Annotated in this window: 53 protein-coding genes and 2 rRNA genes (2 of these 55 running past the window's edge); 37 read left to right on the forward strand and 18 right to left on the reverse strand. The window is 66.0% G+C overall.

Going from position 1 to position 55,998, the window contains the following annotated elements; translation table 11 throughout:
- Together HSX14_RS11065 and rrf are read left to right on the forward strand one after the other, a co-directional pair.
- Positions 1-2,545 (forward strand): 23S ribosomal RNA (locus tag HSX14_RS11065) (it extends 347 nt beyond the left edge of the window).
- Between the two features lie 131 nt (positions 2,546-2,676).
- A 5S ribosomal RNA gene (rrf, locus tag HSX14_RS11070) occupies positions 2,677-2,792 on the forward strand.
- 346 nt (positions 2,793-3,138) lie between these two features.
- On the opposite strand, the gene queD is transcribed toward rrf, so the two are convergent.
- Positions 3,139-3,495, reverse strand: a complete 357-nt coding sequence (gene queD / locus HSX14_RS11075; RefSeq protein WP_043247051.1) for a 6-carboxytetrahydropterin synthase QueD — start codon at positions 3,493-3,495, stop codon at positions 3,139-3,141.
- A 99-nt stretch (positions 3,496-3,594) separates the two neighbouring features.
- On the reverse strand, positions 3,595-5,148 hold the full coding sequence (norR, locus tag HSX14_RS11080; RefSeq protein WP_173180178.1) for a nitric oxide reductase transcriptional regulator NorR: 1,554 nt from the start codon (positions 5,146-5,148) through the stop codon (positions 3,595-3,597).
- Between the two features lie 153 nt (positions 5,149-5,301).
- Here norR and hmpA point away from each other — a divergent pair, with 153 nt between their 5' ends.
- Genes hmpA through HSX14_RS11095 form a run of 3 tightly spaced genes read left to right on the forward strand, consistent with a single transcriptional unit; the run spans position 5,302 to position 7,958 of the window.
- On the forward strand, positions 5,302-6,483 hold the full coding sequence (gene hmpA, locus HSX14_RS11085) for an NO-inducible flavohemoprotein (RefSeq protein WP_173180176.1): 1,182 nt from the start codon (positions 5,302-5,304) through the stop codon (positions 6,481-6,483).
- A gap of 52 nt (positions 6,484-6,535) precedes the next feature.
- Positions 6,536-6,781 carry a transmembrane sensor/regulator PpyR gene (locus HSX14_RS11090; RefSeq protein ID WP_173180174.1) on the forward strand — a complete coding sequence of 82 codons (246 nt, stop codon included), beginning with the start codon at positions 6,536-6,538 and terminating at the stop codon, positions 6,779-6,781.
- On the forward strand, positions 6,768-7,958 hold the full coding sequence (locus HSX14_RS11095) for an NnrS family protein (RefSeq protein ID WP_173180172.1): 1,191 nt from the start codon (positions 6,768-6,770) through the stop codon (positions 7,956-7,958). The genes HSX14_RS11090 and HSX14_RS11095 overlap by 14 nt, the downstream gene beginning before the upstream one ends.
- Before the next feature lie 3 nt (positions 7,959-7,961).
- On the opposite strand, the gene HSX14_RS11100 is transcribed toward HSX14_RS11095, so the two are convergent.
- From HSX14_RS11100 to HSX14_RS11110, 3 genes are all read right to left on the reverse strand, one after another.
- Positions 7,962-8,219 carry a DUF5329 family protein gene (locus HSX14_RS11100; protein WP_230428045.1) on the reverse strand — a complete coding sequence of 86 codons (258 nt, stop codon included), beginning with the start codon at positions 8,217-8,219 and terminating at the stop codon, positions 7,962-7,964.
- Positions 8,179-9,105: a hypothetical protein gene (locus tag HSX14_RS11105; protein ID WP_228723572.1), complete on the reverse strand. Its 927-nt coding sequence runs from the start codon at positions 9,103-9,105 to the stop codon at positions 8,179-8,181. The genes HSX14_RS11100 and HSX14_RS11105 overlap by 41 nt, the downstream gene beginning before the upstream one ends.
- A 66-nt stretch (positions 9,106-9,171) precedes the next feature.
- Entirely contained in the window at positions 9,172-10,251 is a 1,080-nt protein-coding gene (locus HSX14_RS11110) for a patatin-like phospholipase domain-containing protein (RefSeq protein ID WP_173180168.1), read from the reverse strand.
- A gap of 224 nt (positions 10,252-10,475) precedes the next feature.
- Between HSX14_RS11110 and HSX14_RS11115 the strand changes: the two genes are divergently transcribed.
- From HSX14_RS11115 to HSX14_RS11135, 5 genes are all read left to right on the forward strand, one after another.
- Positions 10,476-10,784 carry a PepSY domain-containing protein gene (locus HSX14_RS11115; RefSeq protein ID WP_021216815.1) on the forward strand — a complete coding sequence of 103 codons (309 nt, stop codon included), beginning with the start codon at positions 10,476-10,478 and terminating at the stop codon, positions 10,782-10,784.
- Entirely contained in the window at positions 10,784-11,098 is a 315-nt protein-coding gene (locus tag HSX14_RS11120; RefSeq protein WP_173180166.1) for a PepSY domain-containing protein, read from the forward strand. The genes HSX14_RS11115 and HSX14_RS11120 overlap by 1 nt, the downstream gene beginning before the upstream one ends.
- Complete coding sequence (locus HSX14_RS11125) at positions 11,098-11,766, forward strand: response regulator transcription factor (RefSeq protein ID WP_173180164.1); 669 nt, start codon at positions 11,098-11,100, stop codon at positions 11,764-11,766. Before HSX14_RS11120 ends, HSX14_RS11125 begins: the two co-directional genes overlap by 1 nt.
- Positions 11,763-13,082 carry a sensor histidine kinase gene (locus HSX14_RS11130; RefSeq protein WP_173180162.1) on the forward strand — a complete coding sequence of 440 codons (1,320 nt, stop codon included), beginning with the start codon at positions 11,763-11,765 and terminating at the stop codon, positions 13,080-13,082. The genes HSX14_RS11125 and HSX14_RS11130 overlap by 4 nt, the downstream gene beginning before the upstream one ends.
- A 65-nt stretch (positions 13,083-13,147) precedes the next feature.
- Positions 13,148-13,624 carry a DUF3429 domain-containing protein gene (locus HSX14_RS11135; protein ID WP_173180160.1) on the forward strand — a complete coding sequence of 159 codons (477 nt, stop codon included), beginning with the start codon at positions 13,148-13,150 and terminating at the stop codon, positions 13,622-13,624.
- On the opposite strand, the gene HSX14_RS11140 is transcribed toward HSX14_RS11135, so the two are convergent.
- From HSX14_RS11140 to HSX14_RS11160, 5 genes are all read right to left on the reverse strand, one after another.
- Entirely contained in the window at positions 13,604-14,128 is a 525-nt protein-coding gene (locus HSX14_RS11140) for an AAA family ATPase (RefSeq protein WP_173180158.1), read from the reverse strand. The two genes, HSX14_RS11135 and HSX14_RS11140, sit on opposite strands and share 21 nt — an antisense overlap.
- Positions 14,125-14,688, reverse strand: coding sequence for a nicotinamide riboside transporter PnuC (pnuC, locus tag HSX14_RS11145; RefSeq protein WP_173180156.1), 564 nt, complete (start codon positions 14,686-14,688; stop codon positions 14,125-14,127). The genes HSX14_RS11140 and pnuC overlap by 4 nt, the downstream gene beginning before the upstream one ends.
- 39 nt (positions 14,689-14,727) lie before the next feature.
- Entirely contained in the window at positions 14,728-15,267 is a 540-nt protein-coding gene (locus HSX14_RS11150; protein ID WP_173180154.1) for a hypothetical protein, read from the reverse strand.
- A gap of 100 nt (positions 15,268-15,367) precedes the next feature.
- Positions 15,368-15,982, reverse strand: a complete 615-nt coding sequence (locus HSX14_RS11155) for a hypothetical protein (protein WP_173180152.1) — start codon at positions 15,980-15,982, stop codon at positions 15,368-15,370.
- Positions 15,983-15,990: 8 nt separating this feature from the next.
- Entirely contained in the window at positions 15,991-17,622 is a 1,632-nt protein-coding gene (locus HSX14_RS11160; RefSeq protein ID WP_173180151.1) for a methyl-accepting chemotaxis protein, read from the reverse strand.
- A 244-nt stretch (positions 17,623-17,866) separates the two neighbouring features.
- Between HSX14_RS11160 and HSX14_RS11165 the strand changes: the two genes are divergently transcribed.
- Positions 17,867-18,697 carry an undecaprenyl-diphosphate phosphatase gene (locus tag HSX14_RS11165; protein WP_173180149.1) on the forward strand — a complete coding sequence of 277 codons (831 nt, stop codon included), beginning with the start codon at positions 17,867-17,869 and terminating at the stop codon, positions 18,695-18,697.
- Between the two features lie 94 nt (positions 18,698-18,791).
- Positions 18,792-19,766 carry an alpha/beta fold hydrolase gene (locus HSX14_RS11170; protein ID WP_173180147.1) on the forward strand — a complete coding sequence of 325 codons (975 nt, stop codon included), beginning with the start codon at positions 18,792-18,794 and terminating at the stop codon, positions 19,764-19,766.
- Positions 19,767-19,954: 188 nt separating this feature from the next.
- Here the strand turns inward: HSX14_RS11170 and acnA are convergent, their stop codons facing one another.
- Positions 19,955-22,696, reverse strand: a complete 2,742-nt coding sequence (gene acnA / locus HSX14_RS11175) for an aconitate hydratase AcnA (protein ID WP_173180145.1) — start codon at positions 22,694-22,696, stop codon at positions 19,955-19,957.
- A 215-nt stretch (positions 22,697-22,911) separates the two neighbouring features.
- Here acnA and rlmM point away from each other — a divergent pair, with 215 nt between their 5' ends.
- Positions 22,912-23,967, forward strand: coding sequence for a 23S rRNA (cytidine(2498)-2'-O)-methyltransferase RlmM (gene rlmM, locus HSX14_RS11180; RefSeq protein ID WP_173180143.1), 1,056 nt, complete (start codon positions 22,912-22,914; stop codon positions 23,965-23,967).
- An 89-nt stretch (positions 23,968-24,056) separates the two neighbouring features.
- Positions 24,057-24,296 carry a sulfurtransferase TusA gene (gene tusA / locus HSX14_RS11185; RefSeq protein WP_021216828.1) on the forward strand — a complete coding sequence of 80 codons (240 nt, stop codon included), beginning with the start codon at positions 24,057-24,059 and terminating at the stop codon, positions 24,294-24,296.
- Positions 24,297-24,453: 157 nt separating this feature from the next.
- Here tusA and HSX14_RS11190 read toward each other — a convergent pair whose 3' ends face one another.
- A complete protein-coding gene (locus HSX14_RS11190; protein WP_228723573.1) occupies positions 24,454-25,851 on the reverse strand; it encodes an MATE family efflux transporter in 1,398 nt (465 codons plus the stop codon).
- 280 nt (positions 25,852-26,131) lie between these two features.
- Between HSX14_RS11190 and pdxB the strand changes: the two genes are divergently transcribed.
- Entirely contained in the window at positions 26,132-27,274 is a 1,143-nt protein-coding gene (gene pdxB, locus HSX14_RS11195; protein WP_173180141.1) for a 4-phosphoerythronate dehydrogenase PdxB, read from the forward strand.
- Between the two features lie 71 nt (positions 27,275-27,345).
- Here pdxB and HSX14_RS11200 read toward each other — a convergent pair whose 3' ends face one another.
- Entirely contained in the window at positions 27,346-27,522 is a 177-nt protein-coding gene (locus HSX14_RS11200) for a PA1571 family protein (RefSeq protein WP_173180139.1), read from the reverse strand.
- Positions 27,523-27,716: 194 nt separating this feature from the next.
- On the opposite strand from HSX14_RS11200, the gene HSX14_RS11205 reads away from it, so the two are divergent.
- From HSX14_RS11205 to HSX14_RS11230, 6 genes are all read left to right on the forward strand, one after another.
- Positions 27,717-28,856 (forward strand): ATP-NAD kinase family protein, encoded by a 1,140-nt coding sequence (locus HSX14_RS11205; RefSeq protein ID WP_173180137.1) that lies wholly within the window; start codon positions 27,717-27,719, stop codon positions 28,854-28,856.
- Between the two features lie 292 nt (positions 28,857-29,148).
- Positions 29,149-29,547, forward strand: coding sequence for a GFA family protein (locus HSX14_RS11210; RefSeq protein WP_173180135.1), 399 nt, complete (start codon positions 29,149-29,151; stop codon positions 29,545-29,547).
- A 2-nt stretch (positions 29,548-29,549) separates the two neighbouring features.
- Positions 29,550-30,128: a DUF1287 domain-containing protein gene (locus tag HSX14_RS11215; protein ID WP_173180133.1), complete on the forward strand. Its 579-nt coding sequence runs from the start codon at positions 29,550-29,552 to the stop codon at positions 30,126-30,128.
- Positions 30,129-30,178: 50 nt separating this feature from the next.
- Positions 30,179-30,619 (forward strand): thiol-disulfide oxidoreductase DCC family protein, encoded by a 441-nt coding sequence (locus tag HSX14_RS11220; protein WP_173180131.1) that lies wholly within the window; start codon positions 30,179-30,181, stop codon positions 30,617-30,619.
- Positions 30,620-30,691: 72 nt separating this feature from the next.
- The gene (locus HSX14_RS11225) at positions 30,692-32,464 is read left to right on the forward strand and encodes an ABC transporter transmembrane domain-containing protein (RefSeq protein ID WP_173180129.1); all 1,773 of its coding nucleotides are present in this window, start codon (positions 30,692-30,694) and stop codon (positions 32,462-32,464) included.
- 22 nt (positions 32,465-32,486) lie between these two features.
- On the forward strand, positions 32,487-33,596 hold the full coding sequence (locus tag HSX14_RS11230) for a saccharopine dehydrogenase family protein (RefSeq protein WP_228723574.1): 1,110 nt from the start codon (positions 32,487-32,489) through the stop codon (positions 33,594-33,596).
- Positions 33,597-33,636: 40 nt separating this feature from the next.
- Here the strand turns inward: HSX14_RS11230 and HSX14_RS11235 are convergent, their stop codons facing one another.
- The 3 genes from HSX14_RS11235 to HSX14_RS11245 form a co-directional block, all read right to left on the reverse strand.
- Positions 33,637-34,608, reverse strand: coding sequence for an IS110 family RNA-guided transposase (locus tag HSX14_RS11235; protein WP_116858044.1), 972 nt, complete (start codon positions 34,606-34,608; stop codon positions 33,637-33,639).
- Positions 34,609-34,956: 348 nt separating this feature from the next.
- Positions 34,957-35,238, reverse strand: a complete 282-nt coding sequence (gene ppnP, locus HSX14_RS11240) for a pyrimidine/purine nucleoside phosphorylase (protein WP_111262861.1) — start codon at positions 35,236-35,238, stop codon at positions 34,957-34,959.
- An 89-nt stretch (positions 35,239-35,327) separates the two neighbouring features.
- A complete protein-coding gene (locus HSX14_RS11245; RefSeq protein ID WP_173179534.1) occupies positions 35,328-35,876 on the reverse strand; it encodes a 3'-5' exonuclease in 549 nt (182 codons plus the stop codon).
- 120 nt (positions 35,877-35,996) lie between these two features.
- Here HSX14_RS11245 and HSX14_RS11250 point away from each other — a divergent pair, with 120 nt between their 5' ends.
- The gene (locus HSX14_RS11250) at positions 35,997-36,869 is read left to right on the forward strand and encodes an NAD(P)-dependent oxidoreductase (protein WP_173179532.1); all 873 of its coding nucleotides are present in this window, start codon (positions 35,997-35,999) and stop codon (positions 36,867-36,869) included.
- A gap of 48 nt (positions 36,870-36,917) precedes the next feature.
- Here HSX14_RS11250 and HSX14_RS11255 read toward each other — a convergent pair whose 3' ends face one another.
- Positions 36,918-37,259, reverse strand: coding sequence for a DMT family protein (locus tag HSX14_RS11255; protein ID WP_043247147.1), 342 nt, complete (start codon positions 37,257-37,259; stop codon positions 36,918-36,920).
- Positions 37,260-37,330: 71 nt separating this feature from the next.
- On the opposite strand from HSX14_RS11255, the gene HSX14_RS11260 reads away from it, so the two are divergent.
- From HSX14_RS11260 to HSX14_RS11290, 7 genes are all read left to right on the forward strand, one after another.
- Positions 37,331-38,230 (forward strand): hypothetical protein, encoded by a 900-nt coding sequence (locus HSX14_RS11260; RefSeq protein WP_173179530.1) that lies wholly within the window; start codon positions 37,331-37,333, stop codon positions 38,228-38,230.
- Positions 38,231-38,364: 134 nt separating this feature from the next.
- Entirely contained in the window at positions 38,365-38,628 is a 264-nt protein-coding gene (locus tag HSX14_RS11265; protein ID WP_173179527.1) for a TIM-barrel domain-containing protein, read from the forward strand.
- Positions 38,629-38,650: 22 nt separating this feature from the next.
- A complete protein-coding gene (locus HSX14_RS11270; RefSeq protein WP_173179525.1) occupies positions 38,651-38,863 on the forward strand; it encodes a hypothetical protein in 213 nt (70 codons plus the stop codon).
- A gap of 80 nt (positions 38,864-38,943) precedes the next feature.
- Entirely contained in the window at positions 38,944-41,178 is a 2,235-nt protein-coding gene (locus HSX14_RS11275; RefSeq protein WP_173179523.1) for a putative bifunctional diguanylate cyclase/phosphodiesterase, read from the forward strand.
- Positions 41,175-43,082 carry a sensor histidine kinase gene (locus HSX14_RS11280; RefSeq protein WP_173179521.1) on the forward strand — a complete coding sequence of 636 codons (1,908 nt, stop codon included), beginning with the start codon at positions 41,175-41,177 and terminating at the stop codon, positions 43,080-43,082. The genes HSX14_RS11275 and HSX14_RS11280 overlap by 4 nt, the downstream gene beginning before the upstream one ends.
- 81 nt (positions 43,083-43,163) lie before the next feature.
- Positions 43,164-43,439 carry a YkgJ family cysteine cluster protein gene (locus tag HSX14_RS11285; protein ID WP_173179519.1) on the forward strand — a complete coding sequence of 92 codons (276 nt, stop codon included), beginning with the start codon at positions 43,164-43,166 and terminating at the stop codon, positions 43,437-43,439.
- A 46-nt stretch (positions 43,440-43,485) separates the two neighbouring features.
- The gene (locus HSX14_RS11290; protein WP_111262868.1) at positions 43,486-44,100 is read left to right on the forward strand and encodes an START domain-containing protein; all 615 of its coding nucleotides are present in this window, start codon (positions 43,486-43,488) and stop codon (positions 44,098-44,100) included.
- Between the two features lie 215 nt (positions 44,101-44,315).
- Here the strand turns inward: HSX14_RS11290 and gltA are convergent, their stop codons facing one another.
- Positions 44,316-45,605, reverse strand: a complete 1,290-nt coding sequence (gene gltA / locus HSX14_RS11295; RefSeq protein WP_111262869.1) for a citrate synthase — start codon at positions 45,603-45,605, stop codon at positions 44,316-44,318.
- A 361-nt stretch (positions 45,606-45,966) separates the two neighbouring features.
- On the opposite strand from gltA, the gene sdhC reads away from it, so the two are divergent.
- The 8 genes from sdhC to sucC form a co-directional block, all read left to right on the forward strand.
- A complete protein-coding gene (sdhC, locus tag HSX14_RS11300) occupies positions 45,967-46,341 on the forward strand; it encodes a succinate dehydrogenase, cytochrome b556 subunit (protein WP_111262870.1) in 375 nt (124 codons plus the stop codon).
- Positions 46,335-46,703 carry a succinate dehydrogenase, hydrophobic membrane anchor protein gene (gene sdhD / locus HSX14_RS11305; protein WP_111262871.1) on the forward strand — a complete coding sequence of 123 codons (369 nt, stop codon included), beginning with the start codon at positions 46,335-46,337 and terminating at the stop codon, positions 46,701-46,703. Before sdhC ends, sdhD begins: the two co-directional genes overlap by 7 nt.
- 3 nt (positions 46,704-46,706) lie before the next feature.
- Complete coding sequence (gene sdhA / locus HSX14_RS11310; RefSeq protein ID WP_111262872.1) at positions 46,707-48,479, forward strand: succinate dehydrogenase flavoprotein subunit; 1,773 nt, start codon at positions 46,707-46,709, stop codon at positions 48,477-48,479.
- 26 nt (positions 48,480-48,505) lie between these two features.
- Positions 48,506-49,213 carry a succinate dehydrogenase iron-sulfur subunit gene (locus tag HSX14_RS11315; RefSeq protein ID WP_111262889.1) on the forward strand — a complete coding sequence of 236 codons (708 nt, stop codon included), beginning with the start codon at positions 48,506-48,508 and terminating at the stop codon, positions 49,211-49,213.
- A 248-nt stretch (positions 49,214-49,461) separates the two neighbouring features.
- Positions 49,462-52,293, forward strand: a complete 2,832-nt coding sequence (locus HSX14_RS11320; RefSeq protein ID WP_173179517.1) for a 2-oxoglutarate dehydrogenase E1 component — start codon at positions 49,462-49,464, stop codon at positions 52,291-52,293.
- 44 nt (positions 52,294-52,337) lie between these two features.
- Complete coding sequence (gene odhB, locus HSX14_RS11325; RefSeq protein WP_173179515.1) at positions 52,338-53,567, forward strand: 2-oxoglutarate dehydrogenase complex dihydrolipoyllysine-residue succinyltransferase; 1,230 nt, start codon at positions 52,338-52,340, stop codon at positions 53,565-53,567.
- Between the two features lie 89 nt (positions 53,568-53,656).
- On the forward strand, positions 53,657-55,093 hold the full coding sequence (lpdA, locus tag HSX14_RS11330) for a dihydrolipoyl dehydrogenase (protein ID WP_111262875.1): 1,437 nt from the start codon (positions 53,657-53,659) through the stop codon (positions 55,091-55,093).
- Positions 55,094-55,297: 204 nt separating this feature from the next.
- Positions 55,298-55,998 carry the 5' portion of an ADP-forming succinate--CoA ligase subunit beta gene (gene sucC, locus HSX14_RS11335; RefSeq protein ID WP_111262876.1) on the forward strand. The gene runs 466 nt beyond the window's last position, so the window shows 701 of its 1,167 coding nt (coding positions 1-701); it begins with the start codon at positions 55,298-55,300; the stop codon falls past the right edge of the window.

Raw genomic sequence — 55,998 nt, forward strand, 5'->3', positions numbered from 1 at the left:
TAGAAGTGAAATCGAGTAGGACGGAGCACGAGAAACTTTGTCTGAATATGGGGGGACCATCCTCCAAGGCTAAATACTACTGACTGACCGATAGTGAACCAGTACCGTGAGGGAAAGGCGAAAAGAACCCCGGAGAGGGGAGTGAAATAGAACCTGAAACCGTATGCGTACAAGCAGTGGGAGCCCACTTTGTTGGGTGACTGCGTACCTTTTGTATAATGGGTCAGCGACTTATTTTCAGTGGCGAGCTTAACCGAATAGGGGAGGCGTAGCGAAAGCGAGTCTTAATAGGGCGTCTAGTCGCTGGGAATAGACCCGAAACCGGGCGATCTATCCATGGGCAGGTTGAAGGTTAGGTAACACTGACTGGAGGACCGAACCGACTACCGTTGAAAAGTTAGCGGATGACCTGTGGATCGGAGTGAAAGGCTAATCAAGCTCGGAGATAGCTGGTTCTCCTCGAAAGCTATTTAGGTAGCGCCTCATGTATCACTGTAGGGGGTAGAGCACTGTTTCGGCTAGGGGGTCATCCCGACTTACCAAACCGATGCAAACTCCGAATACCTACAAGTGCCGAGCATGGGAGACACACGGCGGGTGCTAACGTCCGTCGTGAAAAGGGAAACAACCCAGACCGTCAGCTAAGGTCCCAAAGTTATGGTTAAGTGGGAAACGATGTGGGAAGGCTTAGACAGCTAGGAGGTTGGCTTAGAAGCAGCCACCCTTTAAAGAAAGCGTAATAGCTCACTAGTCGAGTCGGCCTGCGCGGAAGATGTAACGGGGCTCAAACCATACACCGAAGCTACGGGTATCACGTAAGTGATGCGGTAGAGGAGCGTTCTGTAAGCCTGTGAAGGTGAGTTGAGAAGCTTGCTGGAGGTATCAGAAGTGCGAATGCTGACATGAGTAACGACAATGCGAGTGAAAAACTCGCACGCCGAAAGACCAAGGGTTCCTGCGCAACGTTAATCGACGCAGGGTTAGTCGGTCCCTAAGGCGAGGCTGAAGAGCGTAGTCGATGGGAAACAGGTTAATATTCCTGTACTTCTAGTTACTGCGATGGAGGGACGGAGAAGGCTAGGCCAGCTTGGCGTTGGTTGTCCAAGTTTAAGGTGGTAGGCAGAGTGCTTAGGTAAATCCGGGCGCTTAATGCTGAGAGCTGATGACGAGTCGTCTTTTAGACGATGAAGTGGTTGATGCCATGCTTCCAGGAAAAGCTTCTAAGCTTCAGGTAACTAGGAACCGTACCCCAAACCGACACAGGTGGTTGGGTAGAGAATACCAAGGCGCTTGAGAGAACTCGGGTGAAGGAACTAGGCAAAATGGCACCGTAACTTCGGGAGAAGGTGCGCCGGTGAGGGTGAAGGACTTGCTCCGTAAGCCCATGCCGGTCGAAGATACCAGGCCGCTGCGACTGTTTATTAAAAACACAGCACTCTGCAAACACGAAAGTGGACGTATAGGGTGTGACGCCTGCCCGGTGCCGGAAGGTTAATTGATGGGGTTAGCGCAAGCGAAGCTCTTGATCGAAGCCCCGGTAAACGGCGGCCGTAACTATAACGGTCCTAAGGTAGCGAAATTCCTTGTCGGGTAAGTTCCGACCTGCACGAATGGCGTAACGATGGCGGCGCTGTCTCCACCCGAGACTCAGTGAAATTGAAATCGCTGTGAAGATGCAGTGTATCCGCGGCTAGACGGAAAGACCCCGTGAACCTTTACTGTAGCTTTGCACTGGACTTTGAGCCTGCTTGTGTAGGATAGGTGGGAGGCTTTGAAGCGTGGACGCCAGTCTGCGTGGAGCCATCCTTGAAATACCACCCTGGCATGCTTGAGGTTCTAACTCTGGTCCGTCATCCGGATCGAGGACAGTGTATGGTGGGCAGTTTGACTGGGGCGGTCTCCTCCTAAAGAGTAACGGAGGAGTACGAAGGTGCGCTCAGACCGGTCGGAAATCGGTCGTAGAGTATAAAGGCAAAAGCGCGCTTGACTGCGAGACAGACACGTCGAGCAGGTACGAAAGTAGGTCTTAGTGATCCGGTGGTTCTGTATGGAAGGGCCATCGCTCAACGGATAAAAGGTACTCCGGGGATAACAGGCTGATACCGCCCAAGAGTTCATATCGACGGCGGTGTTTGGCACCTCGATGTCGGCTCATCACATCCTGGGGCTGAAGCCGGTCCCAAGGGTATGGCTGTTCGCCATTTAAAGTGGTACGCGAGCTGGGTTTAGAACGTCGTGAGACAGTTCGGTCCCTATCTGCCGTGGACGTTTGAGATTTGAGAGGGGCTGCTCCTAGTACGAGAGGACCGGAGTGGACGAACCTCTGGTGTTCCGGTTGTCACGCCAGTGGCATTGCCGGGTAGCTACGTTCGGAAGAGATAACCGCTGAAAGCATCTAAGCGGGAAACTCGCCTCAAGATGAGATCTCACTGGGATCTTGAATCCCCTAAAGGGCCGTCGAAGACTACGACGTTGATAGGTTGGGTGTGTAAGCGCTGTGAGGCGTTGAGCTAACCAATACTAATTGCCCGTGAGGCTTGACCATATAACACCCAAACAATCTGACGATTGTTGTTATAAGGTGAAGTCGACTTAGCCGAAAATTGGCCAGAACTTGCAAAGCCTTATCACATACCCATTCGGGGTCGCGTCCTAGACGATACCCCAACCGAATTGCTTGACGACCATAGAGCGTTGGAACCACCTGATCCCATCCCGAACTCAGTAGTGAAACGATGCATCGCCGATGGTAGTGTGGAGTTTCTCCATGTGAGAGTAGGTCATCGTCAAGCACCTATACCAAACCCCCGATCTTCGCAAGAAGGTCGGGGGTTTGACTTTGCGCCTAAGAAAAATAGGCCGGGCGATGTGAGGTGTCTGCGGCGCTGGCTTGGAACAACCCTTGATCCAGCCAGGTGCACCGGCAACGGCTCGCCAGGGCGGGCTGTAGGGGCGACTTCAGTCGCCAGGCAGACCGTAGGGCTGCTATTTCAATGGACCCACATGGTTAACCTTGGAGCAGCCCCCGAACTGAAGTCCGGGCTACGTCCAGGCTGTATAGCCAGTGTGATCGACAGGAACTGCGCGCAACAAAAAGGCCACCCTCGGGTGGCCTTTTGCATTTATGCAGCAGAAGAGTCAGTCGCCCCGATACTCGCAGCCACTGGTGCAGGTCTCATGGATGCGCACCCGGGAGAGCTCCGGAAGCAGCGGCTTGAGCTGTTGCCAGATCCACTTGGCGAGCACTTCGCTGGTGGGGTTCTCCAACCCAGGGATGTCGTTCAGGTAGTTGTGATCGAGCTGCTCATAGAGCGGCTTGAAGATCGCCTTGATCTCCGAGAAATCGCGTATCCAGCCGGTATAGGGATCGACTTCGCCTTCGATGTAGATGGCGACGCGGAAGGAGTGGCCGTGCAGTCGCCCGCACTTGTGGCCGGCGGGGACATGGGGGAGGCGGTGAGCCGCCTCGAAGATGAATTCCTTGAACAGTTCCACGAATGACGCTCTGAAGATGACGGCCCGGTACCGGCCTGGAAGGGGCGGGAGTTTATCAGTTCCCCCCGCCCTTTACCGCTGACCGGACGAGCCGCCCTGTCACTTGATGCCCAGGCGTTTGGCCAGTCGCAGCAGGTTGGCGCGATCCAGCCCCAGCTCCCTGGCCGCTGCCGCCCAGTTGCCCTCATTGCGTTCCAGTGCCGCGGTCACCAGGCGCTGTTGATAATGATCCACTGCCGTACGCAGATCGCCGATCGAGACTGGCTGCTCTTCCTCGATCGCCTCATCCGCCTGAACGTGGGCCCCTGCTCGCGGTAAAGCCAGGTCTGCCGCCGTCAGGGTCAGGATCCTTGGCCTATCCGGCTGCGCCACCCTTGCCTTGAGCCCGGCCCGTCCGATCAGGTGTTCCAGCTCACGCACGTTCCCGGGCCAGTCGTAGCCGAGGAGGGCGGCTTGCGCATCCTGGCTCAGCCTCAGGCTGCGCAGCCCCAGCTGGGCACGGTTGTTCTCGAGGAAATAGCCCGCAAGCAGCAGTACATCGCGGCCCCGATCGCGCAATGGCGGCACGCGCATGGGATAGACGCTGAGACGGTGATAGAGGTCGGCGCGGAAGCGGCCATGGCGCACCTCCTCGGCCAGGTCCCGGTTGGTGGCGGCGATCACCCGAACATTGACCCGATGCTCCCGATCCGATCCCACCCGTTGCAACTGGCCGCTCTGCAATACCCGCAGCAGCTTGGCCTGGATCGCCAGAGGCAGCTCGCCCACTTCATCCAGGAACAGGCTGCCGCCATCGGCCAGCTCGAACTTGCCACGCCTGTCACCCACGGCGCCGGAGAAGGCGCCACGCACATGGCCGAACAGCTCGCTCTCCACCAGGGTATCCGGCAGTGCCGCGCAGTTGAGGCTGATGAGTGGTTGGTTGCTGCGAGGAGACCTGGCATGGATCGCCTGGGCCACCAGCTCCTTGCCAACGCCCGTCTCACCGCTGATCAGCACCGTCAGCTCGCTGCCACCGACCACGGCGATCTCTTCCACCAGCGCCTTGTGTGCGGCACTCTGGCCGATCATTTCCTGCGGCCGCGCCTGCCCGGCGGCCTGGCGATAGACCTCCGCACGCTGCTGTTCATCCGCCGCCAGGCGCTCCAGGCCATGCATGCGCTCGGCGGCCTTCACCGTCGCCGCCGCCAGTACGGCGAAGTTCTCCAGGGTCTGCAGGTCCTCGCTGGAGAAGCGCGCCGGGTTCAGCGCGTCCAGCGTCAGCAGGCCCCAGGGGCGATCATCGAGGAACAGCGGGCAGCCCAGGCAGTCGTGCACTTCCAGGTGCTCAAGATGCCCATCCACCAGGCCGTCATACGGGTCGGGCAGATCGCAGTCGGCAGGGAAGCGCGTCGGTCCGCGATTCTCCAGGAGTGCCCGTAGGCGTGGGTGCTCGCTGACCTTGAAGCGCCGCCCCAAGGTGTCCGCGCTCAAGCCGTCCACCGCAAGGGGTACCAGTTGCTCGCCTTCCAGTCGCAGCAGCGCGGTCGCGTCGCATGGCAGCAGATCCCGCAGCGCGCCGAGAAGGCGGCGATAGCGCTCCGGCTCCGGTAGATCGCGGGACAGGTCAGTGACCAGCGGGATGAGCGTCTGCAGCAAAGAGGGAGTTGTCATATTGACTTCTTGATGTCGGATTGACTCGGATAGGATTGTAGTCAGAAAAACTCTTTAACTAATAAGTTACTGATTTATAAGAAATAAAAATGTGGCACGAGAAATGAAATACCCAGGACGAGATCCAGGCCACCTAGAAAACGGAGTCCAACCATGCTGTCCAGCCAAGTGCGTGCCATCGTCAAGTCCACCGTCCCCCTGCTGGAGACGGGCGGCGAAGCCCTGACCACCCATTTCTACAAGATGATGCTCACCGAGTACCCGCAGGTCCGCCCGCTGTTCAACCAGGCCCACCAGGCCAGCGGCGACCAGGCCCGCGCCCTCGCCAACGGCGTGCTGATGTACGCCCGCCACATCGACCAGCTCGAGGTCCTGGGCCCGCTGGTCAGCCGCATCGTCGCCAAGCACGTCGCCTTGCAGATCCTTCCCGAGCACTACCCGATCGTGGGGGACTGCCTGCTGCGCTCCATCCGCGAGGTCCTGGGCGAGGACATCGCAACGGACGAGGTCATCGACGCCTGGGCCCAGGCCTATGAGCTGCTGGCTGGCCTGCTGATCGGCTCGGAAGAGGAGGTCTACGCCGCCAGTGCCGAGGCCCCCGGCGGCTGGCGCGGCGCACGTGGCTTCATCGTCGAGCGCAAGGTCGCGGAAAGCGAGGAGATCACCTCCTTCCACCTGGTGCCTGAAGATGGCGGCGCGGTGCTTGACTTCGCCCCCGGCCAGTTCATCGGCCTGCGCCTGGACATCGATGGCGAGGAGGCACGCCGCAACTACTCCCTCTCCGCAGCCGCCAACGGCCGCTCCTACCGCATCAGTGTCAAACGCGAGCCAGGCGGCAAGGTTTCCAACTTCCTCCACGATCGCGTCGGCGAAGGCGACCGTATCGAACTGTTCGCGCCGGCCGGCGACTTCATCCTGCGCCCCGGGAGGAAGCCCCTGGTGCTGATCACCGCCGGCGTCGGTATCACCCCTGCGCTGGCCATGCTCGAAGTGGCGCAACACAGCGATCGGCCGATCCACTTCATCCACTGCGCGCGCAACGGCGCGGTCCACGCCTTCCGTGACTGGGTGGAGAACATCGCCGCCCAGCGCCAGAACTTCCGTCACTTCGTCTGCTACAGCGAGCCGTCCCAAAGCGATCGTGCCGACGCCACCGGCTTCCTCACCCTCGAGCGCCTGTCGGGCTGGCTACCCGCCGAGCGCGACCTGGACGCCTACTTCCTCGGGCCCAAGCCCTTCATGGCCCAGGTGAAGAAGCACCTGAAGACCCTGGGCGTACCCGACGGGCAATGCCACTACGAGTTCTTCGGCCCTGCCAGCGCCCTGGACAGCTGATCGACCCCGCCCGGCGCTCACGAGGCGCCGGGCCTTGAACGAGGAAACCACCATGACCTTCTTCAACTCCCCCGATGCTCTTCTGCGCTTCGCCAACCAGGTGCTCTGGATTGGCCTGGTCATGCTGCTGGTCGGCATCCTCTGCGGCTATCTGCTCGACCAGTTCTTCGGGCTGCTGCCGCTGATCGCCTTCCACGGTATGGTCATCTTCGGGCCGACCCTGCTGAAGCTCGGCTATGTCATGCGCCTCACCGCCCAATACCAGCTGCGCAAGGAGGCGCTCCATGCAGTTGCGTGACCGTAAACGGGAACTGGCCATCGCGCCGCTCTGGCGCCTTGGCTTCCGCCCCTTCTTCCTGGCTGGCGGGCTCTTCGCGCTGATCGCCATGGCGTTCTGGATCGTGGCGCTGACCGGCCACCTCGGCGCCTGGCAACCGGCTGGTGGCTGGCTGGCCTGGCATCGTCACGAAATGCCTTTCGGCTTCGGCATCGCCATCATCGCCGGCTTCCTGCTCACTGCCGTGCAGAACTGGACGGGCAGGGCCGGGCTCTCCGGGCGCCCGTTGATGTGGCTCGCAGCCCTCTGGCTCGCCGCGCGCCTGGCCTGGTTGCTGAAGGCACCGCTGCTCGTGCTGATTCCCCTGCAGGTCGCCTTCCTGCCGCTGCTAGCCTTCGTCATCGGCCGCAGCCTCTGGCAGGTGCGCCAGCGCAACAACTATCCCGTGGTGGCCGTGCTGCTCCTGCTCGGCAGTGCCGATGCCCTGGTGCTGGCCGGCCTGGCACGGGGCGAGGAGGGTATGCAACGCCAGGGCGTGCTCGCGGCGATGTGGTTGATCGCGGCACTGATGGGCCTGATCGGCGGGCGGGTGATTCCCTTCTTCACCCAGCGCGGGCTGGGGCGTACCCAGCAGGTGAAGGCCGTGCCCTGGCTGGACCGCGCCACCCTCGGTTGCGCGTTGCTGGTGGCGGTGCTGACCGCATCGGGCGTTGCCCTGGAAGCCAGAGCCTGGATCGCGTTGCCATTCGCCTGCCTGGCCCTGGGCAACGCCGTTCGCCTGGCGCGCTGGTACGACGCGGGCATCTGGCGCGTGCCGCTGCTCTGGTCTTTGCACCTGGCTTTCGCCTGGCTGGTGGTGGCGCCCCTCGGCCAGGCGCTCTGGCACCTGGGGCTCACGGGCAACCCGAGCCTGCCGTTGCATGCGCTGGCGGTCGGGGCGATGGGCGGGTTGATCCTGGCGATGCTGGCCCGCGTCAGCCTGGGCCACACGGGCCGGCCGCTGTCGCCGCCGAAGACGATGGGCATCGCCTTCGCACTGGTCAACTGCGGAGCGCTGGCGCGGGTGTTCCTGCCGGGGCTGCTGCCCAGCGTGGCGCTACCCCTGGCGGGCGTCTGCTGGCTGGGCGCCTTTGCGCTGTTCCTCGGGCACTACGCGCCGATGTTCTGCCATGCGCGGGTCGACGGCCAGCCTGGTTGAGGTTCAGGGCCGGGCGGAGCGCAGGCGCGCCAGCTCGGCCTTCAGCCATTCCGCGGAGAGCTGTTCCTGGCCGTTGCAGCGCACCTTGTAGGGCTTGCCGCTCATGCTGCTCTCGGTGGCGGCGCGGGCGATGAAGTCCTCGCTGGAATCGACCAGGCCCTTCTTCTCCAGGTAGTCGAGCTTCTTCTGCAGGTGATCGCGGGCTTCGGTCGCCGGGTACTCACTGCCGTTGCGGATGAACAGGCAGCCACTCGACGCCACGAACCTCAGCAGCCCCAGGATCTCCTGCTGGCTGCGTGCGTCCGGCGCCGCCTGGCTCGGGTTCATCGCAAGCAACAAGCAACTGGCGCAGATGGCCTGCCAGGTAACGGTGAAAACGCGCATCTTCCCAATACTCCATATGGCTCAGGGGGGTGTGCCGCTTGTACCAGGGGCCGACCGGCATGGCCCGGTCCTCCTGCACGACGGCGGTGTAGTTCTGCAGGGGCCGCAGCGGGTAGCCGAGTGGGTCCGCCGGGGCGTAGACGTTCAGCCAGCGCGCCTGTTCGCGCACCCGCTCCTCCAGGCAGTGGCCGGGGAAGCGGATGGGCTGGACGGGGTCGTAGGCGAAGGTGAACAGCGGGATGTTGCAGCCGAAGGTGACCAGCCCGGCGAGGGTCTCCAGCGCGATGAAGGGGTCGCGCGGGCAGCTCGGGGTGTCGTTGAGTTTCTGCTGGTCCCAGACGAAGTTGGAGAAGATGTGCCCGCCCAGGGAGTGCGCGAGCACCACCAGCGGCGTATTCGGGCCGACCCGGGCGCGCAGGGCGTTGAGGCCGTTGCGCAGGCACTGGTGCACTTCTTCATAGGTGGTGTCGTAGGCCTGGCTGACCTTGCGGTAGCCGCTGGCGTCGCCGAGGAACAGCGTCACCGCCTCGCGCAACCTGCGCCAGGTAACCGGTTCGCGCTCCAGGCGGTCCAGGTAGGCCTGCTCGCGCTTGTCCAGCACGCTGGCCCAGTAGAGGCTCTGGAAGGCGATCTGCTCGGCGTCGCTGCCCAGGCGCTTGCGCAAGCCGCGGATCAGGCCCTGGGCGAAGCTGTGCTGGCCGTCGTCGTCGCGCAGGTCCTGCTGGTTGCCAATGCCATGGATGATGGCGACGGCGAGCTTCATCGGTTCTCTCCCTGAATCGTCGCGCGGCAGCCTACCCCGAGGCAGGCCGCGCGGCAATCGGGCCGATCAGAGCGGCTGCAGGCGTTCGGCCAGGCGGCCGCCATCCACCAATTCGAGGAATTCGTCACCGAGGCGCTGGCTCTCGCTCATCGCCTTGCGCCAGTAGCGCTCGCGGCCGGCGTCGTCACCCAGGTAGCGGGTGAAGTCCTTGCGGTCCGGCAGCTTGCCGTGGGGCAGGGTGGCCAGGTACTCCCGCGAGGGGGCGAGCAGCAGCACGTCCTGCAGGCGCACTGCATCGCCACGTCGCCAGGGCAGGCCCTTGTCGAACCAGCCGGGGATCACCTTGTCGGTGAAGTGCGGGTAGAGCACCACGCCGTCGCCGCTGTAGGGCAGGTCGAGGTGGTAGTCGAGCAGGCCGCCGTCGCGGTAGGTGCCGGGGCCGGCGCCCGGGATGTCGCGCACGCCTTCCATCACCATGGGGATGGAACCGGAGGCCAGCAGGGCGTGGCGGAGGTTGCCGGCGTCCAGGGCCAGGCAGCGCGAGGGGAAGTCTTCCAGCGCGGCCAGGGGCGGGGCCAGGCGGCTGTCATGCAGGATCACCCGCTCGAAGTGCCGGGCCAGGCGCGGGCGCCCCAGCAGGTTGGAGCCGATCACCGAGCCCAGGCCGAGCCCCAGCGCACCACGGCGGTCATGGGCGAGCAGGCCATGGCTCTTCACCACCACCACGTTGAGGCGATAGTGCGGGTTGCTCAGCACATGGGCGTCCTGGCCTTCCAGCAAGTGGTCGAGCATCTGCGCGCAGAGGCGGCTGACCTCGGCCATGGTCACGCCCTTGGGGAAGCGTTGCGCGGTGTACAGCTCGCCCAGGCGGCTGATGCCCTTGGCGGCGTCCGGCAGGCAGGCGCTGGCGAAGCGCCAGGAGCCGATGGAGGCGCCGATCAGCGAGCGCTCCTGGGGCGCGCGGGGCAGCCAGTCGCCGAACAGCGCCAGGTCCAGGCCCTGGATGCCCAGCGCCTTGGGGCCGCCGGCGGCGCCGGGGAGGATCTTCACGTCGGCCGGCTGCAGGCCGCGCTCGCGGATGCGTGCCAGGGCACGGCTGCCGGCGCGCAGGGTGAGGGCGGGCGACTTGATGTGGATGGCGCTCATGGGGGCCTCCGAAAAAAGCGAGGCAGCGATTATAGTGGCCCGCGCCGCCAGTCCAAGCGCCTTCATCCTGTGAATGATGCATCCATGTCGAGGCCGGGGAGTGATTGGCGGGACCCGGGGTATCGATGGCACCGACCGGAGCGGCCGGAAATTCAGCTTGAGTTAATTGGCCTTCGCTAAGGTGTACCCATCCAAGACAGATATCCCCCACAAGGAGATGCACCATGAAAAAACTCACTGCCCTGTTCGCCGTCGCCACCCTCGCTGCCACCGCCGGTATCGCCCAGGCCCGTGACCTCGGCCCGGACGAAGCCCTGAAGCTGCGTGACGCCGGCACCATCCAGTCGTTCGAGAAGCTCAACGCCGCCGCCATCGCCAAGCACCCCGGCTCCACCGTCAACGAGACCGAGCTGGAAGAGGAATACGGCCGCTACATCTACCAGGTCGAACTGCGTGATCCCCAGGGCGTGCAGTGGGACCTGGAGCTGGACGCCACCAATGGCCAGATACTCAAGGATCACCAGGACGACTGATGCGACTGATCATGCGCTACAGCGGCATCCTCGCCCTGGTCCTGGCGGTCTTCGCCCTCGAGGCGGTGGCCCGTGACCTGGACCAGGACGAAGCCCTGAAGCTCCGCGAGGAAGGGGTGATCATGCCCCTCGAACAACTGCTGCACCGGGCCCTGGGGTTGTACCCCGGGGCTCGCCTGCTGGAGGCGGAGCTGGAAGAGGAAGACGATGTCTATGTCTACGAAGTCGAACTGCTGACCACCGAAGGCGTGGTGCGGGAGCTGGAACTGGACGCCCGCGACGGGCGCATCCTGAAGGACGAGGAGGATGACTGATGCGCCTGCTGCTGGTTGAGGATCATGTGCCTCTGGCGGACGAGCTGCTGGCCGGGCTCGGCCGCCAGGGCTACGCCGTGGACTGGCTGGCCGACGGCCGCGATGCCGCCCACCAGGGCGCCAGCGAACCCTATGACCTGATCGTGCTGGACCTCGGCCTGCCCGGTCGCCCGGGCCTCGACGTGCTGCGCGAATGGCGGGCGGGCGGGCTGGCGACGCCTGTGCTGATCCTCACCGCGAGGGATTCCTGGGCCGAGCGCATCGAGGGCCTCAAGGCCGGTGCCGACGACTACCTGACCAAACCCTTCCACCCGGAGGAACTGGCCCTGCGCATCCAGTCGCTGCTGCGCCGCGCCCGGGGCCTGGCCAACCAGCCACACCTCGAAGCGGCTGGCCTGCAGCTGGACGAAGGCCGCCAATGCGTCACCCGTGGCGGGGAGGAAGTGGACCTGACCGCCGCCGAGTTCCGCCTCCTGCGCTACTTCATGCTCCACCCGGGCCAGCTGCTGTCCAAGAGCCACCTGGCCGAGCACCTCTATGACGGGGAGACCGAGCGCGACTCCAACGTCATCGAGGTTCACGTCAACCACCTGCGGCGTAAGCTCGGGCGCAGCGTGATCGAGACCCGCCGTGGCCAGGGCTACCGCTTCACCGGTGCCACCGAGTGAGGTCCATCCAGCGGCAGCTCAGCATCGGCCTGGTGACCCTGTTGCTGGTGGTCGGGCTCTTGCTCGCCCAGGTGAGCCTGTGGCTGTTCGATGACGGCCTGCGCCGCCACCTCGAGGGCAACCTGCGCAGCGAGGCGGAAAGCCTGCTGGCCGCCCTGGTGCGCGGCCCGAAGGGCATCCAGCTGGACGAGCAGAAGCTCAACCCGGCGCATCAGCAGCCCTATTCGGGGCGCTATTTCCTGATCCGTATCGATGACACCCCCTGGCGCTCCCGCTCCCTGTGGGACGCCGAGTTCGCCATGCCCGAGCGCCCGGGCCTGACCGCCGAGCTGCTGCCCGGGCCCAACGACCAGCAGTTGCTCACCTACCGGGGCGACTACCGCCGCTTCGGCCGCCAGGTGAGCATTGCCGTGGCCCAGGACTACACGCCGGTACTGGACAGCTTCCGCCGCGTGCAGTGGACCGGCGTCGCCCTGGGTGTCGCCGCACTCCTGCTGGTGCTCGCCCTGCAGCGCTACACGGTGCGCCGTGCGCTGCGCCCGCTGGAACGGGTGCGTCGGCAGATCGCCCAGCTGCAGCAGGGCCAGCGCAGCGAGCTGGATGCCCGCGTGCCCCTGGAACTGGAGCCGCTGGTGGGCCAGATCAACCACCTGCTGGCCCATACCGAAGACACCCTGCGCCGCTCGCGCAATGCCCTGGGCAACCTCGGCCACGCACTGAAGACGCCCCTGGCGGTGCTGGTCAGCCTGGAGTCCCGCGACGAGCTGCGTGAGCACCCGGAGCTGCGCGCCGCCCTGGCCGAGCAACTGGAGCAGATCCAGCAGCGCCTGGCTCGCGAGCTGGGCCGCGCGCGCCTGGCCGGCGAAGCCTTGCCAGGGGCGCATTTCGATTGCGATGCGGAGTTGCCGGGGCTGTTCAACACCCTGTCGATGATCCATGACAGCGGGCTCGACCTGGACTGGGATGTCGCCCCCGGCCTGCGCCTGCCCTGGGATCGCGAGGACCTGCTGGAGCTGTTGGGCAACCTGCTGGACAACGCCTGCAAGTGGGCGGAAACCCAGGTGCTGCTGTCCATCTCCCTGCAGGCCGGCGGTTATCGCCTGAGCGTCGACGACGACGGCCCCGGCATCGCCGAGGAGCAGCGCGAGACGGTGCTCGACCGGGGCTCGCGGCTGGACGAGCAGGTTGCCGGCCATGGCCTGGGCCTGGGCATCGTGCGGGACATCGTCGACGCCTGGGGCGGCCGCCTCAGCCTGGACAGCAGCCCCCTCGGCGGCCTGCGGGTGCGCATCGACCTGCCCGTGCCTCGCCGTTGACGGCGCACAGTGCGGTTGGTATCAGGCCTGTCTAGTCTGAAGGCAACCCAACTAGGACCCGCCCCATGCATGCATTCGATGCTCCCCATCCGCCGCACCTGGCCCGGCTGCTCGGCTACGCCGGGCTGGTGCCCTTCGTCACCGGTGCACTCGGTATCTGGCTGACCCCGATCGGTTGGCGCCCCCTGGTACTGGCGGCGTTGCTGGACTACGCCGCCGTCATCCTCGCGTTCATGGGCGCCATTCACTGGGGGCTGGCCATGCGCGCCGGCCAGGAGGACACCCGCGCGCGCCTGCAACTGGGCCTTTCGGTGATTCCCGCATTGTTCGGCTGGGTCGCCATCGCCGCCGGGCTGCCCACCGGCCTGGCGGTGGCCGTGTTCATCCCGGCTTTCATCGGCCTTTACCTGGCCGACCTGCGTGCCGTGCGCCTGGGCCTTGCACCGGGCTGGTACCCGGCCCTGCGCCGGCCTCTGACCATCGGCGTCGTCACCAGCCTGCTGGTGGCCTGGGGCGGCCTGCTATTCGGCCAGCCAGGCTGACACCGTGGCCAGCGCTGCCTCGCGGCGCTCGGCCCAATTCCCCGCCACCACCACGTAGCGCTGCCCCTGTACCTTCAGCCACGCCTCGCTGGCGTGGAAGAACGCCAACCGCTCGGCCAGCGCCGGCTGGCAGCGCTGCCCATCGCCCACCCAGGGCACGCCTTCCGGGCTCAGCAGCAGGTGCAGGTCGTAGCGGCGTTCGGCCAGGGCCGTCTCCAACCAGGCCGGGCAGTCGCCGAACAGCGTGCGGCTCCACAGGATGTTGCTCAGCAGGTGGGTATCCAGCACCAGCAGCGCCGGCCGCTCGGCCCGCGCCGCGTCCTCGCGCTGCAATTGCCCACGGGCGATCAGAGGGATGTCGGCGTAGCAGGTGTCGCGCTGCTGCTCGTCGATGAACTCGCGCACGTACTCCCCCACCACCTGGCCGCCGAAGCGCGTCGCGATCTCGCCGGCCAGCCAGCTCTTGCCGCTGGATTCGGGCCCCGCCAGCACCACCACCTTCATGCCGGGCTCGCCTGCGGTTGCCGCCACTGCCGCCAGCCGTGCACGGCCAGCAGGGTGAACAGCGCGTAGAGCGCGGCGGTCAGGTACAGCGCCTTGCTGAGGAACAGGCCGACGAAGATCACGTCCACCACTATCCACAGTGCCCAGCATTCCAGGCGCTTCTGCGCCATCCACACCTGGGCCACCAGGCTGAAGGCGGTGAGGGCGGCGTCCAGCCAGGGCGCGGCGGCGTCGGTGTGGGTGGCCATCAGGTAGCCCAGGCTCAGGCTGCCGGCGGTGCCCAGCGCCAGGCCCAGCAGCAGCCCGCTGCGTACCAGGCGCGTCACCTCGCGGCCCTCGTGGCGCTCGCCGCCCCGGGTCCACTGCCACCAGCCGTAGAGCTGCAGCACGGCGTAGACCACCTGCAGCAGCATGTCGGAGTAGAGCTTCACCTCGAAGAAGATCCAGGCGTAGATCAGCACCATGGCCAGGCCGATGGGCCAGCACCAGCGGTTCTGCCGGGTGGTGAGCCAGACGGCGAGCACGCCGAGCGCGGCGGCGAAGAGTTCAAGTGGCGACACGGGCGACCCTCGTGAAAAGAGCCGCCGATTGTAGCGGCTTCAGCCGGCCCCGGGCGCCCTGGCCGCCAGGCGTTGCCGGTCCTGGCGCTCGCGCTCGGTGCCCAGGTACGGCTCGCGGGTGCCCAGCAGGTGGTCGAACCAGGGCCGCGTCACGCACCAGTTGGCGTGGGGATTGGGCCCCATGTGGTGGTCGTAGTGCCAGGGCAGGTGGCGGCGTGCCCAGTCCGGGTCCTCGTGGGAGCGGCGGTGGGTGCGGTAGTAGTTCGCCGCGCCGTACCAGAGGGTCGCGGTGAACCAGGGCGCCACCAGCCACAGCGGGCTGGCGGCCAGGCTCGCCAGCAGCAGCGCCCAGGCTTCCTTGCCCTGGGCGTGCCAGCCCAGCGGGAAGCGCTCGTAGCAGGGGTCGCGGAAGGCGTGGCGGCGGGCGTTGCCGTGGTGTTCGTGGAAATGGAAGCTCCAGAAGCGCCCGCGCACCCGGCCCAGGCCGTGGAGCACGTACTTGTGGAAGAACCATTCGATGAAGTTGGCCAGGAGCAGGCCGGCGATGATGCTCAGCGGGGCTTCGAGGTACCAGGGCATGGCAACGGAATCCTTGGCGGGTCGTGATCCGACTCTAGCCAGGAGGAGGGCGCCCGGTCTTGTCCGTGCTGCCCGGTTCGCCGGGCATCCGGGACAAGCCTCAGCAGACCAGGCTGTCGGCCTGGCGGTAGAGCATCAGCAGCTTGCGGGTGATGCTCTGCTGGATGTCGTCGCGCTCGAAGGTGGAGAGGCGTGGCAGCTTGTGCACCTGCAGGCGGTGTAGGTGGATGTAGGGCATCTGCTGGTCGAACTCGCGCAGGTCACCCTTCATCAGGATCGGCAGGAAGACGTCGCCGCGCTTGCGCTGGTTGCTGATGATCTGCGCCAGTGCCGGCTTGAAGGGCATGGTCTTGGGCTTCGGGCCGCCTTCCTCGATGCGCGTGCTGAGCAGCAACCCCGGCTTGCCGAGGACCACGCCGGGCAGCACGAAGAGGCCGGTCTTGAGCACCGCGGCGGCCTCGATCCCGTGCAGGGTGTCGTGGAAGGCGTAGGGGTTGGGTAGCACCACCATCTTGCGCCCGAGGTCGGCGGGGAAGTGCAGGCTGTAGTTGGTGTACAGCTGGCGCGTGGACTCGGAGTACACGCACAGGCGGTTCTCGAACAGACGGATGAAACGCTCGGCCAGCTCGCGACGGGCGATGCTGTCCAGGTCCCAGATCAGGTCCTGGTTCTGCTGCTGGCCGAGGTCGACCTCCTGGTGTTCCATGTTGCCCATGCCGGTCCTCAAACGCGGAATTGTCTCAGCAAGCGGTTCAACTGCTCGGCCAGTTGGCTGAGCTGCTGGCTGGCGGCGCTAGTCTGCTCTGAAGCCATCGCATTGTCATGGGCCAAGCTGGCTGCCTGGGTCACATTCTGGTTGATGTCCTCCACCACGTGGGACTGCTGCAGGGTGGCACTGGCGATGGAGGCGTTGAGCCCGGTGAGGTTGCGCAACGACTGGGCGATCTGCCCGAGGCTCTCGCCGGCCTGGCTGGCCTGCTCCACGGTCAGCTGCGAGGCGCGGCTGCTTTCGTTGATCACCTTCACCGCCGCTTCGGAGTTGCCTTGCAGGCGCTCGATCATGCCGTGGATCTCGGCGGTGGATTTCTGCGTGCGCTGGGCCAGCAGGCGCACCTCGTCGGCGACCACGGCGAAGCCGCGGCCCTGCTCGCCGGCGCGGGCGGCCTCGATGGCGGCGTTGAGCGCCAGCAGGTTGGTCTGCTCGGCGATGGAGCGGATCACTTCCAGGACGGTGCCGATCTGCGAGCTTTCCTCGGCCAGCGAGCGGATCACCTCCACGGCCTGGGCGATGGTGTCGGAGAGCTGGCCGATCTGCCGCAGGCTGGCGTCGATGTTGCTCTGGCCGAGGCGCGCCTGGTCTTCGGCGGTGCGCACTTCGCTGGCGGCGTGCTCGGCGTTCTTCGCCACGTCCTGTACGCCGTAGGTGACCTCGTTGATGGCGGTGGCCACCAGCTCCATCTGCTGGGATTGCTGCTCGCTGTGGCGCTGGCCGTTGCTGGCGATGCCGCCCAGGGAGCCGGCGGCCTGGTCCAGCGCGCCGGCAGCGTCCAGGGATTGGCGGATGACCCCGCGCAGCTTGCTGGTGAAGGCGTTGAAGTGCCCGGAAAGCGCGGTGATCTCGTCGCGACCCTGGCCATCCAGCGAGCTGGTCAGGTCACCTTCGCCGCTGGCGATGTTGGCCATGGCCGCCACCACGTCCTGCAGCGGGCGGGTGATGCTGCGGGCGATCACCACCACCAGCACCGCCATGATCAGGGCGATCACCAGGCCGATGAAGGAGGCGCGCAGGGCCTGGGACCAGAATTCCTCCTGCATGTCATCGATGTAGATGCCCGAGCCGATCACCCAGCCCCAGGGCTGGAACAGTTGCACGTAGGACACCTTGGGCACCGGGTCGCTGGCGCCCGGCTTCGGCCAGCGGTAGTCGACGAAGCCCGCGCCCTTGCCGCGGGCCACGGCCACCATGTCGTTGAACAGCGGCTTGCCATCCGGGTCCTTGTAGCCGGAGAGGTCCTGCCCCTCCAGCTTCGGGTTGGTCGGGTGCATGACCATGCGCGGGGTCAGGTCGTTGATCCAGAAGTAGTCGGTCTTGTCATAGCGCAGCGCGCGGATGGCCTGCATGGCCTGCTTCTGCGCTTCTTCGCGGGGCAGGGTGCCGGCCGCTTCCTGGGCCTGGAAGTGCTGCAGCACGCCGGCGGCGGTCTGCACCACGTGCTGGGTCTTGAGTTCCTTGCCATGCAGCAGGTCGCTGTGGATCTGCTGGAGCATCAGCATCCCGAGAACCACCAGCATCGACACCGCGACGACGAGGATCAGCCAGAGACGGCGGCTGATGGGCAGACTGCGAAGGTTCATGGTCGGGGGCTCCTGACTCGTTATTGTTCTGCGGCCGGATTTCGCGCTCCTGCGCGCTCGTTGTCACGCGCGAATCCACAGCATGTCTGATAGCATTTCGGCATTCGGCCGGCAAACCTGATGCAGATCGTCGGCCGGGAACCCGCGTTCCCGTGGCTGGTCTCAGCCGCGCACGGTACCCGTCCGGGCCACACCACACACCTTTTCGAGCAGGCCGCCATCGGGCGAGCCTTGGGGAGAACCAATGGATTTTTGGACGGCCTTCCAGGCCCTGATTCTGGGCGTAGTCGAAGGCATCACGGAGTTCCTGCCGATCTCCAGCACCGGCCACCAGATCATCGTCGCGGACCTGATCGGCTTCGGTGGTGAGCGCTTCCAGGCGTTCAACATCATCATCCAGCTCGGCGCCATCCTCGCCGTGGTCTGGGAATACCGGCGCAAGATCTTCGACGTGGTGGTGGGCCTGCCCCGCGAGCGCAGCGCCCAGCGCTTCACCGGCAACCTGCTGGTGGCCTTCTTCCCGGCGGTGATCCTGGGCGTGGCCTTCGCCGACCTGATCCACCACTACCTGTTCAACCCCATCACCGTGGCCACGGCGCTGGTCATCGGCGGGGTGATCATGCTCTGGGCCGAGCGTCGCGATCACCTGATCCAGGCCGAGACGGTGGACGACATGACTTGGAAGCAGGCACTCAAGGTGGGTCTCGCCCAGTGCCTGGCGCTGGTGCCCGGCACCTCGCGGTCCGGCGCCACCATCATCGGCGGGCTGCTGTTCGGCCTGTCGCGCAAGGCAGCCACCGAGTTCTCCTTCTTCCTCGCCATGCCCACCATGGTCGGCGCGGCGGTGTACTCGGGCTACAAGTACCGCCACCTGTTCCAGCCCTCCGACCTGCCGGTGTTCGCCCTGGGCTTCGTGGTCTCCTTCATCTTCGCGATGATCGCCGTGCGCGCGCTCCTCAAGTTCATCGGCAACCACAGCTACGCGGCCTTCGCCTGGTACCGCATCGGCTTCGGCCTGTTGATCCTCGCCACCTGGCAGTTCGGGCTGATCGACTGGGCCACCGCCCAGGGCTGATGAGTCCCGGGCATTCGCGGCATCGATAAAGGCACGCCCCCGGGCGTGCCTTTGTCATAGTGGGCGCCTGCACCGCAACGATTGAGGAAAGCCCATGAGCGCGCTCGAACATCGCCTGCTGGAGGTCAACGGCATCCGCCTGGGGCTGTATTGCGCGGGCCCCGAGGATGGGCGGCCACTCTGGCTGCTGCATGGGTTTCCCGAGTGCTGGCATTCCTGGCGCAACCAGATCGAGCCACTGCTGGCCGCCGGCTACCGCGTGCTGGTGCCGGAGATGCGCGGCTACGGCAGCAGCAGCGCTCCGAGCGATCCCGCAGCCTACGACCTGATCACCCTCTGCGGCGATATCCAGGCCGCCATGGACGCCCTCGGCCAGCATGAGGCCTGCGTCATCGGCCATGACTGGGGCGCTCCGGTGGCCTGGCACCTGGCGTTGCTGGAGCCGTTGCGGGTCAAGGCGGTGGTCGGCATGGCGGTGCCTTTCGGCGGCCGCCCGAAGCAACCGGCGACCGAGGCGATGCGCCAGCACTTCGCCGGGCGCTTCAACTACATCCTCTATTTCCAGGAGCCGGGCGTCGCCGAGCGCGAGCTGGATGCCGACATCCCGCGCACCCTGCGGATGATGATGCACAACAGCTCCGCCGCCGTGCCCCGGGACTTCTTCCTCCAGGACAAGCCCGCCGGCTCGACCCTGTTCGACGGCATGCAGGACCCCGGCCAACTGCCGGCCTGGTGCGACGAGGCGGCCTTCGCCGAGTACCTGAAGACCTTCGAGGGGCGCGGCTTCCACGGTGCGCTCAACTGGTACCGCAACTTCGAGCGCAACTGGCAGCGCACCGAGCCGCTGCAGGGCAGGCAGGTGCTGCAGCCCGCCCTGTTCCTGATCGGCGACAAGGACCCGGTCGGCACCCTGGAGGCTTACGGCATCAAGGCCATGCCGCGCAGCGTGCCCGGCCTGGAGCAGCACGTGATCGCCGGGTGCGGGCACTGGCTGCAGAACGAAAAGCCGCGCGAGGTGAACGCCCATCTGCTGGGCTTCCTGGCGCGGCACTATCCGAATGGCAACTGATCTGCAGGGTGGGATGGGTGGGAGCGAATTCGTTCGCGATTCTTCGGCACCGAGCCCATCGCGGTTGAAACCGCTCCCACAGGTGGGAGCGGTCTTGGGGCGACTGGTGTCGCCCCTGCAGGATTGAGGAGGCTGTAGGGGCGAATTCCTTCGCCCGCCCTTGAATGCGCCCCTACAGGACTCCCAGGTCAGCCGGCCAGCAACTGGCGCAGCACGTAGTGGAGGATGCCGCCGGCCTTGAAGTACTCGACCTCGTTGAGGGTGTCGATGCGGCAGAGCACCTCGACCTTCTCGAGCGAGGCGTCCTCGCGGGTGATCTCCAGGGTCAGTGGCATGCGTGGGCGCAGTTCCACGCCGCTGAGACCGTGGATGCCGATCGTCTCCTTGCCGGTCAGGCCCAGGCTCTTGCGGTCGGTGCCGTCCTTGAACTGCAGCGGCAGCACGCCCATGCCCACCAGGTTGGAGCGGTGGATGCGCTCGAAGCTCTCGGCGATCACCGCCTTGACCCCTAGCAGGTTGGTGCCCTTGGCCGCCCAGTCGCGGGAGGAACCGGTGCCGTACTCCTTCCCGGCGAAGATCACCAGCGGCGTGCCTTCGGCCTGGTAGCGCATGGCGGCGTCATAGATGGCCAGCTTCTCGCCGCTGGGCACGTGCAGCGTGTTGCCGCCTTCCTCGCCGCCGAGCATCTCGTTGCGGATGCGGATGTTGGCGAAGGTGCCGCGCATCATCACCTCGTGGTTGCCGCGTCGCGAGCCGTAGGAGTTGAAGTCCTGGGGCTCCACGCCGTTTTCCCTCAGGTAGCGCCCGGCGGGGCTGTCGGCCTTGATGTTGCCGGCCGGGGAGATGTGGTCGGTGGTCACCGAATCCCCCAGCAGGGCGAGCACCCGGGCCCGGTGCACATCTTCCACCCGGGGCGGCGCGCCGGCGATATCGGCGAAGAAGGGCGGGTGCTGGATGTAGGTGGAGTCGGCCTGCCAGGCATAGGTGTCCGATTCGGGCACCTGGATGGCGCGCCACTTGTCGTCGCCGGCGAAGACTTCGGCGTACTCCTTGCGGAACATCGCGGTGTCGACCTTGGCGATGGCCTCGGCGATCTCCTGCTGGCTCGGCCAGATGTCCTTCAGGTACACCGGCTGGCCGTCCTTGCCTTCGCCCAGCGGTTCGCGGCTGATGTCCACGCGCACGCTGCCGGCCAGGGCGTAGGCGACCACCAGCGGCGGGGAGGCCAGCCAGTTGGTCTTTACCAGCGGGTGCACGCGGCCTTCGAAGTTGCGGTTGCCGGAGAGCACCGAGGCCACGGTCAGGTCGCCCTGCTGGATGGCCTTCTCGATGGGCTCCAGCAGCGGACCGGAGTTGCCGATGCAGGTGGTGCAGCCGTAGCCCACCAGGTCGAAGCCCAGTTCGTCGAGGTACTTCGTCAGCCCGGCGGCGGCGAAGTACTCGGTCACCACCTTGGAGCCGGGCGCCAGGGAGCTCTTCACCCAGGGCTTGCGCGTCAGGCCCTTCTCCACGGCCTTCTTCGCCACCAGGCCGGCGGCCATCATCACGCTGGGGTTGGAGGTGTTGGTGCAGGAGGTGATGGCGGCGATCACCACGGCGCCGTCGCCGAGGCGATGGGTGCGGCCCTCGTATTCGTAGTCCATCACGCCGCTCTGCACGCTGCCGCCCACGGCGGTGCCACCGCCGCCCTCGCTGAGCAGGCGGCCGTCCTCCTTGGCGCTGGGCTTGAGCTGCAGGGCGATGAGGTCGTCGAAGGTGCTGGCCACCTGGGTCAGCGGCACCCGGTCCTGCGGGCGCTTGGGCCCGGCCAGGCTGGCTTCGACCGTGCCCATGTCCAGGGACAGGCTGTCGGTGAACACCGGTTCGTCGCCGGCGCTGCGCCACAGGCCCTGGGCCTTGCAGTAGGCCTCCACCAGCTTGACCGTGGATTCCGGGCGGCCGGAGAGGCGCAGGTAGCCGAGGGTGATCTCGTCCACCGGGAAGAAGCCGCAGGTGGCGCCGTATTCCGGTGCCATGTTGGCGATGGTGGCGCGGTCGGCCAGGGGCAGGTCGGCCAGGCCGTCGCCGTAGAACTCGACGAATTTCCCCACCACGCCCTTCTTGCGCAGCATCTGGGTGACGGTGAGCACCAGGTCGGTGGCGGTGATGCCTTCCTTGAGCTTGCCGCTCAGCTTGAAGCCGATCACCTCGGGAATCAGCATCGACACCGGCTGGCCGAGCATGGCCGCTTCCGCCTCGATGCCGCCCACGCCCCAGCCGAGCACGCCGAGGCCGTTGATCATGGTGGTGTGGGAGTCGGTGCCCACCAGGGTGTCGGGGAAGGCGTAGGTCCTGCCGTCCTCGTCGCGGGTCCAGACGGTGCGGCCCAGGTACTCCAGGTTGACCTGGTGGCAGATGCCGGTGCCCGGCGGCACCACGCTGAAGTTGTCGAAGGCGTTCTGGCCCCAGCGCAGGAAGGCGTAGCGCTCGCCGTTGCGCTCCATCTCGATCTCGACGTTCTGCTCGAAGGCCTCGGGGCTGGCGAAGCGGTCGACCATCACCGAGTGGTCGATCACCAGGTCCACCGGCGAAAGCGGGTTGATCTTCTGAGGGTCGCCGCCGGCCCTGGCCACGGCGTCGCGCATGGCGGCCAGGTCGACCACGGCGGGCACGCCGGTGAAGTCCTGCATCAGTACCCGTGCCGGGCGGTACTGGATCTCGCGCTCGGAGCTGCGGGTCTTCTGCCAGGCCACCAGGGCTTGGAGGTCCTCGCGGCCGACGGTCTCGTTGTCCTCCCAGCGCAGCAGGTTCTCCAGCAGCACTTTCAGGGACAGGGGCAGCTTGTCGATGCTGCCGAGGCTCTTGGCGGCCTCTGGCAGGCTGAAGTAGTGATAGGTCTTGCCGTCCACCTCGAGGGTGCGGCGGCTGTTCAGGCTATCCAAGGAAGGCATTTGGCATCTCCTTTGGGCCCATACGGCATGGGCCGATACAGGGGGCGGAACCCTGGAAAGCTAGCTCTACTTGGCGGGTCCCGCCATGTTCTGGACCCCTGCTTCCGTGTGAGGGTTCCTTCTGTCTCATCACTATTGGCGTAGGATTTTTCCATCGACCACTGTGTGAAATCGGGCGCTTCGGCTCTATAGTGCGCGGCCAAGGAGACACCCCGATGAATAGCCTGTTCCTGCACTGCCGCCCCGGTTTCGAGGGCGAGGTGTGCGCCGAGATATCCGACCTGGCCGCCCGACTGGACGTGCCCGGCTACGCCAAGGGCAAGGCCAACAGTGCCTGTGCCGAGTTCATCTGCCAGGATGCCGACGGCGCCGAGCGCCTGATGCGCGGGCAGCGTTTCTCGCGCCTGATCTTCCCGCGCCAGTGGGCCCGCGGCAGCTTCCTGGCGCTGCCGGAGACCGATCGCATCAGCGTGCTGCTGGCGCATCTGGCCGACTACCCGGTGTGCGGCAGCCTGTGGCTGGAGGTGCTGGACACCAACGAAGGCAAGGAGCTGTCGAATTTCTGCAAGAAGTTCGAGGCGCCCCTGCGCAAGGCGCTGGAGAAGGCCGGGCGCCTGGTGGATGACCCGAGCAGGCCGCGCCTGCTGCTGACCTTCCGCAGCGGACGCGAGGTCTTCGCCGGCGTCGCCGAGGCGGACAACTCCGCGCTCTGGCCCATGGGCATCCCGCGCCTGAAGTTCCCCCGCGAGGCGCCGAGCCGCTCCACGCTGAAGCTGGAGGAGGCCTGGCACACCTTCATCCCCCGCGAGCAGTGGGAAACACGGCTCTCCGAGGACATGACGGGCGTCGACCTCGGCGCATCCCCCGGTGGCTGGACCTACCAGCTGGTGCGTCGCGGCATGCTGGTCACCGCCATCGACAACGGCCCCATGGCCGAAAGCCTGATGGATACCGGGCTCGTGCAGCACCTGATGGTCGACGGCTTCACCTTCAAGCCGAAGCAGCCGGTGGACTGGATGGTCTGCGACATCGTCGAGAAGCCGGCGCGCAACGCCGCGCTGCTGGAGACCTGGATAGGCGAGGGGCTGTGCCGCGAGGCGGTGGTCAACCTCAAGCTGCCGATGAAGCAGCGCTACGCCGAGGTACAGCGCCTGCTGCAGCGCCTGGAAGACAGCTTCCGCGAGCGCAGGATCAAGGTGTCCATCGCCTGCAAGCAGCTCTATCACGACCGCGAGGAAGTGACCTGCCACCTGCGTCGCCTGGACCGCTGAGGCCCCACGCCCGGCCGTGCCGGGCATCGGCCGGGCTGGGCGCGCCCGGCGCTTTACGCCACAATGGCGACCTGTTCCTGGAGTACCCCATGTCCGATCAGCCTGATGCCATTCTCGATGCCACCGGCCTCAATTGCCCTGAGCCGGTGATGATGTTGCACAACAAGGTGCGCGACCTGCCGTCCGGCGGCCTGCTCAAGGTCATCGCCACCGACCCGTCGACCCGGCGGGATATCCCCAAGTTCTGCATGTTCCTCGGCCACGAGCTGGTGGAGCAGGGCGAAGAGGCCGGTACCTACCTGTACTGGATCCGCAAGAAAGCCGAATGAGGCCCGCCCCGGATGCGAAGAAGCCCGCCTGATGCGGGCTTCTTGCTGTCTGGGGGCATGTCGGTGCGGTTGTCGGGCGGAGCACCGCCTGCGCGGAGGGTGACGGGGCCCTGGGTGCGCGCCCGTTCCCCGTCACCCTCGCGGGGGCCACCGGACCTCAGGCCGGCTCCGCCACGCCCAGCCGTTCGCCCATGCGGATGCGCGAGCGTGCGCTACGGGCGACGCGGAACGACAGCATCACCGCCGCCACCGTCAGGCCGACGATCAGCCCCTGCCACAGGCCGCGCGGGCCGGTGGGTTCGCCCAGCCAGTCGGTGAGCCCCAGCAGGTAGCCGACGGGCAGGCCGATGCCCCAGTAGGAGAACAGCGTCAGGACCATGGTCACCCGGGTGTCCTGGTAGCCGCGCAGGGCGCCGGCGGCGGTGACCTGGATGGCATCGGAGAACTGGAACAGCGCGGCGAACACGATCAGCGACGCGGCCACGGCGATCACCTGCGCATCCGGCGTGTAGATGGCGGCGATCTGTTCGCGCAACAGCAGCATCAGGCTGGCCGAGAGGCAGGCGTAGGTCAGCGCCACGGCCATGCCCATGCCGGCGCAGAAGCGCGCGTCACGCGGGGTGCCGCGGCCCAGGGAGTGGCCGACACGTACGGTCACGGCCATCGCCAGGGAGTAGGGGATCATGAACACCAGCGAACTGAAGTTCAGCGCGATCTGGTGCCCGGCCACCACGTTGGCGCCGAGGCCGCCGATGAGCAGGGCGATCACCGCGAAGATGCTCGACTCGGCGAAGATCGCGATGCCGATGGGCAGGCCCACGCTCAGCAGGCGGCGGATCACCGCCCAGCGCGGTATCTCGAAGCGGGTGAACAGGCCGCTCGGCTTGTAGACCTTGGCGATGTTCACCCAGGCCAGCATGCCGAAGAACATCAACCACATGACGGTGCCGCTGGCCCAGCCACAGCCGACGCCGCCCATGGCCGGGAAGCCCAGGTGGCCATAGATCAGCACGTAGTTCAGGGGGATGTTCAGCAGCAGCCCGCAGATGCCCAGCACCATGCTCGGGCGAGTGCGTCCGAGGCCGTCGCTGTAGCAGCGCAGCACCTGGTAGAGGGCCACCGCCGGCAGGCCGAAGGCGATGCCGTGGAGGTAGCCCATGCTCGGGATCACCAGGTCTTCTTCCACGCCCATCAACTGCAGCACGGGCTCGGCAAACAGCAGCAGGCCGGCGCCGGCGATGCCGACCACCACCGCCAGCCACAAGGCCTGGCGCACCAGCGGGCCGATCTCGGCGTCCTGGCCGGCGCCATGGCGCTGGGCGACTTTCGCGGTGGTGGCCAGGAGGGTGCCGGTCATCAACAGGAACACCGGCACCCAGATGGAGTTGCCCAGGGCCACGGCGGCCAGGTCGCGCGGGCTGACGCGGCCTGCCATCACGGCGTCGACGAAACCCATGGCCGAGTGGGAGAGCTGGGCGATCATGATCGGCAGGGCGAGGGTGAATAGGGCACGCAATTCGCGACGGATACGGTCGAGGCGAGTCTGGATTGTCACGGGGGGTCTTTCCCTGGCTGTGAAGCGTTCACCGGTACGGCGGTGGCGTCCGTATTGCTTGTGGCCCACGGGGTGGGCATGCCTGGCTGCGATGGGCTCGCAACGGGCGCTGGCCTGGCCGTGGCAGGGGGAATGCCGGCGATAGAGGGCAGCGGAGGCGAAAGACCGCGTAGTCTACGCCTTGACGGCGCAGTCAGGAAAGAGGGGGCGATGCATGCCCGCGAGGCGACGCCGGGTGGGTGGATTCCGTAGAATGGCCGCCTTGCCCCCGGAGAGCGCCATGCGAATCCTTGCTGACGAAAACATCCCCCTGGTCGACGCCTTCTTCGGCGCCTTCGGCCCCATCCGCCGCCTGCCAGGGCGGGCCATCGACCGGGCCGCCCTGGGCGATGCCGAGGTGTTGCTGGTGCGCTCTGTGACCCGTGTCGACCGCGCCCTGCTGGAAGGCAGCGCTGTGCGCTTCGTCGGCACCTGCACCATCGGCACCGATCACCTGGATCTGGACTGGTTCGCCGAAGCCGGCATCGCCTGGTCCAGTGCCCCCGGCTGCAACGCCCGTGGGGTGGTGGATTTCGTGCTGGGCAGCCTGCTGACTCTGGCCGAGGACGAGGGCGTGTCGCCGACGACCCGTACCTACGGTGTGGTCGGTGCCGGCCAGGTAGGCGGGCGCCTGGTGGAGGTGCTGCGCGGCCTGGGCTGGCGGGTGCTGGTCTGCGACCCGCCGCGCCAGGCGGCCGAAGGCGGCGACTACGTCGACCTGGAGACCCTGCTGGAGCAATGCGACGCCATCAGCCTGCATACGCCGCTGGACAAGGGCGGTGCCCATCCCACCCACCATCTGCTGGGGGCCGCTGAACTGGCGCGACTGAAGCCCGGCTGCTGGCTGATCAACGCCAGCCGGGGCGCGGTGGTGGACAACCCGGCACTGCGCGATGCGCTGCGCAGCCGGCCGGACCTGCGCGCGGTACTGGACGTCTGGGAAGGCGAGCCCGAGGCAGACCCGGAACTGGCCGCGCTGTGCCGCATCGCCACGCCGCACATCGCCGGCTACAGCCTGGACGGCAAGCTGCGCGGCACCGCGCAGATCTACCAGGCGTTCTGCCGTGCCCGGGGCCTCGAGGAAAGTGTGCATCTGGATGAGCTGCTGCCCGCATCCTGGCTGCCTGAATTGACCCTGGACGCCAGCGCCGACCCGGTCTGGGCCCTGGCCATGCTGTGCCGCGCGGTGTACGACCCGCGCCGCGACGACGCCGACTTCCGCCGCAGCCTGGTGGGCGATGCCGCGCAGCGCCGCCGGGCCTTCGACGCCCTGCGCAAGCACTACCCGGTGCGCCGGGAAATCGACGGCCTGCGGGTCCGGCTCCAGGGCGAGGCGCCGCAACTGGCGCAGTGGGTGAGGGCGCTGGGCGCCGAGCTGGCCTGATCGCCGGCCTGGACGCTGGAATGAAAAGGCCCGGGCAGGTGCCCGGGCCTTCGGAGTGGAGCGAAGCGGGGTCAGGCCTGTTTGCGGGTGCTGACCGACTGCTTGTCCAGTTCCTTGCAGGCATGCTGGATCATGCCTTCGGTGATCGGAATCTCGCGACCTTGCGCGTCGATGATCGCGCCGCCAACGGGCTGCTGCGGTTGAAGTGGAACGACCCGGCGGGTGGAAGTGCTGTTCTGCAAGCTCATGGCCTGTCTCCTCATCAGGTGGTGCGCGCAGTCTAGGTCCCATAGATGAACGCGCAGTGACAGTCAGGCGCCAGTATTACGCCGTAAAGCAATGGGACCGGAGGGTATCTGCAGCGATTGTGCCAATCGCGCTGACCGTCCGGCCCCACAGGTTGACCCGCAGCGCGGGCCGAGAGTTCAGCGAAGAGGTTGGCATGTCGACATTCCGTATGGGCCTGATCATCAATCCCCTGGCCGGGCTGGGCGGCACGGCCGCACTCAAGGGCAGCGACGGTGTCGCCGCCGAGGCCCTGGCGCGTGGCGCACTGCCTCGTGCCGAGGAGCGCACGCGCCTGGCGCTGGAGTCCCTGCTGCCCCTGGCGGAGCGCCTCGAATTCCTCACCTTCCCCGGCGCCATGGGCGCTGACCTCCTGGCGCGCATGGGTTTCCGTCATCGCCTGGTCGGAGCCCTGGAGGCTGCCACCAGCAGCGCCGCCGACACCCGCCATGCCGTGGTGGCGCTGCAGGAGGCGGGGGTGTCGCTGATCCTCTTCGCCGGCGGCGACGGCACGGCCCGGGACGTCAGCGCGGTTGCCCGTGAAGACCAGCCGGTGCTGGGCATCCCGGCGGGGGTGAAGATCCATTCCGGGGTCTATGCCATCAGCCCGCGCGCCGCTGGCGAGCTGGCGCGACGCCTGGTGGAGGGCGGGCTGGTGCGTCTGGCCAGCGGCGAGGTGCGCGACCTCGACGAGGCCGCCCTGCGCGACGGCAAGGTGGCGGCGCGCTGGTACGGCGAGCTGACGGTGCCGGTGGAGGGCCATTTCATGCAGCAGGTGAAGCAGGCGGGCATGGAGTCCGAGGAACTGGTGCTGGTCGAACTCGCCGATTGGCTGGCGGACAGCTGGGAGGCAGGCGTGCGCTATGTCTTCGGCCCCGGCTCGACCCTGCATGGCCTGGCGGGCAACCTCGGCCTGGAGACCACCCTGCTCGGCGTGGACGTGATCGAGAACGGGCAGGTGATCGCCCGTGACGTCACCGAGGCCCAGCTGTTCGCACTCGTGGATGGCCATCCGGCCTTCCTCCTGGTCACCGCCATCGGCGGCCAGGGCCACATCATCGGCCGCGGCAACCAGCAGATCAGCCCGCGCGTGCTGCGCGCCATCGGCCTCGAACGCCTGCGGGTGGTGGCCACCAAGCGCAAGCTCGGCACCCTCGAGGGCCGGCCTCTGCTGGTGGACAGCGGTGACGCGCAGCTGGACGACGCCTTCCCCGATGCGGTGCGCGTCTGGGCGGGCTACAAGGAAGAGCTGCTATACCCGCTGGGCTGGGGCGGCGAAATCGACGCCGAGGCCTGACCGGCAGATGACTACAGCGCGCTGGGAACCGACCTAAAGCGCAAGCGGCGGGCGCCCCTGGCAATGCCCCAGGCCGATCCTTAAGGTTGGCCGGGCCTGCCGATCCGGTGCTTCCACCCCCGGCGCATTCTCCTCAGGGCTTATGGTTGGGGCGTCGGGGGTGGAATCCCGGATCGGCAGGCTCCTTTGCACAGCTGAATACCCTTGGCCCGATGGCTCACACCATCGGGCATTTTCCGTTGCCTTCCGCTCCGCTACTCTTGCCGCTGCACACCTGTCCGAGGAGGGAAACATGGTCCAGGGTGGTTGCCTGTGCGGCGGAGTCCGCTTCGAAATCGAGGGCGAGCTGGCGCCGATCCAGATCTGTCACTGCAGCCAGTGCCGCAAGGCGCAGGGCACGCCCTTCGTCACCAATATCCCGGTGGACGAGACGCGCTTCCGCCTGCTCGCCGGAGCAGGGCTGCTGCGCGCCTTCAGCTCCTCGCCGGGCAAGCAGCGGGTGTTCTGCGAGCAGTGTGGCTCGCCCCTCTACAGCCAGAGCGAGAAGGCTCCCGGCGTACTGCGCATCCGCGCCGGCCTGCTTGAAGGCGAGCTGGCCACGCGCCCCGCGAACCACGCCTACGTGGCCTCCAAGGCCAACTGGTGGGACATCGACGATGCCCTGCCGCAATTCCCGCAAGGGCGAGGCTGATCATGTTCAAGCGACTGTTCTGCCTGTGCCTGCTGCTGGCCAGCCTGGGGGCCGAGGCGGCGGTGGATGCCGGGCGCCTGGTGGATTCGGCGCGTGCCCAGATCGGCGTGACCCTCAGCTACGACCCGGTCTACCGGCGCATCGCCTACCCCGGTGGAGACGTACCGCTGGCCACCGGGGTGTGCACCGATGTGGTGATCCGCGCATTGCGCGAGCAGGGCCTGGACCTGCAGAAAGTGGTGCACGAGGACATGCGCAGTCATTTTTCCGCCTACCCGCGCAACTGGGGCCTGAAGCGCCCCGACCCGAACATCGACCATCGCCGCGTGCCCAACCTGATGACCTGGTTCAAGCGCCAGGGCATGGCGCTGACCCCCAGCGACCAGGCCGCCAGCTACCGCCCCGGCGACATCGTCACCTGGGACCTGGGGCGCGGCCTGCAGCACATCGGCATCCTGTCCGACCGCACCGGTGCCGATGGCGCGCCGCTGGCGCTGCACAACATCGGGCGGGGCACGCAGGAGGAAGACATCCTCTTCCGCTACCGGATCATCGGGCACTACCGCTTCGCAGAACGTTGAATCGGCGCCTGCTAGTATCCGCACCATCCTTTCCCGAGCGGGAGCGCGTGATGAGCGCCGATTCCTTTCCTCCCCACATCCAGCCCGGCGAACGGGTGGTGCTCTTCGATGGCGTGTGCAAGCTGTGCAATGGCTGGGCGCGCTTCCTGATCCGTCATGACCGCGAGCGCCTGTTCAAGCTGGCCTCGGTGCAGTCCCCCGAAGGCCAGGCGATCCTGCGCTGGTATGGCATGCCCACCGACCACTTCGACACCATGGCCTACGTCGAGGGGCGCGATCTGTTCGTGCGTTCCGATGCAGTGCTGCGCATCGCCCGCCAGCTGCCGTGGCCGTGGCGCCTGGCCTCGGTGGCGCGCGTGGTGCCGGCGTTCCTGCGCGACTGGCTCTACGACCGCATCGCGCTGAACCGCTACCGGCTGTTCGGTCGCCACGAGGTCTGCCTGTTGCCGGACCCCGACCACGAACGACGCTTTCTCCACGCCGACCACTGAGCGGTTCCATGCCGCTGGCGCCGCGCCGGGAAAAACCGCAGAGTGGCGCCTCCTCCCGAACGAGTCCTCGCAATGGGTCTGCTTTCCTCTCGCCAGCGCAACGCCCTGCGCATGGCCGCGCGCTTCGTCGCTCCCTATCGCTGGCGGGTGATCGGTGCGCTGCTGGCATTGCTGTTCACCGCCGCCATCACGCTGTCGATGGGGCAGGGCATCCGCCTGCTGGTGGACCAGGGGCTGGCGACACAGTCACCGCAAGCGCTGAACCATTCGATCCTGCTGTTCTTTGTCCTCGTGGTGGCCCTGGCGCTGGGTACCTTCAGCCGCTTCTATCTGGTGTCCTGGGTGGGCGAGCGCTTCGTCGCCGATATCCGCAAGCGGGTGTTCAACCACCTGATCGAGCTGCACCCCGGCTTCTTCGAAACCAACCGCGCCTCGGAGATCCAGTCGCGCCTGACCGCCGACACCACGCTGCTGCAATCGGTGATCGGCTCCTCGCTGTCGCTGGCGCTGCGCAACGGCATCATGCTGATCGGCGGCATCGCCCTGTTGTTCGTCACCAACCCCAAGCTGACCGGCATCGTGGTCGTCGCGCTGCCACTGGTGGTGGCGCCGATCCTCATTTTCGGCCGCCGCGTGCGCAACCTCTCGCGGCAGAGCCAGGACCGCATCGCCGATGTCGGCAGCTACGTCGGCGAGACCCTGGGGCAGATCAAGACGGTGCAGGCCTACAACCACCAGGCCCAGGACCGCGAGCGCTTCGGCCGCACGGTGGAAGGCGCCTTCGACACCGCGCGCAAGCGCATCGCCCAGCGCGCCTGGCTGATCACCGTGGTCATCGTGCTGGTGCTCGGCGCGGTGGGGGTGATGCTCTGGGTCGGCGGCATGGACGTGATCGCCGGGCGCATCTCCGGCGGTGACCTGGCGGCCTTCGTGTTCTACAGCCTGATCGTCGGTTCCGCCTTCGGTGCCATCAGCGAGGTGATCGGCGAGCTGCAGAGTGCCGCCGGTGCCGCCGAGCGCATCGCCGAACTGTTGCAGACCCGCAGCACCATCAAGGCGCCCGAGAGCGACTTGCTGCGCCTGCCCGAGCGGGTCGAGGGCGAGCTGGAGTTGCGTGGCCTGCGGTTCGCCTACCCGACGCGGCCGCAGAGCCTGGCCATCGACGGCATCGACCTGCGCGTGCGCCCTGGCGAGACCCTGGCGCTGGTCGGGCCCTCGGGAGCCGGCAAGTCCACGCTCTTCGACCTGCTGCTGCGTTTCTTCGATCCCACCGAGGGCGAAGTGCGGGTGGACGGCCTGCCGATCCAGCGCCTGGACCCGGCCGACCTGCGTCGCTGCTTCGCCCTGGTGTCGCAGAGCCCGGCGCTGTTCTTCGGCAGCGTCGAGGACAACATCCGCTACGGCCGGCCCGCTGCCAGCCAGGCCGAAGTCGAGGCCGCGGCACGGGCCGCCCACGCCCACGAATTCATCCAGCGCATGCCCCAGGGCTACCAGACGCACCTGGGCGACGGCGGCATCGGTCTCTCCGGTGGCCAGCGGCAGCGCCTGGCCATCGCCCGTGCATTGCTGGTGGATGCCCCGATCCTGCTCCTCGATGAAGCCACCAGTGCGCTGGACGCCGAGAGCGAGCACCTGATCCAGCAGGCCCTGCCCGAGGTGATGAGCGGGCGCACCACGCTGGTGATCGCCCACCGCCTGGCCACGGTGCAGAGTGCCGATCGCATCGCGGTCATCGACCAGGGCCGACTGGTCGCCATCGGCCGCCACCAGGAGCTGGTGCTGAGCAGCCCGCTCTATGCGCGACTGGCAGAGTTGCAGTTTTCCACGTCGAGAGAAACGGCCTGAGCGGCCTCACAGGGAGTCAGTGGTGAAGGATGGATTGAGGGTGCTGGTGCTGGGGGGCTACGGCAATTTCGGCCGGTTGATCGTGCGGCGCCTGCGCAGTATCGAAGGTCTCGGCGTGATCGCCGCCGGGCGTGACCTGGCCAAGGCCCGGGCGTTGGCGGTGGAAACCGGTTGCGAGGCGGCACGCCTGGATATCGACCAGGCCGGGTTGGCCCAGGCCTTCGTCGAGTTGGGTGCCCAGGTGGTGGTGTCCACGGTCGGGCCCTTCCAGGGGCAGGACTACCGGGTCGCCGAGGCGGCGCTGGAGGCTGGTTGCCATTACATCGACCTGGCCGATGCGCGGGCCTTCGTCTGCGGCATCGACCGGCTGGACGCCGCTGCCCGCGAGCGCGGCCTGCTGGTCTGTGCAGGCGCCAGCTCGGTTCCGGGGCTGAGCGCGGCCGTGGTGGACGAGCTGCTGCCGCGCTTCAGCCGGCTGGACAGCATTGAGCACGGCATCAGTTCCTCGGAGAAGACGCCGGGGCTGTCGACCCTCGAGGCGGTGCTCGGCTACTGCGGCCGGCCGGTGCGAATCTGGCAGGACGGTGCCTGGGGCTCGCTCCACGGCTGGCAGGGCCTGCGCCGGCATGCCTTCCGCGCGCCGATGGGGCCGCGCTGGATAGGTGTTTGCGACATTCCCGACCTCGAACTCTTCCCCGCGCGCTACCCGGGCGTGCGCGACGTCAGTTTCCGCGCCGGCGTCGGCCTGCGTCTCACCCAGTTCGGCACCTGGGCGCTGTCCTGGCTGGTGCGCGGCGGGCTGGTGCGCAACGCCGTCGGCCTGGCGTCGCTGCTGCGCCGGGGGGCGGTGCTGGTGGAGCCCCTGGGCGACGGCCTCAGCGGCATGTTCGTGACGCTGCGCGGGCTGGATGGCGAGGGCCGGCCGCTGGTGCTCACCTGGGAACTGGTCGCCTACGACAACGATGGCCCCAACATCCCCTGCATGGCCGCCGTGGCGCTGGTGCGCAAGCTCGCCGCAGGCACCCTGGCGGCGCGTGGCGCGATGCCCTGCATCGGCCTGTTCAGCCGCGCCGAGTACCTGGCGGAGCTGGAAGGCATGCGCATCGATGTGGCGATCCGGGAAGGGGAGTAGCCGCGCTGGCTACGGCTCTTCGCAGATACCGTCTTGATTTCTAGTGAGCAAGGGCCAGTTTTGCGTCAAATGGCCGGCCTGATTTCAAGACGCCGTAGGCGATGCTCAGCAGCTTGCGCATGGCGGCGCAGACGATCTGCTTGCCGGTCTTGCCCTTCGCCCTCAATCGTTCGCTCAGGGCCCTGACAGCCTCGTTGTACGTCAGGGCACTGATCGCGGGCATGAACAAGCCGGCCCGCAGGCGCGATGAGCCCGTCTTGGAGATACGTGTCTGTCCCCGGTGGTTCCCGGACTCCTGCAGCCGCGGATTGAGCCCGGCAAAGGCAGTGACGGCGCGGCTGTTGGCAAAGCGCAGTGGGTCGCCCAGCTCCGCCAGGAGCAGGGCGGCGGTCTTGTCGGCGATCCCGTCAATGCTGGTCAGCAGGTCGCGCTTGCCGCGCAGATCCGGGTCGTTGTCGATGTGGTCGTCGATCGCCTTGAGGGTCTCTTCGATCTCCTGACCGATATGTTCCAGCACCGACTGGATCGAGGCCTGGACGCTGGCATCGGCCACTTCCAGGCGGTTGCGCTCCATCTGCTCGATTTCGCGCAGGTCCTCCAGGCGCCGTACCAGGGCTTTCAAACGCCGCACGGCACGGGGCTCGGGTTGCCAGGGACGCAGACTGTCCTGATGGCGCTCGCCGTATTCGGCGATCAGCTTGGCGTCGACCTTGTCGGTCTTCACCCGCTGCAACTGACTACGGGCGTAGTGGGCGATTTGTGCCGGGTTGAGGACACAGACCCGATAGCCTTGCTCCAACAGCCATTCGGCCAGGGCTTCATGGTGGATGCCGGTGGCCTCCATCACGACCCAGGCTCCGGGTTCGCTGTGTTTGTTCAGCCAGTCGCGCAAGACGGCGAAGCCCGCTTTGTCGTTGGCCAGCTTGGCCTTGGTGCGGTACTTGCCGTTGGGCTGCAGGGTGGCGAGGTCAAAGGTGTGTTTGGCGATGTCGATGCCGATGACGCTGGGCATGGATTCTCCTCTCGATCCGTTCAGACGCGATCATCACTGCACCCGACCCAACCTTGTAGATGCGAGCTCGAGGCTCTGGATACCGTTCGGGCTGTTCGAGTGAGTGTGGAGGGGCGGAGCACTATCTACGTTGCAGGCTCGTGGCCTAAGGATGGATACGACTTCCAGCCCCTCCCCCGATGATCAGTCGGGGACTATTACCCCTGTGGAGGTATTAGTCGAGATACAAGGATGGGTCGGGCGGCGTTCCGCGAGCGCAGCGAAACCCATCGTTGCGGAGCTTCAGGGGCCCCGCATCCAGGCAATAAAAAACCGGCCACTCGGGCCGGTTCTTCACCACATTGCAACTCAGCGGTATTCGCAGAGGTACGCGGTGTCCTGGGCGACTTTCAGCTGGAACTTGCTGTCGGCCGGCACGGTGAACTTGCTGCCGGCGGCGAAGGTTTCCCAGCTGTCGCTGCCCGGCAGCTTGACGGTCAGGGCGCCGGCGACGACGTGCATCACTTCCAGTTGGCTGGTGCCGAATTCGTATTCGCCAGGGGCCATCACGCCGATGGTGGCGGGGCCTTCGCTCATGCCGAAGGCGATGGATTTGACGGTGCCGTCGAAGTACTCGTTGACCTTGAACATGGCAGGGATCCTTGAGAGGGGTTGGAAAAAGGGCCCGCCAGTATGCCCAAGCCGCTTTGCAGCGTCACTAGGCAATGCGGCGGGGCGTTTCAGGAGGTCGCCGGGAGTACCAGGGGCAGCAGGCGCGCGGTGTTGCGTGCATCTTCCAGGGCCCGGTGCTGCTGGCCCTGGAAGCTGAGGCCGGCCAGTTGCAGCGCGGTGTGCAGGCCCACCGGCTGCTTGAGCTGGCGGACGCGGGCGAAGTGCTGCTTGAGGTTGAGATGGGGAATGGTGGCGAGGCGGCTGACCACCTGCTGCTGGCGCCACTCCTGCTCCAGCTGGCGGCGGTCGTAATCGCCCCAGCTGACCCAGTTGACCAGGCGTGGCTGGTAGTTCTGCAGCCAGCGTTCGAAGGCCGGCCAGACCTGCGCCAGCGGCGCGGCGCTGTCGACGCTGGCCTGGCTGATGTGGGTCAGCTGGCGGCAGAAGGTGGTCAGGCAGGGGCGACGCAATGGGCGCACGAAGCGCTGGAAATGGTCCACCTCGCGACCGTCGGCGGCCACGATCGAGGCGCCGATCTCGATGATCTCCATGTCTTCCAGGGGCCAGCCGCCTTCCTCGGTCGTGGCCTCCAGGTCTATCACCAGCCAGTGCGGCATGGGGCTCTCCTTGGCGCTTGCGGGGTGTTGCGGCAACTTCCGGGCGAGTATGGAGGGGCTTTCGCGGCTCGGCAAACCGCGTGTTAGGCTTCCAGGGACTTGCACAGAGGAGGGTTTGAGATGGCGAAGGTGACCTTTATCGGGCTCGGCGTGATGGGCTTCCACATGGCCGGCCACCTGGCGTGCGAAGGGCACGAGGTGCGCGTCTACAACCGCTCGCCGGAAAAGGCCTCGCTCTGGTGCGACGAATTCGGTGGCGACAGTTTCGCCACCCCGCGCGAGGCGGCGCAGGGCTCGGACCTGGTGATGACCTGCGTGGGCAACGACGATGACCTGCGCGCGGTGGTGCTGGGTGAGGACGGCGCCTTCGCCGGCATGCAGCCCGGCAGCGTGCTGGTGGATCACACCACCGCCTCGGCCGATGTGGCCCAGGAGCTGGCCGCCCTGGCCGCCGAGCGTGGGCTGGGCTTTCTCGATGCGCCGGTCTCCGGCGGCCAGGCGGGCGCCGAGAGCGGCATGCTGACGGTGATGGTCGGGGGTGAGCGCGAACTCTACGAGCGGGCGGCGCCGGTGATCGACAGCTACGCACGGATGACCCGGCTGATGGGCCCGGTTGGCAGCGGCCAACTGACCAAGATGGTCAACCAGATCTGCGTCGGCGGGCTGCTCCAGGGGCTTTCCGAGGCCCTGCATTTCGCCCGTCGCTCCGGGCTCGACGCGGCGGCGGCCATGGAGGTGATCGGCAAGGGCGCGGCGCAGTCCTGGCAACTGGAACACCGCCACCAGAGCATGCTCGAAGGCAAGTTCGACTTCGGCTTCGCCGTGGACCTGATGCGCAAGGACTTCGCCATCGTCTTCGCCGAGGCCCAGCGCAACGGCGCGCAACTGCCGGTCACCGAACTGGTGGACCGCTTCTACGGCGAGATCCAGGCCGAGGGCGGCGGGCGCTGGGATACCTCCAGCCTGATCACCCGCCTCGAACCGCCGAAGTGAGCCTGGCGCGGTCGGTCGCAACGACCGCCGCGCCGCGCGTGAACGGGCTCAGGCGCGGAAGATGAAGTACACCGCGCCGAGCAGGCACAGGCCGGCCCAGAGGTAATCGAGCTTCAGCGGCTGCTGCATGAAGTAGACGCTGAAGGGCACGAACACCGCGAGGGTGATCACCTCCTGCATGATCTTCAACTGGCCGACCGACAGCGCCGTGTAGCCGATGCGGTTGGCCGGCACCTGCAGCAGGTACTCGAACAGCGCGATCCCCCAGCTGATCAGTGCGGCGATGATCCAGGGCTTGGTGTTCAGGGTCTTGAGATGGCCGTACCAGGCGAACGTCATGAAGACGTTGGACAGGGTGAGCAACAGGGCGGTCTGCAGCCAAACCGGCATGACGGTGACTCCGCGATGTGAGGATGCGCGCCAGACTAAATGGCGGTGCAGGACAAGAAAAGGGGCGAGCGATGCGCAGGTGGGTGAAAGGGGCGGCGGCCACGTTGCTGGCAGCGGCGGCGGGGGCGGCGGGATGGCAGGGGCTGCAGATGTGGAAGCAGCGCGCCGTGCTGGCCGAACTGGTGGTGCCATCGGCCTTCGCCATTCCCCGTGACTTCGACTTCGGCGACTACCGCCTGGCCTGGAATGGCCACGGCCTGGCGCTGAGCCCGAAGGGCGACCCAGGCAAGCGGCTGTGGGCCACCGAGGGTGGCTTCCTCGCCGCCGGTATCGGCGAGGCCCAGGTCGAAGAGCACCGTGGTGCCTTGTTCGTCGACGAGCGCCGGGAGCTCCTCTGCCGCGAGCAGAGCCTGGACAGCTTCCAGGGGGCGGGCCAGCGGCTGGTGCTGCGGGGCCACCTGCGTTGCGCCGACGGTGCCGTGAGCGGCTATGCCCTGGTGCTGGAGGCCGATGGCGGACGCGGTGTGCGCCTAGCCGTGTCGCTGGATGACCCGCGCCTCAACCGCCTCTACCTGAACTGGCAGCGGGACGCCGACGAACGCTTCTTCGGCTTCGGCGAGCCGTTCAGCGCCTTCGACCTGGCTGGCCGCCGCCTGCCCATCCTGGTGCAGGAACAGGGCATCGGCCGTGGCCTGCAGCCCATCGCCCCGGCTGCGGACCTCACGGCACGGGCCGGTGGCGATTGGTCGAGCAGCTACGCGCCGGTGCCCTATTTCCTCACCTCGAAGTTGCGCGCCTTCTTCAGCGAATCCAGTGCCTACCAGGTGTTCGACCTGCGCGACCCGGCTCGGGTGGGCCTGGAGGTGCACGAGGGCAACCTGACCGCGCGCATCTACAGCGGCGACAGCCCGGCCGCCCTGGTGCGGGCTCACGCCTCCGTGGTCGGGCACAAGGCGCCGCTGCCGGACTGAACCCGGCCCGGGGATGCTCGGCCGGGGCTTCTCCGGCTGGATGCCGACTTCGGCGAGGCGTTGCCCTTCGAGGCGCGCCCGGCCTCGAGCGAGGATGCGGCCTTGCTGCACAACCGCTTCCCGGAAGCGTGGGCGTGGCTCAACCTTTGGAAGAGGTCGGCGGGGAAGGGGAACTGCTGTCCTTCACCCGCGCCGGCTACATCCGCAGCCCGGGCCTGACCACCGGCATTTGGCTGGGTGACCAGCTGGTGACCTGGGACGCCCACGATGGCCTGCACAGCGCGCTGCCGGGGCTGCTCTCCGGCGGGCTTTCGGGCTTCGCCCTCGACCACGCCGACACCGGCGGCTATACCACCATCGGCAACCCGCTGAAGGATTCCCACCGCAGCGAAGAGTAGCTGCAACGCTGTGGTGGCGCCGGTGCTGGAAGCAGGCGTCGAGCGCCTGCAGGTGGCACGGCCCGCCGGCTCCAGGGTGCACCTCTGGTCGCGGGCCAGGTACCGGGCATCGCCCGGCACGCGGGTGGAGGTCGCGGCGCCCATCGGCCAGCCGGCGGTGTTCTACCCGGAAGGCTCTGCGGTGGGCGAGGCGTTGCGCCAGGCGCTGCGGGAGCGAGGGATCACCGGCTCCTGAGGCGAGCACCGGAGGCTGTCTATACTGCCGAGGCGACCGTTCGGTCGCGGTGATCTCCCCTCCGTTGCGAGCCGGCCTTCATGGATGATCAGTTGCTGTTCCTCTCCGATGACGACGATACCCCCGTGCGGCATTCCGGCCCGGCCTGGCGCGTGCTGGCGGTGGACGACGATGCCGATTTCCAGCGCGCCACCGCCTTCGCCCTGGGCGAACTCGAGATCGAGGGTGGCCGCATCGAGCTGATCCAGGCATTCAGCCTGCGTGAGGCGGCGGCGATCCTTGCCGAGCGTCGCGATATCGCGGTGATCCTCCTGGATGTGGTGATGGAGAGCGAGGATGCCGGCCTGCGCCTGGTGAGAACCTTGCGCGAGGTGATCGGCAACGCCGAGGCGCGCATCGTGATGCTGACCGGCGAGCCGGGTACGGCCCCGGTGCACGAGGTGATGCGCGATTACGACATCAACGACTACTGGACCAAGAGCGAGATGACCGCCGAGCGCCTGCTCACGGTGCTCACCTCGGGCATCCGCGCCTTCGCCCAGTTGCAGGCCGTGGCCCGGGCGCGGCGCGGCCTGCAGTCGATCGTCGAGTCGAGCAACTCGCTGTTCTGCTCGCGCAATACCCGCGAATTGGCGACCAAGATCCTCTCCGAGATCGCCACGTTGCTGGATGTGGGCATCGAGGGGCTCGTCTGCATGCGCGTCGAGCCGGAGCCGGGTGGCTACGCCACGGGTGATGAGGTGCGGGTGGTCGGCGCCACCGGTGACTACGTGCAGGCCCTCGACGGCGACCTCGACGGCCTTGGCCGCCCGCACGTGGCGGCGCTGCTGCGCCAGTGCCTGCAGGCGCAGCAGACGCTGCGCGTGGAGCAGGGCATCGTGCTGTTCTTCTCGCGCTTCCAGGCCGGCGCCGACTACGCCTGCTACGTCCGCACCGAGCGCGAGCTGGACGATACCGAACTGGAGCTGCTCAAGGTGTTCAGCGCCAGCATCAGCCGTGGCCTGTACAACGTCTCGTTGTTCAGCCGCCTGGAGGAAATGGCCTACCAGGACGAGTTGCTGAGGATTCCCAACCGCAACGCCCTGATCCGCATGCTCGACCTGGTCCTGCAGAGCGAGGACCGGGACAAGCAGGTGCTGGTGCTGATCGACATCGACGATTTCTCCGGCGCCAATATCGCGTTCGGCACGGGTTATGGCGACTTCATCCTCGGCCTGGTGGCCAAGCGCTTGCGCGAAGCCTTCGAGCACGAGGTGCTGGTGGCGCGGATCAAGGACGACCTGTTCGCCGTGCTGGGGCCCGAGTCCCGGGTGCGTGCGGCGGACATCGTCGCCCTGTTCCGCCGCAGCAACCGTCCCTACGAACTGGGCCAGGTGCACAGCCTGGGCAGCGTGACCCTGCGCCTGGCGGATTTCGTCGGCAATGCCAGCGTGGCCCTGCAATCGGCGCTGTTGACGCTGAAACAGGCCAAGCAACTGGGCCATGACCAGCACCTGGTGCATGACCCGCAATTGCAGACGGTACACGCCGAGTCCTACCGCATGCTCCTGGCCCTGCGCGATGCCGTGGATGCCGGGCGCATCGGCATCGAGCTGCAGCCCCAGTTGCATTTGCCGGATGGCCGCGTGACGGGCGTTGAAGCCCTGGCCCGCTGGCGCCAGGAGGATGGCAGCATGGTGCCGCCGGGGCGCTTCATCCCGCTGGCCGAGGCCACCGGCTACATCCTGCCGCTGGGGGACCTGCTGCTGCGCCTGTCGTTGCGTGAGGCGGCGCGGCTGGCCGAGGCCGGGCATGCGGACATCCGCGTGGCGGTGAACGTCTCGGCGCCGCAATTGCTGCAGCGGGACTTCATCGAGCGTTTCAGCCTGCACCTGGAGAACGCCGGGGTATCGCCCCGGCAGATCGAGGTGGAGATCACCGAGTCGGTGGCGATGCGCAACTTCGAGCTGGTCTGCGAGCAGCTCAAGGCCTTGCGCGAAATGGGCGTGACCATCGCCATCGACGATTTCGGCACCGGCTTCTCCTCGCTCAGCTACCTGCGCCGGCTGCCGGCGGACCGGCTGAAGATCGACCGCAGCTTCATCGTCGAGATCGACGAGGCGGAAGGCGAGGCGCTGATCGCCGACGCGGTGATCCAGATCGCCGCGCGGGTCGGCATGCAGGTGATCGCCGAAGGGGTTGAGACCGAGAGCCAGGCGCAGTGGGTGCTGCGCAACGGTTGCAGCGAAGCCCAGGGCTTCCTGTTCGCCCGGCCCATGCCCTGTGACCGCCTGATCGGCTGGCTCGCCGACAGGGCCGGGCCCCGCAGCGGATGAGTCCGGACTCGCTGCAGCGTTTCTCCCGTCGGGTGTTGCTGCGCAGCCTGCTGACGCTGTTCCTGCCCTGGGCGCTGCTGATCCTGGTGCTGACGGTGCTGCTCTATGACCGCCTGCTGGACGCCAAGCTGGCGCCGCGCCTGCACGACCAGCAAGCCAGCCTCAGCGAGGGGCTGGGCGTGCTCAATCGTTATGTTGCCTCCCTGCGCGGCAATCTCCTGTTCCTCTCCCAGCATCCGGCGATAGGCGCCGCCCTGGAACGCGGCGACCCGCAGGACCTGGCACTGTTGCGGCGGCTGATGCTGGACTTTTCCCAGAGCTCCGGGCGCTACGACCAGATCCGCTGGCTCGACGAGCGCGGCCAGGAGCGGGTGCGGGTGGACCTGCGAGAGGGGCGGGCGGTTCGGGTCCCGGACTCCGAGCTGCAGAACAAGGCGGATCGCTACTTCTTCGTCGAGGCGATGCAGTTACCACCGGGGGCGTTCTACCTGTCGCGCTTCGACCTGAACCAGGAGCGTGGGCAACTGGAGCGACCGCTGAAGCCGACGTTGCGGGCGGCGACGCCCCTGTTCGACAAGGCCGGACGGCCACGCGGGGTGCTGGTGCTCAATTACCTGGGGCAGGTGTTGCTGGACCGGGTCGGGCAGATTTCCACCCGCTACGGCGGCTACCTGGAGCTGGTGGATTTCGAGGGCTACTGGATCTATTCGCGCAAGCCCGGGCAGGCGTGGGGGTTCATGCTCGACCGCCCGCAGGATACGGTCGCCAGCCGCTACCCGCAGAGCTGGGCGCGGATGCGCAGCCAGCCGTCGGGGCAGTTCATCGACGCTGCCGGGCTCTGGGCCTTCGTCCGCTTCGATCCGGGCGACAGCGGCGACGACCCGGATGGCGCGGAGCGTGACAGTGGGCGTGACTGGTTGCTGGTGTCGCTGTTGCCGGTGGACATCCTGCAGTCCCTGCGGCTCCAGGTGTTCTGGCAGATGCTGGCGTTCGGCGCCTTCATGCTCTTCGTGGGCCTGGCGGTGGTCCTGCGACTGGCCTTGACGGAGGCCGACCGCGATCGGGCGTTGGCCGGGTTGGAGGCGCGGGGCGATGAGCTGGCGCAGAGCAACCGGCAGCTCACCGATACGGTTGAGGCGCTGCAGCGCACCCAGGGGGCGCTGATCCAGGCGGAGAAGCTGTCCTCCCTGGGCACGCTGGTGGCGGGGGTCGCCCACGAGCTGAACACGCCCATCGGCGCGGCCAGCGTGGCGGCGTCGGCCCTGGACAAGAGCCGGGAGCAGCTGGAGCAGGGGTTCCGGGAGGGGTTGCAGCGTTCTGCGCTGGAGCGGTTCCTGCAACGCAACGCTGAGGGGCTGGCGATCATCCTCGCCAACCTGGGGCGCATGGCACTGCTGACCCGTGCCTTCAAGCAACTGGCCACCGACCGCGCCAGTGTGGAGCGGCGACGTTTCGACCTGGTGGCGCTGGTGGATGAGGTGATGCTGGTGTTCGCGCCGCGGCTCAAGGCCACCTCCCACCGGGTACTGCTCAACCTGCCGCCGAGCCTGATGCTGGACAGCTACCCCGGGCCGCTGGGGCAGATCGTGCAGAACCTGATCGAGAACGCGTTGGTGCACGCTTTCGCGCCAGGGGAGAGCGGCACCGTGCGGGTGCGTGCGGATATCGATGACGGGGGCCGCCATTGCGTGATCGAAGTGGAGGACGACGGCTGCGGAATGACGGAGGAGGTCCTGGCGCGCATCTTCGACCCCTTCTTCACCACGCGGCGCGGTTCGGGTGGCACCGGGCTGGGCCTGCACCTGACCCACCAGTTGGCGGTGGACATCCTCGGTGCGGAGTTGCAGGTGAGCAGCACGCCGGGGCGGGGAACGCTGTTCAGGGTGAGACTTCCATTGGGCTGATTGGGGGATATCCCATTTCTCTGGGGGCGCAGGTAGAATTCGCGCCCTTCATCGGCCGTGGCTTACAGAGAGGCCCCCGTCATGATCTGCCGTGCAGGCTGTGGCGCCTGTTGCATAGCCCCCTCCATCAGTTCTCCCATCCCCGGCATGCCCAATGGCAAGGCGGCGGGGGAGCGGTGCGTCCATCTTTCCGCCGAGCACCTTTGCGCGATCTTCGGCCAGCCAAGCCGCCCGAAGGTGTGCAGCGACTTCGATGCCGATCCTTTTGTCTGTGGCGACAGCCGGGAAGAGGCGATACGTTTGCTGGGCTGGTTGGAACAAGAGACGGCCGTGGCGGTCAGTCAATCTATCCAGTAGCCGTCCGGACGGACGACGGCTGGTCATCATAAGAAGGAGAACAAAGATGGTTTCGCTGCAACGAATCGCTGTGATCTGCGGGTTGAGCGCAACGGCGCTGATGGCCGCAACTGCCCATGCCGAGGACTGGAAGCTGGCCAAGGACGAGGACGGCATCAAGGTGTACCTGAGCGAGGTGGCCGGTTCCAAGTACAAGGCCTATCGCGGGGTCGCCACCCTCAAGACCGACGTCGCCACACTGCGCAAGCTGCAGGAAGACGTTTCCGGCTCCTGCGCCTGGATCCACGAGTGCGAGCAGCAGAAACTGCTCAAGTCGGAAGGCGCCGACAGCTGGACCTACACCCGCTTCAATACCCCCTGGCCGGTCACCCCGCGTGACTCGGTGATCCACGCCACCACCACCGAAGGTGCCGATGGCAGCCTGACCCGCACCCTCAAGGGCGAGCCCAAGTACCTGCCCGAAGAGAAGGGGTTCGTGCGCGTAGCGGCCGTGGAAGGGGTGTGGAAGTTCGTGCCCAAGGGCCCGGGCGAGGTGGAAGTGACCTATCAGGTGCACACCGAGCCGGGCGGCAGCGTGCCATCCTGGCTGGCCAACAGCTTCGTGGTCGATGCGCCGTTCAATACGATCAGCCACCTGCGTGAACGCGCCGAGAAGAAGTGAACGAACGGTCGTATTGAAAAGAGGCCCCGCGATGCGGGGCCTTTTCATTCGTGCGGCAGCCGGGGCGGGCCTTGCGGTGGCGCGAGGGGGCACGCCCGGTGGGCGCATCGGTGCGTGAGCGGGGGCGTGGCGATAGTGGCCGCTTGCCTCGCATGCCTGGCTGGCGCCCATGAAAAAGCCCCGCGGGTGCGGGGCTTTTCCTGGAGCGGTACGTCTTACTTGCGCTTGTCGAGCGAGACGTAGTCGCGTTGCTCGTAGCCGGTGTACAGCTGGCGCGGACGGCCGATTTTGTACGGGCTGGAGAGCATTTCCTTCCAGTGGGAGATCCAGCCGACGGTGCGCGCCAGGGCGAAGATCACGGTGAACATGCTGGTCGGGATGCCGATCGCCTTGAGGATGATCCCCGAGTAGAAGTCGACGTTCGGGTACAGGTTGCGTTCCTTGAAGTACGGATCGGTCAGGGCGATCTCTTCGAGACGCATGGCCAGTTCCAGTTGCGGATCGTTCGTGATCCCCAGTTCCTTCAGGACTTCGTCGCAGGTCTGCTTCATCACGGTGGCGCGCGGGTCGCGGTTCTTGTAAACGCGATGGCCGAAGCCCATAAGCTTGAACGGATCGTTCTTGTCCTTGGCCTTGGCGATGAACTTGTCGATGTTCGAGACATCGCCGATCTCATCGAGCATGGTCAGTACCGCTTCGTTGGCACCGCCGTGCGCCGGGCCCCACAGGGCGGCGATGCCGGCTGCGATGCAGGCGAACGGGTTGGCACCGGACGAACCGGCCAGGCGTACGGTGGAGGTGGAGGCGTTCTGCTCGTGGTCCGCATGCAGGATGAAGATGCGATCCATGGCCTTGGCCAGTACCGGGCTGATCGGTTTGATCTCGCACGGGGTGTTGAACATCATGTGCAGGAAGTTTTCCGCGTAGTTCAGGTCGTTGCGCGGATACATCATCGGCTGGCCCATGGAGTACTTGTAGACCATGGCAGCGATGGTGGGCATCTTGGCGACCAGGCGGATCGCGGAGATTTCGCGATGGTGCGGGTCGTTGATGTCCAGGGAGTCGTGATAGAAGGCGGAGAGGGCGCCCACTACACCGCACATGATCGCCATCGGATGGGCGTCGCGGCGGAAACCGTTGAAGAAGCTCTTCAGCTGCTCGTGAACCATGGTGTGGTTCTTGACGGTGCTGACGAACTTGGCCTTCTCCTCGGCGCTGGGCAATTCGCCATTCAGCAGCAGGTAGCAGGTTTCCAGGTAGTCGGATTCTTCGGCCAGTTGTTCGATGGGGTAGCCGCGATGAAGCAGCACGCCCTTGTCGCCGTCGATGTAGGTGATCTTCGACTCGCAAGAGGCGGTAGACATAAAGCCAGGATCAAAAGTGAAGCGACCCGTGGAGGTCAGGCCCCGCACATCGATTACATCGGGACCTACGGTACCGGACAGAACGGGCAGCTCGACGGGGGCAATGCCCTCGATGATCAACTGCGCTTTTTTGTCAGCCATAGCGGCCTCCTATTTATGCTTGAAATCATCAGACAGCCCCCCACGCAGGGCCCGCACCACTATAGTGAGATAAATGCGAATGTCAATTTGAAGAAACCCATGTAGGAGAGGGGTTTGCGGGGTGTTTTTCGCTGAAAAAGGGCGCTATTTACGCCTTTTATATAAGGAGCGCAATCCGCTCTTAGGGGGAGGCCTTTCCGTTGTCATTAGTCAGCTAACTGTCTATACTCAGCGCCCGACTGCCAGGGGCCCTGAAGCCCGTATTCTGGAGGTCGGCACTCCCTTGGTGAGGGGTACCTGACCAGTGCACTTCCCGACAACTTGCCCTGATTGTTAGGGGCCTCAGTGTGAAAAAAAAGCCGTGAATAGCCAACGACCTGTAAACCTAGATCTCAGGACCATCAAACTCCCAATCACTGCTTACACGTCCATTCTCCACCGTATCTCTGGCGTCATCCTCTTCGTCGGCATCGCTGTGCTGCTTTACGCACTCGGCAAGTCGCTGGCATCCGAGGAAGGCTTCGAGCAGGTGAAGGCGTGCCTGACCAGTCCGCTGGCCAAGTTTGTGATTTGGGGCCTGCTGTCCGCATTGCTTTATCACCTGGTCGCCGGTGTGCGCCACCTGGTGATGGATGCGGGTATCGGCGAGACGCTCGAGGGCGGCAAGCTGGGCTCGAAAATCGTCATCGCGATTTCCGCGGTGCTGATCGTGCTGGCGGGGGTGTGGGTATGGTAACCAATGTCACGAACTTCTCGCGTTCGGGCCTCTATGACTGGATGGCTCAGCGCGTTTCTGCGGTCGTTCTCGCGGCTTATTTCCTTTTCCTGCTGGGCTACCTCGTTGCGAATCCCGGCCTGACCTATGCTGACTGGCATGGTCTGTTCTCCCAGAACTGGATGCGCATCTTCAGCCTGCTCGGGCTGGTTGCTCTCGGTGTACATGCCTGGGTTGGCATGTGGACCATCTCCACTGACTACCTGACGCCGATGGCGCTGGGCAAGTGGGCAACCGTTGTGCGTTTCCTGTTCCAGGCAGTCTGCGGCATCGCCATGTTCGCGTACTTCGTCTGGGGCGTGCAGATTCTGTGGGGTATCTGATCCATGTCTAGCATTCGTACTCTTTCCTACGACGCCATCATCGTTGGCGGCGGTGGCGCTGGTATGCGCGCCGCGCTGCAACTGGCGCAAGGCGGCCACAAGACTGCTGTGGTCACCAAGGTCTTCCCGACCCGTTCTCACACCGTTTCCGCCCAGGGCGGCATCACCTGCGCCATCGCTTCGGCCGACCCGAACGACGATTGGCGCTGGCACATGTACGACACCGTCAAGGGCTCCGACTACATCGGTGACCAGGACGCGATCGAATACATGTGCTCCGTCGGCCCGGAAGCCGTGTTCGAGCTGGAACACATGGGCCTGCCGTTCTCCCGTACCGAGCAGGGCCGCATCTACCAGCGTCCGTTCGGTGGCCAGTCCAAGGACTTCGGCAAGGGTGGCCAGGCTGCCCGTACCTGCGCTGCGGCCGACCGTACCGGTCACGCGCTGCTGCACACCCTGTACCAGGCCAACCTGAAGAACGGCACCTCGTTCCTCAACGAGTGGTACGCCGTCGACCTGGTGAAGAACCAGGATGGCGCCGTGGTCGGCATCATCGCCATCTGCATCGAGACCGGCGAGACCGTCTACATCCGCTCCAAGGCCGTGGTGCTGGCCACGGGTGGCGCTGGCCGCATCTATGCGTCCACCACCAACGCCCTGATCAACACCGGTGACGGCATCGGCATGGCCCTGCGTGCAGGCGTGCCGGTCCAGGACATCGAAATGTGGCAGTTCCACCCGACCGGTATCGCCGGTGCCGGCGTGCTGGTGACCGAAGGTTGCCGTGGCGAGGGTGGCTACCTGATCAACGCCCATGGCGAGCGCTTCATGGAGCGTTACGCTCCGAACGCCAAGGACCTGGCCGGCCGCGACGTGGTCGCCCGCTCCATGGTCAAGGAAGTGCTGGCCGGTAACGGCTGTGGCCCGGACAAGGACCACGTGCTGCTGAAGCTCGATCACCTGGGCGAGGAGGTGCTGCACAGCCGCCTGCCGGGTATCTGTGAACTGTCGAAGACCTTCGCCCACGTCGACCCCGTCGTCGCGCCGGTGCCGGTGATCCCGACCTGCCACTACATGATGGGCGGCGTTGCCACCAACATTCATGGCCAGGCCATCACCCAGGATGCCAACGGCAACGACACCATCATCGACGGCCTGTTCGCGGTCGGCGAAGTCGCCTGCGTATCCGTACACGGTGCCAACCGTCTCGGCGGCAACTCGCTGCTCGACCTGGTCGTGTTCGGTCGTGCTGCCGGCCTGCACCTGGAAAAAGCCCTCAAGGAAGGTATCGAGCACCGCGGTGCTTCGGAAACCGACCTGGAGCTGTCGCTCAAGCGCCTGTCCGGCGTAAACGAGCGCAGCAGTGGCGAAGACGTGGCTCCGCTGCGTAAAGAACTGCAGAACTGCATGCAGAACTACTTCGGCGTATTCCGTACCGGCGAGTACATGCAGAAAGGCATCGCTCAGCTGGCCGACCTGCGCGAGCGCATCGCCAACGTGAAGATCGCCGACAAGAGCCAGGCCTTCAACACCGCGCGTATCGAGGCGCTGGAACTGCAGAACCTTCTCGAAGTGGCCGAGGCTACCGCGATCGCAGCGGAGGTCCGCAAGGAATCCCGTGGCGCGCACGCCCGCGAAGACTTCGAAGATCGTGACGACGAGAACTGGCTGTGCCACACCCTGTATTTCCCGGGTGAGAAACGCGTTACCAAGCGCGACGTCAACTTCACGCCCAAGACAGTTCCGGCGTTTGAACCCAAAGTACGTACCTATTAAGGGTGGCTGATATGTCGCAAGCCAACATTCTGAAAGTCAGCGTTTATCGCTACAACCCGGACCAGGACGCTGCGCCCTTCATGCAGGACTTCCAGGTCGATACCGGCGGCAAGGACATCATGGTCCTGGACGTGCTGGCCCTGATCAAGGAGCAGGACGAGGGTTTCTCCTACCGTCGCTCCTGCCGTGAAGGCGTCTGCGGTTCCGACGGCATGAACATCAACGGCAAGAACGGCCTGGCCTGCATCACGCCGATCTCCGCTGCCGGCCTCAAGGGCGGCCAGCTGGTGATCCGCCCGCTGCCCGGCCTGCCGGTCATCCGTGACCTCGTCGTCGATATGAGCATCTTCTACAAGCAGTACGAGAAGGTGAAACCCTTCCTGCAGAACGACGCGCCTGCCCCGGCGATCGAGCGTCTGCAGTCCCCGGAAGAGCGCGAGAAGCTGGACGGTCTGTACGAGTGCATTCTGTGCGCCTGCTGCTCGACCTCCTGCCCCTCCTTCTGGTGGAACCCGGACAAGTTCCTCGGTCCCGCTGCACTGCTGCAGGCCTATCGCTTCCTGGCCGACAGCCGTGACACCAAGACCGAAGAGCGTCTGGCAGCGCTGGACGATCCGTTCAGCGTGTTCCGCTGCCGCGGCATCATGAACTGCGTGAGCGTCTGCCCCAAGGGTTTGAACCCGACGAAGGCGATCGGCCACGTACGTCACATGCTGCTGCAAAGCGGTACTTGATGCGCTTCATGCTTTACCCGTGACACCTGCGGCGCCGGTTTGCTTCCGGCGCCGCAGTAAAACCAGGACAGCAGCTCACAAAGCGGCGGTCCTTACTCGAAAATACATAGATGACCAGCAGGGGCAACCGGGCTGGTGCCCGGACTATCTGCGGGATCCTTGGTGGCTTTACCGAGTCGCTGTGCCAGGACTGTTGAAACCACGATGATTCCACGCCGGTGGTGTCCCCTTACCGAGGGTGACCAAGCATGCAAGAAAGCGTAATGCAGCGCATGTGGAACAGCGCCCACCTATCCGGTGGCAACGCTGCATATGTGGAAGAGCTCTATGAGCTTTACCTGCACGATCCCAACGCTGTGCCCGAAGAGTGGCGCACCTACTTCCAGAAGTTGCCGGCCGACGGCAACGCCGCCACCGACGTATCGCATTCTACTGTCCGCGACCATTTCGTCCTGCTCGCCAAGAACCAGCGCCGTGCCCAGCCCGTTTCGGCTGGCAGCGTCAGCAGCGAGCACGAGAAGAAGCAGGTCGAAGTCCTGCGCCTGATCCAGGCCTACCGCATGCGCGGCCATCAGGCGGCGACGCTCGACCCCCTCGGCCTCTGGCAACGCAAGGTGCCGGCCGACCTGTCGATCAACCATTACGGCCTGACCGACGCCGACCTCGACACCACCTTCCGTACCGGTGAACTCTACATCGGCAAGGAAGAAGCGACCCTGCGCGAGATCCATCAGTCGCTGCAGCAGACCTACTGCCGCACCATCGGTGCCGAGTTCACCCACATCGTCGATTCCGACCAGCGCAAGTGGTTCCAGCAGCGCCTGGAAAGCGTGCGTGGCCGCCCGGCGTTCTCCGCCGAAGTGCAGAGCCACCTGCTCGAGCGCCTGACCGCGGCCGAAGGCCTGGAAAAGTACCTGGGCACCAAATACCCGGGCACCAAGCGTTTCGGCCTGGAAGGTGGCGAAAGCCTGATTCCGATGCTGGACGAGATCATCCAGCGCTCCGGCGCCTACGGCACCCAGGAAATCGTCATCGGCATGGCCCACCGCGGCCGTCTGAACGTCCTGGTCAACACCTTCGGCAAGAACCCGCGCGACCTGTTCGACGAGTTCGAGGGCAAGAAGGTCGAGGGCCTGTCCTCCGGTGACGTCAAGTACCACCAGGGTTTCTCCTCCAACGTCATGACATCGGGCGGCGAAGTCCACCTGGCGCTGGCGTTCAACCCGTCCCACCTGGAAATCGTCTCCCCGGTGGTCGAGGGTTCCGTGCGCGCCCGTCAGGACCGCCGCAAGGACAAGGCCGGCGACAAGGTACTGCCGATCTCCATCCACGGCGACGCCGCCTTCGCGGGCCAGGGCGTGGTCATGGAAACCTTCCAGATGTCGCAGACCCGCGGCTACCGCACCGGCGGTACCGTGCACATCGTCATCAACAACCAGGTCGGCTTCACCACCAGCCGTCAGGACGACTCGCGCTCCACCGAGTACGCCACCGACGTCGCCAAGATGATCCAGGCGCCGATCTTCCACGTGAACGGCGACGATCCGGAAGCCGTGCTCTTCGTGACCCAGCTGGCCGTCGACTACCGCATGCAGTTCAAGCGTGACGTGGTCATAGACCTTGTCTGCTACCGCCGTCGCGGCCACAACGAGGCCGACGAGCCGAGCGGCACCCAGCCGCTGATGTACCAGCAGATCGCCAAGCAGCGCACCACTCGTGAGCTCTACGCCGATGCGCTGATCCAGTCTGGCGTGCTCGACAACGAGCGCGTGCAGACCAAGATCGACGAGTACCGCACCGCCCTGGACAACGGCCAGCACGTGGTCAAGAGCCTGGTGAAGGAGCCCAACAAGGAGCTCTTCGTCGACTGGCGCCCCTACCTGGGCCATGCCTGGACCGCTCGCCACGACACCCGTTTCGAGCTCAAGACCCTGCAGGATCTCTCCGCCAAGCTGCTGGAGATCCCGGAAGGCTTCGTCGTCCAGCGCCAGGTCTCGAAGATCCTCGAAGACCGCCAGAAGATGGGCGCCGGCGGCCTGCCGATCAACTGGGGCTACGCCGAGACCATGGCCTACGCCACCCTGCTGTTCGAAGGCCACCCGGTCCGCATCACCGGCCAGGACGTGGGTCGCGGTACCTTCTCGCACCGCCATGCGGCGCTGCACAACCAGAAGGACGCCGGTACCTACCTGCCGCTGCAGAACCTGTTCGACGGCCAGCCGAGCTTCGAACTGTACGACTCCTACCTGTCCGAAGAGGCCGTGCTGGCCTTCGAATACGGCTACTCCACCACCACGCCCAACGCGCTGGTGATCTGGGAAGCCCAGTTCGGTGACTTCGCCAACGGCGCCCAGGTGGTGATCGACCAGTTCATCACCAGTGGCGAGCACAAGTGGGGTCGTCTCTGCGGCCTGACCATGCTGCTGCCGCACGGCTACGAAGGGCAGGGCCCGGAGCACTCCTCCGCACGCCTGGAGCGTTACCTGCAGCTGTGCGCCGAGCACAACATCCAGGTCTGCATGCCGACCACCCCGGCGCAGATCTACCACCTGCTGCGTCGCCAGGTGATCCGCCCGCTGCGCAAGCCGTTGGTCGTATTGACGCCCAAGTCCCTGCTGCGCCACAAACTCGCCATCTCCACCCTGGAAGATCTGGCCGAGGGTTCGTTCCAGACCGTCATCGGCGAGATCGACCCGATCGATCCGAAGAAGGTCGAGCGCCTGGTGCTGTGCAGCGGCAAGGTCTACTACGACCTGCTGGAAAAGCGTCGTGCCGAAGGCCGCGAAGACATCGCCATCGTGCGCATCGAGCAGCTCTATCCGTTCCCGGAAGACGACCTGGCCGAAGTTCTTGCCCAGTACAAGAACCTCAAGCACATCGTCTGGTGCCAGGAAGAACCGATGAACCAGGGCGCCTGGTACTGCAGCCAGCATCACATGCGTCGTGTCGCGGCGGCCCACAAGAAAGGGCTGTTCCTCGAGTACGCCGGTCGTGACGCGTCGGCCTCGCCGGCCTGCGGCTACGCCTCGATGCACGCCGAGCAGCAGGAAAAACTGCTGCAAGATGCCTTTACTGTTTAACGCCTTCGCGCAGATAAAACCGAATTAGATAGGAACCCATACAAATGGCTATCGAGATCAAAGCCCCTACATTCCCCGAGTCGGTTGCCGATGGCACCGTAGCCACCTGGCACAAGAAGCCGGGCGAGGCCGTGAAGCGTGACGAGCTGATCGTCGACATCGAAACCGACAAGGTGGTGATGGAAGTGCTGGCCGAGGCCGACGGCGTCCTGGCCGAGATCGTCAAGAACGAGGGCGACACCGTCCTCAGTGGCGAGCTGCTGGGCAAACTGACCGAAGGTGGCGCTGCCGCCGCTGCTCCCGCCGCTGCCGCCCCGGCTGCCGCTCCCGCTGCCCAGGCCGCCGCTCCGGCTGCCGGTGGCGACGACGCCATCCTCTCGCCTGCCGCTCGCAAGCTGGCCGAAGAGAACGGCATCGATCCGAACAGCATCGCCGGCACCGGCAAAGGCGGTCGCGTGACCAAGGAAGACGTGGTCGCTGCCGTCGAAGCGAAGAAATCCGCTCCGGCCGCCGCCCCGGCTGCCAAGGCTGCCGCTCCGGCCGCCGAAGCCCCGGTCTTCGCCGCGGGTGATCGCGTCGAGAAGCGCGTCCCGATGACCCGCCTGCGTGCCAAGGTCGCCGAGCGCCTGGTCGAAGCCCAGTCCACCATGGCCATGCTGACCACCTTCAACGAAGTCGACATGACCGAAGTCATGGCCCTGCGTTCGAAGTACAAGGACCTGTTCGAGAAGACCCACAACGGCGTCCGCCTGGGCTTCATGTCCTTCTTCGTCAAGGCTTCCGTCGAGGCGCTGAAGCGTTTCCCGGCGGTCAACGCCTCGATCGACGGCAACGACATCGTCTACCACGGCTACCAGGACATCGGCGTAGCCGTTTCCAGTGACCGTGGCCTGGTGGTTCCGGTCCTGCGCAACGCCGAGCTGATGAGCCTGGCGGAAGTCGAGAACGGCATCGCCACCTTCGGCAAGAAGGCGCGCGAGGGCAAACTGTCCATCGACGAGATGACCGGTGGCACCTTCACCATCACCAACGGCGGTACCTTCGGTTCGATGATGTCGACCCCGATCGTCAACCCGCCGCAGGCCGCCATCCTCGGCATGCACAACATCATCCAGCGTCCCATGGCCGTGAACGGCCAGGTGGTCATCCGCCCGATGATGTACCTGGCTCTGTCCTACGATCACCGTCTGATCGATGGCAAGGAAGCCGTCAGCTTCCTGGTGACCATCAAGAACCTGCTGGAAGACCCGGCTCGTCTGCTGCTGGACATCTAAATCAGTTGCAAGCCACACGCCGCAAGCTGCAGAACATCGCAGCCCGGCCTGTGGCTTGCCGCTCGAAGCTCGAGGCTTAGGAGAACGTTATGACCCAGAAATTCGACGTGGTAGTGATTGGTGCGGGCCCCGGCGGTTACGTCGCGGCCATCAAGGCAGCCCAACTGGGCCTGAAGACCGCCTGCATCGAGAAATACCAGGACAAGGACGGCAAGACCGCTCTGGGCGGTACCTGCCTGAACGTCGGCTGCATTCCGTCGAAGGCGCTGCTGGACAGCTCCTACAAGTACCACGAGGCCATCGATGGCTTCAAAATCCATGGCATCGAAGCCAAGGGCGTCAGCATCGACGTACCGGCCATGGTCGCGCGCAAGAACGGCATCGTTAAGAACCTGACCGGCGGCGTGAGCACCCTGTTCAAGGCCAACGGCGTCACCCTGCTGGAAGGCCACGGCAAGCTGCTGGCCAACAAGCAGGTCGAAGTCACCGGTTCCGACGGCAAGACCCAGATCGTCCAGGCCGAGAACGTGATCCTGGCATCCGGCTCCCGCCCGGTGGAAATCCCCCCGGCTCCCATCGACCAGGACGTCATCGTCGACTCCACCGGTGCCCTGGACTTCCAGGCCGTGCCGAAGAAGCTCGGCGTGATCGGCGCTGGCGTGATCGGCCTGGAGCTGGGCTCCGTATGGGCCCGCCTGGGTGCCGAAGTCACCGTACTGGAAGCCCTGGACAAGTTCCTCCCGGCCGCTGACGAGCAGATCGCCAAGGAGGCCCTCAAGGTCCTCACCAAGCAGGGCCTGAAGATCCGCCTGGGCGCCCGTGTCACCGGTACCGAAGTGAAGAAGAAGCAGGTCACCGTCAGCTTCACCGACGCCGAAGGCGAGCAGAAGCAGGTGTTCGACAAGCTGATCGTTGCCGTTGGTCGTCGTCCGGTCACCACCGACCTGCTGGCTGCCGACAGCGGCGTTACCCTTGACGAGCGCGGCTACATCTACGTCGACGACCACTGCAAGACCTCCGTTCCCGGCGTCTTCGCCATCGGCGACGTGGTGCGTGGCGCGATGCTGGCCCACAAGGCGTCGGAAGAGGGCATCATGGTCGCCGAGCGCATCGCCGGCCACAAAGCCCAGATGAACTACGACCTGATCCCGTCGGTGATCTACACCCACCCGGAAATCGCGTGGGTCGGCAAGACCGAGCAGTCCCTGAAGGCCGAAGGCGTCGAAGTCAACGTCGGTACCTTCCCCTTCGCGGCCAGCGGTCGCGCCATGGCTGCCAACGACACCACCGGCCTTGTCAAGGTCATCGCCGATGCCAAGACCGACCGCGTCCTGGGCGTCCACGTGATCGGCCCGAGCGCTGCGGAGCTGGTACAGCAAGGCGCGATCGGCATGGAGTTCGGCACCAGCGCCGAAGACCTGGGCATGATGGTCTTCTCGCACCCGACCCTGTCCGAGGCGCTGCACGAAGCGGCCCTGGCCGTGAACGGCCACGCGATCCACATCGCCAACCGCAAGAAGCGTTGAGAAATCAGCCGGGGATGCCGCGCCCTGTTGCGGCCTCCCCAGCGGATTCCTGACAGAAGAACCACGGCGGGCCACCCGTCGTGAGTCCCTCAGGGGCTCACCGCGGAAAGCCCGCCGGACTGCCTTCAGAAGCAGTCACAGGTGGCGCGGCACCACGAATGCAGCGCCGAATGGGCAATACCCAAACGAAGACGGTAGACAAGCATGAATCTCCACGAATATCAGGGTAAGCAGCTGTTCGCTGAGTACGGCCTGCCCGTATCCAAGGGCTTCGCCGTGGATACCCCGGAAGAAGCCGCAGAAGCCTGCGAAAAAATCGGTGGCAGCGAGTGGGTCGTCAAGGCCCAGGTCCACGCCGGCGGCCGCGGTAAAGCGGGCGGCGTGAAGCTGGTCAAGAGCAAGGACGACGCCAAGGCGTTCGCCGCCAACTGGCTCGGCAAGCGCCTGGTGACCTACCAGACCGACGCCAACGGCCAGCCGGTCAGCAAGATCCTGGTCGAGTCCTGCACCGATATCGCCAAGGAACTGTACCTGGGCGCCGTGGTAGACCGTTCCAGCCGCCGCATCGTGTTCATGGCCTCCACCGAGGGTGGCGTGGACATCGAGAAAGTAGCCCACGAGACTCCCGAGAAGATCCTCAAGGCCACCGTTGACCCGCTGGTCGGCGCTCAGCCCTACCAGGGTCGTGAACTGGCCTTCCAACTGGGCCTGCAAGGCGACCAGATCAAGCAGTTCACCCACATCTTCGTGAACCTGGCCAAGCTGTTCCAGGACTACGACCTGGCCCTGCTGGAAGTGAACCCGCTGGTGATCAAGGCCGACGGCAACCTGCACTGCCTGGACGCCAAGATCAACATCGACAGCAACGCCATGTATCGCCAGCCCAAGCTGCGCGCCATGCACGA

It is taken from the genome of Pseudomonas tohonis (assembly GCF_012767755.2).
GTDB lineage: Bacteria > Pseudomonadota > Gammaproteobacteria > Pseudomonadales > Pseudomonadaceae > Metapseudomonas > Metapseudomonas tohonis.

Coding starts and splice junctions, on each gene's coding strand:
- HSX14_RS11110 (WP_173180168.1), bottom strand. CDS start 10,251: ATGAGCGCCATCCACATCAAGTCGCCCGCCCTCACCCTGCGCGCCGGC.
- HSX14_RS11160 (WP_173180151.1), bottom strand. CDS start 17,622: ATGAACCTTCGCAGTCTGCCCATCAGCCGCCGTCTCTGGCTGATCCTC.
- hmpA (WP_173180176.1), top strand. CDS start 5,302: ATGCTGTCCAGCCAAGTGCGTGCCATCGTCAAGTCCACCGTCCCCCTG.
- HSX14_RS11275 (WP_173179523.1), top strand. CDS start 38,944: ATGGATGATCAGTTGCTGTTCCTCTCCGATGACGACGATACCCCCGTG.
- lpdA (WP_111262875.1), top strand. CDS start 53,657: ATGACCCAGAAATTCGACGTGGTAGTGATTGGTGCGGGCCCCGGCGGT.
- HSX14_RS11210 (WP_173180135.1), top strand. CDS start 29,149: ATGGTCCAGGGTGGTTGCCTGTGCGGCGGAGTCCGCTTCGAAATCGAG.
- ppnP (WP_111262861.1), bottom strand. CDS start 35,238: ATGTTCAAGGTCAACGAGTACTTCGACGGCACCGTCAAATCCATCGCC.
- HSX14_RS11200 (WP_173180139.1), bottom strand. CDS start 27,522: ATGAGCTTGCAGAACAGCACTTCCACCCGCCGGGTCGTTCCACTTCAA.
- HSX14_RS11215 (WP_173180133.1), top strand. CDS start 29,550: ATGTTCAAGCGACTGTTCTGCCTGTGCCTGCTGCTGGCCAGCCTGGGG.
- gltA (WP_111262869.1), bottom strand. CDS start 45,605: ATGGCTGACAAAAAAGCGCAGTTGATCATCGAGGGCATTGCCCCCGTC.
- HSX14_RS11090 (WP_173180174.1), top strand. CDS start 6,536: ATGACCTTCTTCAACTCCCCCGATGCTCTTCTGCGCTTCGCCAACCAG.
- HSX14_RS11250 (WP_173179532.1), top strand. CDS start 35,997: ATGGCGAAGGTGACCTTTATCGGGCTCGGCGTGATGGGCTTCCACATG.
- HSX14_RS11290 (WP_111262868.1), top strand. CDS start 43,486: ATGGTTTCGCTGCAACGAATCGCTGTGATCTGCGGGTTGAGCGCAACG.
- HSX14_RS11280 (WP_173179521.1), top strand. CDS start 41,175: ATGAGTCCGGACTCGCTGCAGCGTTTCTCCCGTCGGGTGTTGCTGCGC.
- HSX14_RS11140 (WP_173180158.1), bottom strand. CDS start 14,128: ATGAAGGTGGTGGTGCTGGCGGGGCCCGAATCCAGCGGCAAGAGCTGG.
- HSX14_RS11260 (WP_173179530.1), top strand. CDS start 37,331: ATGCGCAGGTGGGTGAAAGGGGCGGCGGCCACGTTGCTGGCAGCGGCG.
- odhB (WP_173179515.1), top strand. CDS start 52,338: ATGGCTATCGAGATCAAAGCCCCTACATTCCCCGAGTCGGTTGCCGAT.
- norR (WP_173180178.1), bottom strand. CDS start 5,148: ATGACAACTCCCTCTTTGCTGCAGACGCTCATCCCGCTGGTCACTGAC.
- HSX14_RS11170 (WP_173180147.1), top strand. CDS start 18,792: ATGAGCGCGCTCGAACATCGCCTGCTGGAGGTCAACGGCATCCGCCTG.
- HSX14_RS11320 (WP_173179517.1), top strand. CDS start 49,462: ATGCAAGAAAGCGTAATGCAGCGCATGTGGAACAGCGCCCACCTATCC.
- HSX14_RS11095 (WP_173180172.1), top strand. CDS start 6,768: ATGCAGTTGCGTGACCGTAAACGGGAACTGGCCATCGCGCCGCTCTGG.
- HSX14_RS11115 (WP_021216815.1), top strand. CDS start 10,476: ATGAAAAAACTCACTGCCCTGTTCGCCGTCGCCACCCTCGCTGCCACC.
- HSX14_RS11165 (WP_173180149.1), top strand. CDS start 17,867: ATGGATTTTTGGACGGCCTTCCAGGCCCTGATTCTGGGCGTAGTCGAA.
- HSX14_RS11150 (WP_173180154.1), bottom strand. CDS start 15,267: ATGCCCTGGTACCTCGAAGCCCCGCTGAGCATCATCGCCGGCCTGCTC.
- HSX14_RS11135 (WP_173180160.1), top strand. CDS start 13,148: ATGCATGCATTCGATGCTCCCCATCCGCCGCACCTGGCCCGGCTGCTC.
- pdxB (WP_173180141.1), top strand. CDS start 26,132: ATGCGAATCCTTGCTGACGAAAACATCCCCCTGGTCGACGCCTTCTTC.
- sdhD (WP_111262871.1), top strand. CDS start 46,335: ATGGTAACCAATGTCACGAACTTCTCGCGTTCGGGCCTCTATGACTGG.
- HSX14_RS11120 (WP_173180166.1), top strand. CDS start 10,784: ATGCGACTGATCATGCGCTACAGCGGCATCCTCGCCCTGGTCCTGGCG.
- HSX14_RS11220 (WP_173180131.1), top strand. CDS start 30,179: ATGAGCGCCGATTCCTTTCCTCCCCACATCCAGCCCGGCGAACGGGTG.
- HSX14_RS11245 (WP_173179534.1), bottom strand. CDS start 35,876: ATGCCGCACTGGCTGGTGATAGACCTGGAGGCCACGACCGAGGAAGGC.
- HSX14_RS11255 (WP_043247147.1), bottom strand. CDS start 37,259: ATGCCGGTTTGGCTGCAGACCGCCCTGTTGCTCACCCTGTCCAACGTC.
- tusA (WP_021216828.1), top strand. CDS start 24,057: ATGTCCGATCAGCCTGATGCCATTCTCGATGCCACCGGCCTCAATTGC.
- HSX14_RS11205 (WP_173180137.1), top strand. CDS start 27,717: ATGTCGACATTCCGTATGGGCCTGATCATCAATCCCCTGGCCGGGCTG.
- HSX14_RS11225 (WP_173180129.1), top strand. CDS start 30,692: ATGGGTCTGCTTTCCTCTCGCCAGCGCAACGCCCTGCGCATGGCCGCG.
- rlmM (WP_173180143.1), top strand. CDS start 22,912: ATGAATAGCCTGTTCCTGCACTGCCGCCCCGGTTTCGAGGGCGAGGTG.
- HSX14_RS11125 (WP_173180164.1), top strand. CDS start 11,098: ATGCGCCTGCTGCTGGTTGAGGATCATGTGCCTCTGGCGGACGAGCTG.
- HSX14_RS11105 (WP_228723572.1), bottom strand. CDS start 9,105: ATGAAGCTCGCCGTCGCCATCATCCATGGCATTGGCAACCAGCAGGAC.
- sdhA (WP_111262872.1), top strand. CDS start 46,707: ATGTCTAGCATTCGTACTCTTTCCTACGACGCCATCATCGTTGGCGGC.
- HSX14_RS11285 (WP_173179519.1), top strand. CDS start 43,164: ATGATCTGCCGTGCAGGCTGTGGCGCCTGTTGCATAGCCCCCTCCATC.
- acnA (WP_173180145.1), bottom strand. CDS start 22,696: ATGCCTTCCTTGGATAGCCTGAACAGCCGCCGCACCCTCGAGGTGGAC.
- HSX14_RS11155 (WP_173180152.1), bottom strand. CDS start 15,982: ATGGGCAACATGGAACACCAGGAGGTCGACCTCGGCCAGCAGCAGAAC.
- HSX14_RS11235 (WP_116858044.1), bottom strand. CDS start 34,608: ATGCCCAGCGTCATCGGCATCGACATCGCCAAACACACCTTTGACCTC.